50 protein-coding genes and 3 tRNA genes (1 of these 53 cut by a window edge) are annotated in these 47,504 nt (G+C 40.6%); 18 read left to right on the forward strand and 35 right to left on the reverse strand.

Annotated features, from left to right (window positions below):
- The 3 genes in view from glnL to AC27JL_RS12945 are tightly spaced (at most 26 nt apart) and all read left to right on the forward strand, a layout consistent with a single transcriptional unit that may run on beyond the window.
- Nucleotides 1-253, forward strand: partial view of a nitrogen regulation protein NR(II) gene (glnL, locus tag AC27JL_RS12935; protein ID WP_006791337.1) — the 3' end only. 818 nt of this gene lie to the left of the window's left edge; 253 of the gene's 1,071 nt are visible here — the last part of the coding sequence; its start codon lies off the left edge, out of view; it ends in the stop codon at nucleotides 251-253.
- A gap of 14 nt (nucleotides 254-267) precedes the next feature.
- On the forward strand, nucleotides 268-1,653 hold the full coding sequence (gene ntrC / locus AC27JL_RS12940) for a nitrogen regulation protein NR(I) (protein WP_008126997.1): 1,386 nt from the start codon (nucleotides 268-270) through the stop codon (nucleotides 1,651-1,653).
- 26 nt (nucleotides 1,654-1,679) lie between these two features.
- Nucleotides 1,680-2,138 (forward strand): cyclic nucleotide-binding domain-containing protein, encoded by a 459-nt coding sequence (locus AC27JL_RS12945; protein WP_006791339.1) that lies wholly within the window; start codon nucleotides 1,680-1,682, stop codon nucleotides 2,136-2,138.
- A 1-nt stretch (nucleotide 2,139) separates the two neighbouring features.
- Here AC27JL_RS12945 and AC27JL_RS12950 read toward each other — a convergent pair whose 3' ends face one another.
- Together AC27JL_RS12950 and AC27JL_RS12955 are read right to left on the reverse strand one after the other, a co-directional pair.
- On the reverse strand, nucleotides 2,140-2,805 hold the full coding sequence (locus tag AC27JL_RS12950) for a hypothetical protein (RefSeq protein ID WP_487195773.1): 666 nt from the start codon (nucleotides 2,803-2,805) through the stop codon (nucleotides 2,140-2,142).
- A 55-nt stretch (nucleotides 2,806-2,860) separates the two neighbouring features.
- Nucleotides 2,861-3,148 carry a hypothetical protein gene (locus tag AC27JL_RS12955; RefSeq protein WP_138740536.1) on the reverse strand — a complete coding sequence of 96 codons (288 nt, stop codon included), beginning with the start codon at nucleotides 3,146-3,148 and terminating at the stop codon, nucleotides 2,861-2,863.
- Nucleotides 3,149-3,376: 228 nt separating this feature from the next.
- Between AC27JL_RS12955 and AC27JL_RS12960 the strand changes: the two genes are divergently transcribed.
- The 4 genes from AC27JL_RS12960 (at nucleotide 3,377) to AC27JL_RS12975 (ending at nucleotide 7,608) form a co-directional block, all read left to right on the forward strand.
- The gene (locus tag AC27JL_RS12960) at nucleotides 3,377-3,760 is read left to right on the forward strand and encodes an RNA-binding S4 domain-containing protein (RefSeq protein ID WP_039038297.1); all 384 of its coding nucleotides are present in this window, start codon (nucleotides 3,377-3,379) and stop codon (nucleotides 3,758-3,760) included.
- A gap of 94 nt (nucleotides 3,761-3,854) precedes the next feature.
- Entirely contained in the window at nucleotides 3,855-4,283 is a 429-nt protein-coding gene (locus tag AC27JL_RS12965; protein WP_276754200.1) for a hypothetical protein, read from the forward strand.
- Between the two features lie 200 nt (nucleotides 4,284-4,483).
- Nucleotides 4,484-7,228 carry an aconitate hydratase AcnA gene (acnA, locus tag AC27JL_RS12970; RefSeq protein WP_487195774.1) on the forward strand — a complete coding sequence of 915 codons (2,745 nt, stop codon included), beginning with the start codon at nucleotides 4,484-4,486 and terminating at the stop codon, nucleotides 7,226-7,228.
- Between the two features lie 134 nt (nucleotides 7,229-7,362).
- Entirely contained in the window at nucleotides 7,363-7,608 is a 246-nt protein-coding gene (locus AC27JL_RS12975) for a hypothetical protein (RefSeq protein WP_487195775.1), read from the forward strand.
- 3 nt (nucleotides 7,609-7,611) lie between these two features.
- Here the strand turns inward: AC27JL_RS12975 and AC27JL_RS12980 are convergent, their stop codons facing one another.
- The 4 genes from AC27JL_RS12980 to AC27JL_RS12995 all read right to left on the reverse strand — a co-directional run bounded on the left by AC27JL_RS12980 (nucleotide 7,612) and on the right by AC27JL_RS12995 (nucleotide 12,648).
- A complete protein-coding gene (locus AC27JL_RS12980) occupies nucleotides 7,612-8,154 on the reverse strand; it encodes a DUF4124 domain-containing protein (RefSeq protein ID WP_487195776.1) in 543 nt (180 codons plus the stop codon).
- A gap of 138 nt (nucleotides 8,155-8,292) precedes the next feature.
- On the reverse strand, nucleotides 8,293-9,033 hold the full coding sequence (locus AC27JL_RS12985) for a phosphoadenylyl-sulfate reductase (protein WP_487195777.1): 741 nt from the start codon (nucleotides 9,031-9,033) through the stop codon (nucleotides 8,293-8,295).
- Between the two features lie 42 nt (nucleotides 9,034-9,075).
- The gene (cysI, locus tag AC27JL_RS12990) at nucleotides 9,076-10,773 is read right to left on the reverse strand and encodes an assimilatory sulfite reductase (NADPH) hemoprotein subunit (protein ID WP_487195778.1); all 1,698 of its coding nucleotides are present in this window, start codon (nucleotides 10,771-10,773) and stop codon (nucleotides 9,076-9,078) included.
- Nucleotides 10,774-10,833: 60 nt separating this feature from the next.
- A complete protein-coding gene (locus tag AC27JL_RS12995; protein ID WP_008127115.1) occupies nucleotides 10,834-12,648 on the reverse strand; it encodes an assimilatory sulfite reductase (NADPH) flavoprotein subunit in 1,815 nt (604 codons plus the stop codon).
- A 303-nt stretch (nucleotides 12,649-12,951) separates the two neighbouring features.
- On the opposite strand from AC27JL_RS12995, the gene AC27JL_RS13000 reads away from it, so the two are divergent.
- Nucleotides 12,952-14,568 carry an endonuclease gene (locus tag AC27JL_RS13000; protein ID WP_487195779.1) on the forward strand — a complete coding sequence of 539 codons (1,617 nt, stop codon included), beginning with the start codon at nucleotides 12,952-12,954 and terminating at the stop codon, nucleotides 14,566-14,568.
- A 27-nt stretch (nucleotides 14,569-14,595) separates the two neighbouring features.
- On the opposite strand, the gene AC27JL_RS13005 is transcribed toward AC27JL_RS13000, so the two are convergent.
- A complete protein-coding gene (locus tag AC27JL_RS13005) occupies nucleotides 14,596-15,060 on the reverse strand; it encodes a hypothetical protein (protein ID WP_487195780.1) in 465 nt (154 codons plus the stop codon).
- 185 nt (nucleotides 15,061-15,245) lie between these two features.
- On the opposite strand from AC27JL_RS13005, the gene AC27JL_RS13010 reads away from it, so the two are divergent.
- The gene (locus tag AC27JL_RS13010; protein WP_006791353.1) at nucleotides 15,246-15,791 is read left to right on the forward strand and encodes a helix-turn-helix domain-containing protein; all 546 of its coding nucleotides are present in this window, start codon (nucleotides 15,246-15,248) and stop codon (nucleotides 15,789-15,791) included.
- 5 nt (nucleotides 15,792-15,796) lie between these two features.
- Here AC27JL_RS13010 and AC27JL_RS13015 read toward each other — a convergent pair whose 3' ends face one another.
- The 12 genes from AC27JL_RS13015 to rpsJ form a co-directional block, all read right to left on the reverse strand.
- Entirely contained in the window at nucleotides 15,797-16,558 is a 762-nt protein-coding gene (locus AC27JL_RS13015; protein ID WP_487195781.1) for a hypothetical protein, read from the reverse strand.
- Nucleotides 16,559-16,730: 172 nt separating this feature from the next.
- A complete protein-coding gene (rpsQ, locus tag AC27JL_RS13020) occupies nucleotides 16,731-16,988 on the reverse strand; it encodes a 30S ribosomal protein S17 (RefSeq protein WP_006791355.1) in 258 nt (85 codons plus the stop codon).
- Complete coding sequence (rpmC, locus tag AC27JL_RS13025) at nucleotides 16,988-17,179, reverse strand: 50S ribosomal protein L29 (protein ID WP_004588692.1); 192 nt, start codon at nucleotides 17,177-17,179, stop codon at nucleotides 16,988-16,990. Before rpmC ends, rpsQ begins: the two co-directional genes overlap by 1 nt.
- Nucleotides 17,179-17,592 carry a 50S ribosomal protein L16 gene (rplP, locus tag AC27JL_RS13030; protein WP_002957890.1) on the reverse strand — a complete coding sequence of 138 codons (414 nt, stop codon included), beginning with the start codon at nucleotides 17,590-17,592 and terminating at the stop codon, nucleotides 17,179-17,181. The genes rpmC and rplP overlap by 1 nt, the downstream gene beginning before the upstream one ends.
- Nucleotides 17,593-17,604: 12 nt before the next feature.
- Nucleotides 17,605-18,306, reverse strand: a complete 702-nt coding sequence (gene rpsC / locus AC27JL_RS13035; protein WP_006791356.1) for a 30S ribosomal protein S3 — start codon at nucleotides 18,304-18,306, stop codon at nucleotides 17,605-17,607.
- A gap of 11 nt (nucleotides 18,307-18,317) precedes the next feature.
- Nucleotides 18,318-18,650, reverse strand: coding sequence for a 50S ribosomal protein L22 (rplV, locus tag AC27JL_RS13040; protein ID WP_006791357.1), 333 nt, complete (start codon nucleotides 18,648-18,650; stop codon nucleotides 18,318-18,320).
- Nucleotides 18,651-18,663: 13 nt separating this feature from the next.
- Nucleotides 18,664-18,942, reverse strand: coding sequence for a 30S ribosomal protein S19 (gene rpsS, locus AC27JL_RS13045; RefSeq protein WP_004588689.1), 279 nt, complete (start codon nucleotides 18,940-18,942; stop codon nucleotides 18,664-18,666).
- A 15-nt stretch (nucleotides 18,943-18,957) separates the two neighbouring features.
- Nucleotides 18,958-19,782, reverse strand: coding sequence for a 50S ribosomal protein L2 (rplB, locus tag AC27JL_RS13050; protein ID WP_006791358.1), 825 nt, complete (start codon nucleotides 19,780-19,782; stop codon nucleotides 18,958-18,960).
- Nucleotides 19,783-19,797: 15 nt separating this feature from the next.
- Nucleotides 19,798-20,100: a 50S ribosomal protein L23 gene (rplW, locus tag AC27JL_RS13055; protein ID WP_006791359.1), complete on the reverse strand. Its 303-nt coding sequence runs from the start codon at nucleotides 20,098-20,100 to the stop codon at nucleotides 19,798-19,800.
- Entirely contained in the window at nucleotides 20,097-20,702 is a 606-nt protein-coding gene (rplD, locus tag AC27JL_RS13060) for a 50S ribosomal protein L4 (protein ID WP_006791360.1), read from the reverse strand. The genes rplW and rplD overlap by 4 nt, the downstream gene beginning before the upstream one ends.
- Nucleotides 20,703-20,719: 17 nt before the next feature.
- Entirely contained in the window at nucleotides 20,720-21,355 is a 636-nt protein-coding gene (rplC, locus tag AC27JL_RS13065) for a 50S ribosomal protein L3 (RefSeq protein WP_006791361.1), read from the reverse strand.
- A gap of 27 nt (nucleotides 21,356-21,382) precedes the next feature.
- Nucleotides 21,383-21,694: a 30S ribosomal protein S10 gene (rpsJ, locus tag AC27JL_RS13070; protein WP_002957900.1), complete on the reverse strand. Its 312-nt coding sequence runs from the start codon at nucleotides 21,692-21,694 to the stop codon at nucleotides 21,383-21,385.
- Nucleotides 21,695-22,113: 419 nt separating this feature from the next.
- Here rpsJ and plsB point away from each other — a divergent pair, with 419 nt between their 5' ends.
- A complete protein-coding gene (gene plsB / locus AC27JL_RS13075; protein WP_487195782.1) occupies nucleotides 22,114-24,552 on the forward strand; it encodes a glycerol-3-phosphate 1-O-acyltransferase PlsB in 2,439 nt (812 codons plus the stop codon).
- Nucleotides 24,553-24,571: 19 nt separating this feature from the next.
- Here the strand turns inward: plsB and tesB are convergent, their stop codons facing one another.
- Complete coding sequence (gene tesB / locus AC27JL_RS13080; protein ID WP_006791363.1) at nucleotides 24,572-25,429, reverse strand: acyl-CoA thioesterase II; 858 nt, start codon at nucleotides 25,427-25,429, stop codon at nucleotides 24,572-24,574.
- Nucleotides 25,430-25,506: 77 nt separating this feature from the next.
- Between tesB and AC27JL_RS13085 the strand changes: the two genes are divergently transcribed.
- Entirely contained in the window at nucleotides 25,507-25,965 is a 459-nt protein-coding gene (locus AC27JL_RS13085) for an EVE domain-containing protein (RefSeq protein WP_006791364.1), read from the forward strand.
- A gap of 17 nt (nucleotides 25,966-25,982) precedes the next feature.
- Here AC27JL_RS13085 and AC27JL_RS13090 read toward each other — a convergent pair whose 3' ends face one another.
- Both AC27JL_RS13090 and AC27JL_RS13095 read right to left on the reverse strand, forming a co-directional pair.
- Nucleotides 25,983-26,186, reverse strand: coding sequence for a PLDc N-terminal domain-containing protein (locus AC27JL_RS13090; RefSeq protein ID WP_006791365.1), 204 nt, complete (start codon nucleotides 26,184-26,186; stop codon nucleotides 25,983-25,985).
- Complete coding sequence (locus AC27JL_RS13095) at nucleotides 26,186-27,253, reverse strand: potassium channel family protein (RefSeq protein ID WP_010557641.1); 1,068 nt, start codon at nucleotides 27,251-27,253, stop codon at nucleotides 26,186-26,188. Before AC27JL_RS13095 ends, AC27JL_RS13090 begins: the two co-directional genes overlap by 1 nt.
- A gap of 178 nt (nucleotides 27,254-27,431) precedes the next feature.
- On the opposite strand from AC27JL_RS13095, the gene AC27JL_RS13100 reads away from it, so the two are divergent.
- Nucleotides 27,432-28,742: a short-chain fatty acid transporter gene (locus AC27JL_RS13100; protein WP_487195783.1), complete on the forward strand. Its 1,311-nt coding sequence runs from the start codon at nucleotides 27,432-27,434 to the stop codon at nucleotides 28,740-28,742.
- 43 nt (nucleotides 28,743-28,785) lie between these two features.
- Here the strand turns inward: AC27JL_RS13100 and AC27JL_RS13105 are convergent, their stop codons facing one another.
- Both AC27JL_RS13105 and AC27JL_RS13110 read right to left on the reverse strand, forming a co-directional pair.
- Nucleotides 28,786-29,802, reverse strand: a complete 1,017-nt coding sequence (locus AC27JL_RS13105; RefSeq protein ID WP_487195784.1) for a metalloprotease — start codon at nucleotides 29,800-29,802, stop codon at nucleotides 28,786-28,788.
- Nucleotides 29,803-29,918: 116 nt separating this feature from the next.
- A complete protein-coding gene (locus AC27JL_RS13110) occupies nucleotides 29,919-30,995 on the reverse strand; it encodes a hemolysin family protein (protein WP_008129553.1) in 1,077 nt (358 codons plus the stop codon).
- Nucleotides 30,996-31,079: 84 nt separating this feature from the next.
- Here AC27JL_RS13110 and AC27JL_RS13115 point away from each other — a divergent pair, with 84 nt between their 5' ends.
- Nucleotides 31,080-33,575: an alpha/beta hydrolase family protein gene (locus tag AC27JL_RS13115; protein ID WP_487195785.1), complete on the forward strand. Its 2,496-nt coding sequence runs from the start codon at nucleotides 31,080-31,082 to the stop codon at nucleotides 33,573-33,575.
- A gap of 185 nt (nucleotides 33,576-33,760) precedes the next feature.
- A complete protein-coding gene (locus tag AC27JL_RS13120; RefSeq protein WP_006791373.1) occupies nucleotides 33,761-34,465 on the forward strand; it encodes a response regulator transcription factor in 705 nt (234 codons plus the stop codon).
- 33 nt (nucleotides 34,466-34,498) lie between these two features.
- Here the strand turns inward: AC27JL_RS13120 and AC27JL_RS13125 are convergent, their stop codons facing one another.
- From AC27JL_RS13125 to nudE, 7 genes are all read right to left on the reverse strand, one after another.
- Nucleotides 34,499-36,007 (reverse strand): YifB family Mg chelatase-like AAA ATPase, encoded by a 1,509-nt coding sequence (locus AC27JL_RS13125; protein ID WP_006791374.1) that lies wholly within the window; start codon nucleotides 36,005-36,007, stop codon nucleotides 34,499-34,501.
- Between the two features lie 34 nt (nucleotides 36,008-36,041).
- Nucleotides 36,042-36,656, reverse strand: coding sequence for a trimeric intracellular cation channel family protein (locus AC27JL_RS13130; RefSeq protein ID WP_010557634.1), 615 nt, complete (start codon nucleotides 36,654-36,656; stop codon nucleotides 36,042-36,044).
- A 343-nt stretch (nucleotides 36,657-36,999) separates the two neighbouring features.
- Nucleotides 37,000-37,076, reverse strand: a tRNA-Met gene (locus AC27JL_RS13135).
- Nucleotides 37,077-37,139: 63 nt separating this feature from the next.
- Nucleotides 37,140-37,216: transfer RNA gene (locus tag AC27JL_RS13140), tRNA-Met, on the reverse strand.
- An 81-nt stretch (nucleotides 37,217-37,297) separates the two neighbouring features.
- Nucleotides 37,298-37,374: transfer RNA gene (locus AC27JL_RS13145), tRNA-Met, on the reverse strand.
- Between the two features lie 136 nt (nucleotides 37,375-37,510).
- Complete coding sequence (gene cysQ / locus AC27JL_RS13150; protein WP_006791377.1) at nucleotides 37,511-38,314, reverse strand: 3'(2'),5'-bisphosphate nucleotidase CysQ; 804 nt, start codon at nucleotides 38,312-38,314, stop codon at nucleotides 37,511-37,513.
- Nucleotides 38,307-38,879 carry an ADP compounds hydrolase NudE gene (gene nudE / locus AC27JL_RS13155; RefSeq protein WP_033035276.1) on the reverse strand — a complete coding sequence of 191 codons (573 nt, stop codon included), beginning with the start codon at nucleotides 38,877-38,879 and terminating at the stop codon, nucleotides 38,307-38,309. The genes cysQ and nudE overlap by 8 nt, the downstream gene beginning before the upstream one ends.
- Before the next feature lie 62 nt (nucleotides 38,880-38,941).
- On the opposite strand from nudE, the gene yrfG reads away from it, so the two are divergent.
- Nucleotides 38,942-39,589: a GMP/IMP nucleotidase gene (yrfG, locus tag AC27JL_RS13160; RefSeq protein WP_010557632.1), complete on the forward strand. Its 648-nt coding sequence runs from the start codon at nucleotides 38,942-38,944 to the stop codon at nucleotides 39,587-39,589.
- Here the strand turns inward: yrfG and AC27JL_RS13165 are convergent.
- The 3 genes from AC27JL_RS13165 to AC27JL_RS13175 form a co-directional block, all read right to left on the reverse strand.
- Nucleotides 39,586-40,209: a dUTP diphosphatase gene (locus AC27JL_RS13165; RefSeq protein ID WP_006791380.1), complete on the reverse strand. Its 624-nt coding sequence runs from the start codon at nucleotides 40,207-40,209 to the stop codon at nucleotides 39,586-39,588. The genes yrfG and AC27JL_RS13165 overlap by 4 nt on opposite strands.
- 83 nt (nucleotides 40,210-40,292) lie before the next feature.
- Nucleotides 40,293-40,661 (reverse strand): YacL family protein, encoded by a 369-nt coding sequence (locus tag AC27JL_RS13170; protein WP_006791381.1) that lies wholly within the window; start codon nucleotides 40,659-40,661, stop codon nucleotides 40,293-40,295.
- Nucleotides 40,662-40,776: 115 nt separating this feature from the next.
- Entirely contained in the window at nucleotides 40,777-41,001 is a 225-nt protein-coding gene (locus tag AC27JL_RS13175; RefSeq protein WP_006791382.1) for a hypothetical protein, read from the reverse strand.
- A 312-nt stretch (nucleotides 41,002-41,313) separates the two neighbouring features.
- On the opposite strand from AC27JL_RS13175, the gene uvrD reads away from it, so the two are divergent.
- The 3 genes from uvrD (at nucleotide 41,314) to AC27JL_RS13190 (ending at nucleotide 46,475) form a co-directional block, all read left to right on the forward strand.
- The gene (gene uvrD, locus AC27JL_RS13180) at nucleotides 41,314-43,479 is read left to right on the forward strand and encodes a DNA helicase II (protein ID WP_006791383.1); all 2,166 of its coding nucleotides are present in this window, start codon (nucleotides 41,314-41,316) and stop codon (nucleotides 43,477-43,479) included.
- Nucleotides 43,457-45,529 (forward strand): tRNA(Met) cytidine acetyltransferase TmcA domain-containing protein, encoded by a 2,073-nt coding sequence (locus tag AC27JL_RS13185; RefSeq protein ID WP_487195786.1) that lies wholly within the window; start codon nucleotides 43,457-43,459, stop codon nucleotides 45,527-45,529. The genes uvrD and AC27JL_RS13185 overlap by 23 nt, the downstream gene beginning before the upstream one ends.
- 100 nt (nucleotides 45,530-45,629) lie before the next feature.
- On the forward strand, nucleotides 45,630-46,475 hold the full coding sequence (locus tag AC27JL_RS13190) for a chemotaxis protein (protein ID WP_487195787.1): 846 nt from the start codon (nucleotides 45,630-45,632) through the stop codon (nucleotides 46,473-46,475).
- Between the two features lie 48 nt (nucleotides 46,476-46,523).
- Here the strand turns inward: AC27JL_RS13190 and AC27JL_RS13195 are convergent, their stop codons facing one another.
- A complete protein-coding gene (locus AC27JL_RS13195) occupies nucleotides 46,524-47,180 on the reverse strand; it encodes a nitroreductase family protein (RefSeq protein WP_487195788.1) in 657 nt (218 codons plus the stop codon).
- Nucleotides 47,181-47,504 lie beyond the last annotated feature (324 nt).

A 47,504-nucleotide genomic window follows, 5' to 3' on the forward strand; every position in this document is an offset into this window, starting at 1 on the left:
TAATCATCAACACCGTCGTCCAGGTAAGGCACCTAAAAAAGCCTTGTTGATCCAAATATCTGATAACGGACCAGGCATAGATCACAGCATACGTGAAACCTTGTTCTACCCTATGATCACCAACAAAGAAGGTGGCTCAGGGCTTGGACTCTCGATTGCACAGACGCTCATTGATCAGCACGATGGCTATATTGAATGTGATAGCTGGCCTGGACATACTGAATTTAATATCTATCTGCCCTTTGCAGATTAATGTTTGGAGTTGCCATGAAAACAGTTTGGCTTGTAGATGATGATGCATCAATTCGTTTTGTACTTGAAAAAGCACTTGAACGCTCTGGTTTTAATGTAGAAAGCTTTGCCAACGCGCAAGATGTACTTAATGCATTGAAGTTTAGTCAACCTACTGTTTTAGTATCGGATGTGAAAATGCCCGGTATGGATGGCATGGCCCTACTTGAACTCATCGCAGAACAAAACCCTGGCTTGCCAGTAATAATAATGACTGCGCACTCAGACCTAGATTCAGCAGTGAACGCCTTTCAAAAAGGGGCATTTGAGTACTTAGCTAAACCATTCGATTTAAATGAAGCCGTTGCACTTGTTGAAAGCGCATTTAGAGCAAATTCCACAAAAAAAACCAAACGGAAGCAAACACCCCCTAAAAGTGCTCACATCATTGGTGAAGCACCCGCTATGCAAGAGGTCTTTAGAGCAATAGGTAAACTTTCAGCATCTAGCATGAGTGTTTTGATTAATGGTGAGTCGGGCACGGGTAAAGAGCTCGTTGCAAGTGCACTTCACAATCACAGCCCGCGTAAAGAAAACCAATTTATTGCACTTAATATGGCTGCTATACCTAAAGAATTAGTTGAGTCTGAGCTGTTTGGCCATGAAAAAGGCGCGTTCACCGGTGCCGATACCGTGCGAAAAGGTCGATTTGAACAAGCCAATGGCGGCACTTTATTTTTAGATGAAATTGGCGATATGCCTTTAGATGTGCAAACACGCTTACTTCGCGTACTTGCCGACGGAGAATTTTACCGTGTTGGTGGTCATCAAAGTATAAAAGTTGATGTACGCATTATTGCCGCAACACATCAAAACTTAGAAGACTTAGTTAAACAAGGTAAGTTTAGGGACGATTTATTTCACCGCTTAAATGTAGTACGCCTTCGTTTACCTGCTTTACGTGAACGCACCGAAGATATAGAACGCTTAGCGCAACACTTTTTACATAAAAGCGCTAAAGATCTGCAAGTAGAAAGCAAAGTATTGAGCCCTAAAGCCACCGAGCAACTTCGTTTATTTAACTGGCCAGGTAATGTTCGCCAACTTGAAAACACCTGTCGCTGGTTAACGGTTATGGCACCAGGCGAGCTTGTTACAGAGCAAGATTTGCCCCCTGAAATTATTGAAGTAACACCAATACAAGAAGAAGGTGATTGGCTGGATGCTTTTCAGCAATGGCTTAATAATGAACTAAAACAAGGTAAAGAAAATATTTGGCCAGACATTCAGGCACAATTAGAAACACGCTTAATTAAAACAGCACTTGCTAATTGTTCGGGCCACAAACAAGATGCCGCCATAAAAATAGGCTGGGGTCGCAATACATTGACCCGAAAATTAAAAGAGCGCAATATTAGCTAACAATGTGCATTAAATTTTGATATCGAATGAAATTAATCGAACACATTCCATTGTTCAAACAAATGGAAATAATTAACAGGCTACATTTTTTTAAGGAATTTACGCTCAACGAGCGTCAAATTTTATTAGAATCATATGGCCTATTGTATCTAGTTGGCCAGCACCAATTTTTGTTTAAACAGTTCGATAACGATAAACGATTGTATATTGTACTTAGCGGCGCACTTTTAGTATTTAAGCATAATCACTTACTTGAACTGGGCACAATAGAGCCTGGCGAATTTATAGGTGAAGGCGCATTTATAAATAACAGAGAGCGCAGTACAAGTGCTCGCGCTAAAACCGACACCATTGTCCTTGCCATCACTCCCGAAGCACTCACTCAGTTACCCAATGTTATTCGAGAAAAAATTAAAGACCGTATTATTGAAGGTATGAGTGAACGAATAACTAAGCTCAGTGACTATATAGAAAATCACGGTTAGCTCAGTCCATATAAACAACCTGCAATGAGCAATCGAGCCAGCTAGGATTATTAACATGGGCTGTAAACGTGTAAGTATCTGATGGCTTATCGCCAAAGGGAGTATTTATAAGTGGCTGCGAATGACGATAAGTTTGCGAATAATTTTTGTAATAAATGACAACGTAACCATATAAAAACTCCCAACCCAACCTCACAACTGCGCCACTGGGTAAAGTAAAATCAGCGTATTCTTTGGTAAAGGTAACGATTAAATCATTGTACTTATCTTCACTGCATTGAGTTGTTCGTAACTGTTTAGGCATTACAAAAGCAGCATTTGCAGCCGTATTTTTTAAATAAAAACCTATATTGCCATCACCATAAAAATGGTTTGAGCGACTTGTATAATTAACGTGTGGCTCATACCCGAGCGCTTGCATTATGGACGCAAGTTGTTCTGTCTCTTTGGAATAAATTTTATCGCTTGATAAAAGCAACGTTGCTTCACCAAAATCTGATGGGATTTCTAACGTTACATATTCATAGGGAAGAATTTGTGCTTTTAACGCCGCATCGAGCTTGTTACGTTGTTCATCTTGCAAGTTTTCACTAAAAACATAAACGGTGGGTTGCTGGCATGCAACTAACATACATGCCAATACACAAATTAAAAGTCCTTTTTTCATAGTCACCTCAGTTGATTACACTTGTAGTCTATTAGAGGTATTACTTTATCGCAACTTAATTTATTTGGTTATCTAACCAAGCATCTACACTTTTACGCGTATATAACACTTCTTTGAATAAGCGGTGACGTTCAAATTCCAAAACGCTTTTTTTGTTAGTGTTGCCACTGAGTAACTGACTGTGTGTATCGTTAAATTTTGAAATAACCGAAAACCCGCGTTCGGGTTTTTGGTCGTGCTTTTTTATTGATCTACTAAGGTGTTCCCTAACGTCATCGGCAGTTAACATGTCTGAATGATTTAAGCCCATTAGCTCTTTTCTCATTGCTAATCTTACGCCCATTTTTTACTCCATGATTCTATGTATTCTAAATTCGACACAGCTATAGCAATTAGTAAGCCACTTACAAACATGACTCGCCGGAGCTTAACTAATAAATACTTCAGTTTTTTTAAAGTGAGTCATTTTTTAAAAAATAACTAATACGTAAATTTGAATGATTTGGTTTGGTGCATAATTGGCTCTATGCCTTTATACTACAGCCTATGCAAGCCTCCACCGAGAGTAACAATGAACGAAGAATACATAGAAATCGAACTAGAAGAAGAGCCGATAGAGCTCTGTAAATTATTAAAAGTACTTAATTTAGTTGAAGGTGGCGGCCAAGCTAAAAACCTAATCGCCGAAGGCTATGTGGGTGTTAACCATGAAATTTGTACAATAAAGCGGAAAAAATTATACAGTGGTGATGTACTGGAATTTGATGGCGAGCTCTTTCAACTCTCCCTGAGTGAAGATGCAACACCAGCACAAAGGCCAAGTGAACAAACGCCGGTTGAACCCAAACAAAACATTTCACCGCCTGAAAGCCAACCAGCAAAAAGTAAACGTAAACGCACTAAAAAGCCAAAGGTAGATGAAAAAACAGGGCGTCGTCCTATTTCATTTGGGTAATCTTACAAATCGCATTATAAAAAAGCCAACTTGTATAGTTGGCTTTTTTGCTCTTTAATAACCTTGTTAATAATAATAAAAAATAAGGTTACACATGTCATCTCACACACCTAAAAACTGGTTTAAACCTGTCGCTTGGGCTGCTCTTATATGGAATTTATTGGGCGTTATAGCATTCATTATGCACATAATGACAAGCCCAGATATGATCAGTAAACTACCATTAGATCAACAAGCTGCATATTCAAATACCCCACTATGGGCCACCATTGCTTTCGCCGTTGCCGTTTTTGGTGGTGCTTTAGGCTGCATTTTTTTACTTGCTAAAAAATCGCTGGCAACACCTACTTTTGCTTTATCGCTCGGCGCGATAATTATACAGCAATACTACAACTTTTTTATAATTGATAGCATTGCCTTGCTAGGAATAAGCTCGGTTGTAATGCCACTTATGGTAGTTTTTATTGCCTTAGCGCTTATTTATTTAAGTATAAAAGGGAAACAACAAGGCTGGCTAAACTAACTGAATAGGCCAGCTGAACAACGTGCTTTTTCGTTGTCATAGATGGTTTATTGAACTCATAATTTAATACCTTACTTCCTATTACAGCTGCTCATAAGAGCAGCTATTTAATACTCGTTTATCATGGTATGCACTTTGCAGCTGCGTAATTACAGAGGTTACTTTTCAAAAAATTTAATTAGTTAAGAAGGGGCAAAATAATGAAAAATAGTTTCGATACCCAACATGAGCTCACAATTAATGGTGAGCAATATAATATTCATTCTCTGAAAGGGCTTGGCGACAAAGCAAAACGACTCCCCTTCTCCTTAAAAGTCTTGCTAGAAAATTTGCTGCGCAACGAAGACGGCGAAAACATCAAAGAACAAGACATTAATGCACTATTAAATTGGGACCCAAAAGCAAAACCATCATCTGAAGTTGCATTTACCCCTGCACGAGTAGTAATGCAAGACTTTACTGGCGTACCTGCCATTGTCGATTTAGCTGCAATGCGAGATGCAATGGAAAAGCTCGGCGGAGATCCTGCAAAAATAAACCCACTGTCACCGGCCGAACTCGTAATAGACCATTCAGTACAAGTTGACGGCTATGGAAATGATGGTGCCTTTGATTTAAATGCGAAACTTGAATACGACCGCAACAAAGAACGATACGAATTTTTACGCTGGGGCCAAACGGCATTTGATAATTTAAAAGTGGTACCACCCGCAACCGGCATTGTTCACCAAGTTAATTTAGAATACCTGGCTCGCGTTATTTTTAACGAAGATAGCAATGGTAAAAAGTTTGCCTACCCCGATACACTGGTTGGTACTGACTCGCACACAACCATGATTAATGGCTTAGGCGTACTTGGCTGGGGTGTAGGCGGCATTGAGGCTGAAGCTGCAATGCTTGGCCAGCCTATTAGCTTACTTATTCCACAGGTAGTTGGCATGAAGCTTAATGGCCGATTACCAGAAGGCACAACAGCAACTGATTTAGTACTCACGGTAACTGAAATTTTGCGTAACCACGGCGTGGTGGGTAAATTTGTAGAATTTTATGGCGACGGCCTTGCAGATCTCCCCCTTGCCGATAGAGCAACCATTGCTAACATGGCACCTGAATATGGTGCTACATGTGGTATTTTTCCAATTGATGACGAAACGATTAATTATTTACGTCTTACCAACCGTGATGAAGACCAACTAAAGCTTATTGAAGATTATGCAAAACACCAAGGCTTGTGGCGTAACGATGGCGACGAAGCTCGCTATACCGACACACTAGAACTGAAGCTCGATGATGTTGTACCAAGCCTTGCAGGCCCAAAACGCCCACAAGATAGAATAGCGCTTAACAAAGCCGGCGAGGAAATCTCTCAGCACCTAAAAGGTTTTCAAGAAGAGCGTATAGCACATCGAGATAAAAGTGATGACGAGCAATCGCGTATTGAAAGCGAAGGCCCAACAACCAACCCTGATGAACCTGTAAACGAAGCACAATTTATGGGGGCGGCAAAAGTTAACTATAAAGGCCAAGAGTTTGAACTTAACGACGGTGCATGCGTTATTGCAGCTATAACAAGCTGTACCAACACGTCTAATCCAAGTGTTATTTTAGCCGCAGGCCTTGTGGCTAAAAAAGCAAAACAACTAGGTATTAACGTTAAACCTTGGGTTAAAACATCACTGGCACCTGGCTCAAAAGTAGTTACCGACTACTTAGAAAAAGCGGGGTTAATGGACGACTTAGAAAGCCTAGGTTTTAATTTAGTCGGTTACGGTTGTACTACGTGTATAGGCAACTCAGGACCGCTGGCTGATGAAATCTCACAAGCTATTCAAAAACACAAGCTGGTAGTCAGCTCTATCTTATCGGGTAATCGAAATTTTGAAGGGCGTATACACCAAGATGTTAAAATGAACTTTTTAGCCTCTCCTCCTTTGGTTGTTGCCTACGCAATTGCAGGTAGAACAGACATAGATGTTTATAACGAGCCCCTTGCACAAGATGAAAACGGTAACGATATTTACCTTAAAAACATTTGGCCAAGTGTGAAAGAGGTTAGCGACTTAGTAAAAGAAACGGTTACCAAAGAGATGTTTGCAACAAGCTACGCCAATGTTTATGAAGGCGATAGCCGCTGGCAACAAATTCAAATACCTGATGGTAAGTTGTATGATTGGAACGACGCATCTACCTATATTAAAAAAGCACCATTTTTTGATGGCATGACCGTAGAGCCACCGGGTATTCCTACCATTGAAAAGGCTCGCTGTTTAGCCAAGCTAGGAGACTCGGTAACAACCGATCACATCTCTCCTGCTGGCGCGATTAAAGCGGATGCACCTGCTGGTCTTTATCTACAAGAGCACAATGTAGAAAAAGAACAGTTTAATTCTTACGGCTCTCGCCGAGGTAACCATGAAGTAATGATGCGTGGCACCTTTGCTAACGTACGACTTAAAAACTTGTTAGCACCGGGTACCGAAGGGGGTGTAACACGCACGCAACCAGACAATAGCTTAGAAAGTATTTATGATGCGGCTATGGCATATCAAAAAAATGATACACCGCTTATTATTTTAGCCGGAAAAGAATATGGTACTGGCTCGTCACGCGATTGGGCTGCAAAAGGTTCATTGTTGCTAGGTGTGAAAGCTGTTTTTGCACAAAGCTATGAACGTATTCACCGCTCTAACTTAATTGGGATGGGTGTACTGCCATTACAATTTAAAGAGGGTGAAAGCTATGAGTCGCATGGTTTAACTGGCCAAGAAGAGTTTGATATCCAAGGTCTGTACGATAAAACCGACGAGGTTACACTGATAGCAACCAATGCCGAAGGCAAAAAAACAAGCGTAAAAGCCGATGTACGTATTGATACTCCTAAAGAGTGGGATTACTACAAGCATGGCGGTATTTTACAATATGTACTGCGTAACATGCTTAACTAAGCTGCGTAGTGAATGACTCATAGGCCTTATGGTTACAACCATGAGGCCTTTTTTATAACTGCCTTATTATTGCGCTGCATCAATATACAAAACACATAGCCTATTACACTGGCACCATAACCAGTGGAGGCATTATGTCGCATGTAACTATTATTAGAGTACTTAAAACATCTATTGTACTTGGCTTATGCCTTATAGTTACAGGCTATACACTTATCATATCTAATGGGTTTAATGAGCAATTTGGCGTTAACGGCATTATTGCATCCGCAACTTGCATCGCTGTGGGTATACTATTGTCACTACCCACCAAAATATATTTAACCATTTTACTAATGGAAGCTGAAAAACGTTATACCCGCTCTCATACTCGTGAATAGCGCTTAAAGCACACTTAAATTATTAATTTCTTTGTTACGTTTTTCTAATTTTTTTTCGATGTTTTCTGCATCTTCAAACAACTTTTTAATCGATTCAGGATTTAATATTGAAGGGGTTTGCGTATTAGCTGACATCTCATTAGTACTAGACTCTAAGTTTAAGATAGAGGTATCTTCTGCACCAATCACGGTTATATCCTGAGGGTTGAGGGTTAACTCTATGCTTTTACCATGAGGGTTAGGGCTATCGGAATAATGCCATTGGCCTGTTTCATCTTGCCACTTATAAATAGTACTTGAAGACGTAACCGTTGAGCTATCGCTTGAAATACTACTCGTCACTTTATCGCCAGCCTCGTGAATGCCTTTTACAGCTTGATTTAGCGTATTGGTTGATAACGCAACCATTTGCTCTTTAATTTGCTGGGTTTCTTTGCTGATAGTTGAACCTGAAAGCCAAGGTTGGCCGTCTGGCTTTTTTAAATAAAATAATGATATGACAGCAATTACCATCACTGATATTGCTAAATAGGTAAAGTATTTCATAGCGCTCCTGCTTTGTTTGTTCCTTTAATATAATATTAGTGAATAAAGCACTCACTAGCAATTTTATTATCTAAATTTAGATAATAAAAAACGCAGCCTAAGCTGCGTTTAATTGCGGTTAAATAAAGCGTTAAGGTACTAAATACCATCACCATCCATATGAAGACCGCATTCACGGTTTAAACCAAAAAAGCGGGTTTCTTCTTCAGTCATGCCCGGCTCTAGTTTGCGTGTAGTGTGTACATCGCCCATTGACACATACCCTTGCTCCCATAATGGGTGGTAAGGTAAGTCATGCTTAGTTAGGTATTGATATACATCGCGGTTTGACCATTCAATAATCGGGTAAACTTTTACCGTACCACGGCTTATTTCTACAAACTGCTTATCTGCACGGGTAGAAGATTGATCGCGACGTAAACCACTAAACCAGGTACCCGCTTCAATTTCTTTTAAAGCGCGAGTCATTGGCTCAACTTTATTAAGCTGATTATATTGCTTAATACCGTCCTCACCTTGCTCCCATAACTTTCCAAACTTAGCTTCTTGCCATGCTGGGCTCAGCTGCGCCTTGTACACTTTTAAATTAAGTGACAAACGCTCGCTCATTTGCTCAATAAACTGGTACGTCTCAGGGAACAAATAACCAGTGTCTGTTAATACAACAGGAATGTCTGGGCGTTGGGTTGTCATTAAATGCAACATCACCGCAGCTTGAATCCCAAAGCTTGACGATAGAAACGCGGTATCGGGTAAATTTTCAAGCGCCCACACAACACGTTGCTCTGCGCTCATATTTGCTAATACACCATTAGCATCAGCTAACATAGCCGCTTGGCTTTGTTTATCTAGCTGTAATATATTTTTAAATTCACTCATGGAAAATTCCAAGCCTCACCAGCGCCAAGCGCTGGTATCTAATTATGCGTGAAAATCGGTTACTGATACTTTTACTTCAGCAACAATGCCTTTGCGAATTACAAAGTCACCAAAACATTCACCGTCGTTTCGCTCACTTGCCCACTGGCCAATTAGCTTATCAAACGCCTCTAGGTAAACATCTTCACCTACGTTTTCAAGGTACAGTTTAGGAATGCGTGTACCTTCAAGGTTACCGCCTAAGTAAACGTTGTATTTACCAGGCCCTTTACCTACCAGCCCTGCTTCTGCAAGCATTGCGCGGCCACAACCATTAGGACAACCTACAACGCGCATAATAATGCTATCGTCTGGTATGCCGTGTTTAGCGAGTAAAGCTTCAGTTTTTTCAATTAAGCTTGGTAAGTAACGCTCAGCTTCGGCCATTGCAAGCGGGCATGTAGGTAATGCCACACACGCCATTGAGTTTTTACGTTGCTCTGTGTCACCGTCGTCAATCAAACCATGGTTACGGGCAATTTCTTCAATCACTGCTTTTTGATCTGCAGGTACACCGGCAATAATTAAATTTTGGTTTGCCGTCATACGCATATCACCTTGGTGAACTTCTGCAATTTTACGACACCCTGTTTTAAGTGGCTTATCTGGGTAATCTAAAATACGACCGCTTTGAATAAATAGCGTAAGGTGGTGCTTACCATCAATGCCTTCTACCCAACCGATACGATCGCCACGGTGAGTAAATTCATATGGGCGGCTAGGTGCAAAGCTTACACCGGCACGTTTTTCTACTTCTGCTTTAAATACGTCAGACCCAACACGATCTAGTGTGTATTTAGTTTTTGCATTTTTACGGTTAGAGCGGTTACCCCAATCGCGCTGCACTGATACAACGTGCTCAGCAATTTTTAAGGTGTCTTCTAGCGCGATAAAACCAAAGTCGTCAGCTTTACGCGGATACGTAGCCGTATCACCGTGGGTCATAGCAAGGCCACCACCTACAAGTACGTTAAAGCCAACAAGCTTGCCATCTTCAGCAATAGCAACAAAGTTCAAGTCATTCGCATGAACGTCTACTTCATTATTAGGCGGAATAGTGACGGTTGTTTTAAACTTACGTGGTAAATAGTTAGACCCTAAAATAGGTTCTTCTGTCGTTTCTGCTTTTTCGCCGTTTAACCAAATTTCAGCATACGCTTTTGTTTTTGGTAATAAATGTTCTGAAATTTTTGCAGCCCACTCATACGCTTCTTGGTGTAGCTCAGACTCAACAGGGTTAGTAGTACACAGCACATTACGGTTTACATCACCCGCGGTAGCAATAGAGTCAATGCCCACGCTATTTAGCATTTGGTGCATGCCTTTAATATTTGGCTTTAATACACCATGGAACTGAAACGTTTGACGCGTAGTTAAACGAATGCTGCCGTAACTGGTTTTATCATCAGCAAACTTATCGATTGCTAGCCATTGCTCAGGCTTGATAATACCGCCAGGCATACGTGCACGTAGCATTACGTTGTGCAGCGGCTCTAGCTTTTGCTTTGCGCGCTCAGGACGTATATCGCGATCATCTTGCTGGTACATACCGTGAAAACGTATAAGTTGGAAGTTATCGGCTGTAAAACCACCGGTAATTTCATCTTTTAAGTCTTGCTCTATAGTGCCTCGTAAAAAGTTACTTTCTCTTTTCAAACGCTCGTTATCAGAAAGCTTTACGTTTTTATCTTGTTCGCTCATTTTAAATCCTAAATTTGTTACAGTGACGGCTGTTAGCTGTTAATAAAATAAGAAACGTGATTAATACACGTCTTTCTGATAGCGGTTTGCGCTACGCAGGTCTTTTAAATATTGCTCTGCGTCTTCATCATTTTTACCCGTATTTTCTTTAATGATATCAACCAATGCTTGATGTACATCTTTTGCCATGCGGTTTGCGTCTCCACATACATAAAAGTGAGCGCCAGCTTCTAACCACTCAAAAATGTCTTTTGAGTTTTTGCGAAGCTTATCTTGTACATAGATTTTTTCGGCTTGGTCACGGCTAAATGCCACATCGACTTTGCTCAATAAGCCCGATTTTAAATACCCTTGAATTTCAACTTGGTATAAAAAATCTTGTGTAAAATGAGGATTACCAAAAAACAGCCAGTTTTTACCTTGTGCTTCACGCGAATCACGCTCTTGTAAAAATGCACGGAATGGCGCAATACCAGTACCCGGACCCACCATGATAATAGGTGTTTCATCGTTAGCCGGTAAACGGAAGTTGTCATTATGTTCGCTAAATACTTTTACTTTGCAGCCCTCTTCAGCACGACGCGCTAAATAACCAGAACAACCACCTAAATGCTCGCTGTCAAAAGTATCAAACTCAACAAGTCCAACCGTTAAATGCACTTCGTCTTCAACTTCGCTTTGGCTAGACGCTATAGAATATAAACGAGCCTGAAGCTTACGTAAGCAATCAACTAATATTTGTGCATCTAGTTTTGCTGGATTTTGACGAATAACATCAAATATTTGGCGTGGCTCAATGTAAGCACGCATTGCAGCTTTATCTTCTACAAGCTTTAAGAGCTCAGGTGTGCCTGTTGCTGTTGCGTATTTTTCAACAAAACCCGGATATGACTGCGTTAGCTCTAATTTTTCGATAAGCGCATCACGCACGCTCAATTCTTCATTCGCAACTTTAACGCGACTAGAACCATCAATTTGGGTAAGTTCTAGCACTTCATCAACTAACGCCTCATCATTTAAAAAATATACACCCAGTGAGTCACCCGGTGTGTAAGTGATATCAGAGCCTTCGAGCGAAATTTCTACATGGCGTACATCTTTTGTTGAATCACGCCCGGTAATTTTTTGAACTGCTAATAATTCGGCTTCAAATGGATTTTGCTTTGTGTACTGGCTGGCTGCAGGTGTTGGTGCACCAAATGGCATAACCGCGGCTTGTCCACCTGCGTTACCCTGTTGCGCTTTTAAATCTGGTTCAAATGCATCCAGTGCGCCTTGTATCCATGTTGCAGCTTCTTCTTCGTAATCAACATCTAAATCAGCGCGTTGGTAAACTGACTCAGCGCCTAACTTATTTAAACGCTCTTCAAAGTCTTTTGCTGTTTGACAGAAAAACTCATAGCTAGAATCGCCTAGACCAATAACAGCTATTTTAACACCGTCGAGTTTAGGGGCCTTTTTAGTTGCTAAAAATGCGTGCAACGTTTCGCCATCTTCAGGCGGTTCACCTTCACCGTAAGTCGATACAACAACGGTTAAAAACTTTTCTTTTTTCAGGGCCGTTGGTTTGTAATCAGACATACTCACTAATTTGGCTGATAAACCACGCGATTCAGCTTGCTCTTTCATTTGGGTTGCAACACCTTTTGCATTACCCGTTTGTGAGCCATATAAAATAGTTAATACTGCTGCATCGCCCGTTACTGATGTGCCAGCCGTAGGCATACCAAGTGCTGAAGCATTTGCATTAGCTGCTAAGTAACCACTTACCCACGCCTGTTGAATTGGATTAAGTTCAGCCACTAAACCTTGCAGCTTTTGAACTTGCTCTTGCGATAGCGGGCTTGCCGCAGCATTTAGTTGACCTAACAACATGAATCGATTCCCCATAACCCTGAAAATTAAGCACAACACACACCGTGTATTGTTAAAAATGAGTTTTTCCTCAGCCGATATAAGTTTGCTGAGGTTTTCTTACTGTGCAGGATAACGGGCTATCGACTTATCAAAAAAGAATAGAATCTGCTTTGATATTCCATTTAGTTATTAATTTTAAAAAACACCTAAAAAAACAGATTAAAGAGCGATTATTGCTTTTTATTAAATTTTAAATTAACAATTTTGTAACCTAAACAAAGTAATGTATATTATTCACTCATTATAAAAATAGGAACAATCATGTCACACGGGACATATAAAAATAAACTATTCGGAACAGCCTTATTACTTGGCGCACTTCCGGTAATGGCAAATGTAGAAAATGGCAGTTTTGAGCAATGGTCAAGCAATACACCTGACGCGTGGAGCACAATAGATGGCGGTATTAGCCTATCGCGCTCAACAAATATAGTTAAAACAGGTAACAGTGCAGCAGCAGTTAATGTAACCACAGGCTCTCAGGCTAACACCGATTTATTACAACAAATAACGGTAGAAGCAGGAAAAACCTATGCATTTTCAACTGATGTTTACCACACAGAAGGAAAAATTAAAGCCCGTTTATTCGTAGATGGTTACCAAGGCTACTCCAATAATACGCAAACTAATCAATGGCAAACAATTAGCCACAGCTATACAGCAAGTAGCAATAAAACCATTAATGTTGGCCTACGCTTTTATGATGTTAGTGGCTTTGATGGCAATGAACTTGTCTATGTAGATAACTTCCTACCTACAAGTAACGACAGTAGCTCTGGGAGTTGCTCGGGCAATAGTCTCTCTTTTAGTCTGACGACAGATAATTATGGTAGCGAAACAAGCTGGGCTATTAATAATAACCAAGGTAGCACGGTTGCAAGCGGTAGTGGCTATGCGTCCAATACACAATATAACGAAGCACTGTGTTTAGCTGATGGAGCCTATACCTTTACTATTAACGACAGCTACGGTGATGGTATCTGTTGTAGTTTTGGTAGTGGTAATTATGCACTCACTAGTGGTGGTTCAACCCTGGCAAGTGGCGCAAGCTTCAGCAACGCTGAAAGTACTTCATTTTCGCTTGGCGGTGGCTCTGGTGGTACCCCCACAACACCAACAGGTTATTATGTTACAACACAAGGCCTAACCGGTTACGCATTAAAAACTGAGCTTTATAACATCATTAATAATCATAGTTCGCAGGGGTACTCTGCAATATGGAACTTTTATGATTCATCGGCTCGCGATACATACTTTGAAAACGATAATAGTATTTTAGATATGTACAGTGAAAAGCCAAATGGCAACGATAGCTACACATACACAGCCGTTAGCGATCAATGTGGCAATTACAGTGGCGAAGGTGGTTGTTACAACCGCGAGCATTCGTTCCCTAAAAGTTGGTTTGGCGGTACTAATGAGCCTATGAACTCAGATGTTCATCATATTTATGCAACCGATGGCTATGTAAACTCTAAACGCAGCAACTTTCCGTTTGGTGAAGTGGCAAGCGCCACGTTTACATCAACCAATGGCAGTAAGTTAGGTTCTGCAAGTAGTGCCATTAATTACACGGGCACAGTGTTTGAACCCATTGATGAGTTTAAAGGTGACTTTGCCCGTGCCTATTTTTACATGGCTACACGCTATGAAAATGTGATTGGGACGTGGCAAAATAATACCACTGCAAGTAATGCGGTTCTTAACGGCACCAGTTCGCAGGTATTTGAAAGCTGGGTTGTTGCTATGTTAATCAACTGGCATAACGCAGACCCTGTTAGCCAAATGGAAATAGATCGAAACCAAGCAGCATTTGAATTTCAAGGTAACCGTAATCCGTTTATCGACTACCCTGAATTTGTAGAAATGATTTGGTAGAAAATATAGCCTCAGCCAAGGCTGAGGCTATTTAAAACTCGCCTGACCAAGTGCAATAGACTCATAGCGCTTTCCCGTTAATTTAATCACCCATACGCTGTCTGTAAATGTGCGGCTAAAATATACAGTTTGCCCATTGGGAATATTAGGCATGAAAGACGTAATAGACTGCCAATCGCTATCTACTTTTTCTTTGAGCTTCATGCTCGCATTATAAAAACTTCCTTGTTCATTTGTTTTTACCTCAAGTGCTGTTAGTTGTTCACCGTCGCCTATTTCTATTAATGCGCTTTTATTTAAGTTAGCTAATAACTGAGGTTGGTGAATCGGTTGTAAATTTTTTAATGTTTCATCTATTTTGCTATCTATTGTTATTTTACTCTTTAGCTTGTAAATAGTGGCTTTAATCGCAAATACTGGCTCTGCAATACACGCTGAGGATAAAAACCCAAAAGTAATCCCCATTAACGCTTTATAAAAGTACATTTTCATTCGTTATACTCCTTTATTATTTAGTCTGCCTAGCATAACCAATTTATCACCTATTAAAACTTAACTTATTAATATTCATAATATTCTTTTAATTCATAGTAATGAATATTGCTTATTGGGCTATTTAAACACACCTTTTTTAGCGATAATAAATAGATGAGCATTAAACAAGGTAAGGAAGCAACTTGTCGCTAGGAATTGAACTAAAGCAATTAAGAGCAAATAAAAAATGGACGCAAGCATTTGCTGCACGCGAGATTGGTATTCAACAATCTTACTTATCTAAGCTTGAAAATGGACAATTTATTCCGTCCGCTGAGGTAATTGAAAAGCTCGAACTTTGCTATGGCAAAACGTGTTTAGATAAGTATTTACCATCAAAAACATTACAAAGCACACAGATTAAAAAAAGGCTGTTTGTAAGTTTAATTATGCTTATTACTGGTCTCGTAATGTGGTTATGCGCAACCTATGAAATTTTCTACCCAGAGACTTACTTTACTTATCAGGCCAAATTAGGCGACTTTGTAGCGTTCAACGTCAGTCAGCACTACCAAGGCGAGCGATATATTGAAGGTGATGTTATTTACCAAATTTTAGGTGAGAGACAAGTTAGCCGGATTGAAAACCGCTTTTTAATTGTAGGCTCCACGCTTTGTATTTTGCTATCCGTTGTCGTTGCCGCTTTTTCTAAAAAGCATTTATTAATTAAGCCTCTTAATAAAGTTTAAACACACTACTTAATGGGCTTTTTAATGTTCCACTTATCCATTATTTTATTATATAGAATACGATCGTTATCTTTGCATGGCCTTGGCGATCCTGTTGGCAAGCCTGCTTTACCCATAACACCATTAAAATAAATCTTGTAGCACATACCTTTGTACATTTCCACCCGCTGACTACCATCTGCGCTTTGCCACAATACCGCTGATTTTAAATCACTAGAATGCTCAATTGGAACCGTTATGTGTTGATGATTTTTGCTCTTTGGCGAAGTTGCTATCTGCGGGAAATCAAAGGATACAATAGCATTACTGGAAATTGAAAACGGAGTTATTGATGCGTATGGATCAATTTTTTTAAATGGCTGCTGCTGAGCTTTTGAATTAACCTTATTTTTTTTAGGCTCAATCGCGGCTTTATTTACATTATGCTTTTTTCTATCAGTGCTTATGGCAATGCTATTACTTGTCTCAGTAGCATTCTCTGGTAAGTTTAATTTTAATTGCTGAGCGCTCTTAAAGTCATGCCCTTTAAGCGGCTTAGGTGTTAACTCACTTGCATCAAGCTCGGTATCATTTTCAGGGAGTGAAGCATTCGGCTGTTTACTTTTTGTATTACTGGGTAATGTTGTAAGGTCCACCATTACATACGCTTTTATAACTTTGCCTGCGTATGGTTGTGCTATCTCAATCGTTTGCCTCGAAACCAAATAAATAACAACAATATGTAAACCAATTGATATACCCCACGCTTTATAGTTACCTTTCAACACATCAACTCCCTGTGAACAGCTTACTTTATGAGTATAACTGGGCAGGTTTAGTTCATTTAAAAAGGTGTATTGTCGGTCTAAAAATTATCAATAAGTTACTTTACTGCGGTACTAAATACAAAAAGCCCCAGCTAATGCCGGGGCTTTTTTACAAAACTAACTTAATTAAAAATTAAGCTTGTTTTGGACTAGAAACAACGTCTACTAAAGTCCAAGATTTATTCTTAGAAATTGGTGCACATTCACGGATAGTAACTACGTCACCCGCTTTTGCTGTGTTGTTTTCGTCATGTACGTGTAGCTTAGTTGTACGTTTAATGAATTTCCCATAGATTGGGTGCTTCACGTAACGTGCGATTGCGATAGTGAAAGATTTTTCCATCTTGTCGCTAACTACACGGCCTTGAAGAGTACGAATTTTATCGCTCATTATTGACCTGCCTTCTGGTTAATAATTGTTTTTACACGCGCGATATCGCGACGTACTGTTCTTAGCGTGTGTGTCTGAGCTAACTGACCAGTGCTTGCTTGCATGCGCAGGTTAAACTGCTCACGAAGAAGTCCTAGAAGTTCAGCATTAAGCTCTTCTACGCTTTTGTCTTTTAGTTCGCTTGCTTTCATCACATTACCGTCCGAGTTACGAAAGTTGTTTTGAATGGCAGTTTACGAGCTGCAAGGTCGAATGCTTCACGAGCAAGCTCTTCAGAAACACCTTCCATTTCGTAAAGTACTTTACCAGGCTGAATTTCAGCAACCCAATATTCAACAGAACCTTTACCTTTACCCATACGAACTTCAAGAGGTTTTTCTGTAATCGGTTTGTCAGGGAAGACACGGATCCAGATTTTACCTTGACGTTTCACGTGACGCGTCATAGCACGACGAGCTGCTTCGATTTGACGAGCAGTCATGCGGCCACGGCCAGTAGCTTTCAATCCGAAAGTACCGAAGCTTACTTTGTTACCGTTTTGCGCTAAACCGCGGTTGCGGCCTTTGTGCATTTTACGGAATTTTGTACGTTTTGGCTGTAACATTACTCGCTACCTCTACTTAGCACTTTTCTTGGCTTTCTTTGGTGCGCGTTTAGCTGGCTTCTCTTGCTCTTGTACTAGTGGTAAACCACCAATAACTTCGCCTTTGAAGATCCAAACTTTAACACCAATGATACCATAAGTGGTTAAGGCTTCAGAAGTTGCGTAGTCGATATCAGCACGAAGAGTATGTAGAGGTACACGACCTTCACGATACCATTCTGAACGTGCGATTTCTGCGCCGCCAAGACGACCGCTAACTTCAACTTTAATCCCTTTTGAACCGATGCGCATTGCATTTTGTACCGAACGCTTCATAGCGCGACGGAACATAACACGACGCTCTAGTTGAGAGGCAATGCCGTCTGCTACTAGTTGTGCATCAAGTTCTGGCTTACGTACTTCAGAGATATTAATCTGAGCAGGTACACCAGCGATTTTAGTTACTGCTTGACGTAATTTTTCTACGTCTTCGCCTTTTTTACCGATAACAACACCCGGACGAGCCGTGTGGATTGTTACGCGGATTGATTTTGCTGGACGCTCAATAACGATTTTAGACACAGAAGCTGTTTTTAATTCCTTTGTAAGGAATGCACGAACTTTGTGATCGCCAAAAAGCTGATCAGAGAAATCTTTAGAACTCGCGTACCAGGTAGAAACCCAAGGTTTAGATATACCTAGGCGAATACCAGTAGGATGAACTTTTTGTCCCATTACTTATACTCCTAGCTATCTGAAACCATAACAGTGATATGGCTTGTACGCTTAAGGATGCGGTCTGCGCGTCCTTTAGCACGAGGCATAATACGTTTCATTGTAGGACCATCGTCCACAAAGATCGTAGTTACACGAAGCTCATCAATGTCAGCACCTTCGTTATGCTCTGCGTTAGCAATAGCAGACTCAAGTACTTTCTTAACTAATACAGCCGCTTTTTTCGGGCTGTACGCCAGGATTTCTAGTGCGCGATCGACAGGTAACCCGCGGATCTGATCTGCAACTAGACGTGCTTTTTGCGCCGAACCAGAGGCGAATTTATGTTTAGCTAATGCTTGCATTTATCTTCCCCTCTTAACGTTTCTTCGCTTTCTTATCCGCAGCATGGCCACGGTAAGTGCGAGTTGGTGCAAATTCACCTAGTTTGTGACCGATCATTTCGTCAGAAACGAAAACTGGTACGTGCTGGCGACCATTATGGACAGCAATGGTCAATCCGATCATGTTAGGTATGATCATTGAACGACGGCTCCAAGTTTTAATTGGCTTTTTCTCACCGCTTTCCAAAGCTTTCTCTACCTTCTTCAGCAAGTGTAGGTCTATAAAAGGACCCTTCTTGAGAGAGCGTGGCATGGCTATTCCTCAATATTACTTAGTACGACGACGTACTATAAATTTATCCGTACGCTTGTTCTTACGCGTCTTCGCACCCTTAGTCGGCTTACCCCATGGAGACACAGGATGACGACCACCAGAAGTACGACCTTCACCACCACCGTGTGGGTGATCAACCGGGTTCATGGCAACACCACGAACTGTCGGACGAATACCACGCCAGCGGTTTGCACCTGCTTTACCAAGTGAACGAAGCATATGCTCAGCATTGCCAACTTCACCAAGTGTAGCACGACAATCAGCTTCAACTTTACGTACTTCGCCTGAACGAAGACGTAATGTTACATACTGACCATCACGTGCAAGAATTTGAACGTAAGCACCAGCAGAACGTGCGATTTGTGCACCTTTACCTGGTTTTAATTCTACGTTGTGAACAGTCGAACCTACAGGCATATTACGCATTGGTAGTGCATTACCAGCTTTGATTGGTGCATCAACACCAGACTGGATTGCATCACCAGCTTTTAAGCCTTTAGGTGCGATAATGTAACGACGCTCACCGTCTGCATATAATACAAGAGCGATGTTTGCGCTACGATTTGGATCGTATTCTAAACGTTCAACAGTAGCTGGAATGCCATCTTTAGTACGTTTAAAATCGATTAAACGGTAATGATGTTTATGACCACCACCGATATGACGAACCGTAATACGACCATTGTTATTACGACCACCTGATTTAGAGTTTTTCTCTAAAAGTGGTGCGTATGGCTTACCCTTATGTAAATCAGAGTTAACCACTTTAACTAGGTGACGACGACCCGCAGAAGTAGGCTTACACTTTTGAAGTGCCATAATTCTATCCCCTTATTACTCGGCGCCGCCGACAAAGTCTAGCTCGCTGCCTTCTTTAAGAGTAACGTAAGCTTTCTTCCAGTCGCTACGACGACCGAAACGCATGCCAGTACGTTTTGTTTTACCCTTAACGTTAAGTGTGCGAACACCCGTTACTTCTACTTCAAAAAGCTTCTCAACTGCTGCTTTAATTTCAGCTTTAGTTGCGTCATTTACTACTTTGAAAACAATCGTGTTGTTTTCTTCAGCAGCAATTGTGCTTTTTTCAGAGATGTGTGGAGCAAGGATCACTTTTAAAAGACGTTCTTCACGGATCATGCTAGCGCCTCCTCAAGTTGCTTAACAGCAGCGGCTGTAATAAGTACCTTGTCGAAAGCAATTAAGCTTACAGGATCGATACCAGCTACATCACGCGTGTCAACCTTATAAAGGTTACGTGCTGATAAGAAAAGATTTTCATCTACTTCTTCAGTCACGATAAGTACATCTTTAAGCTCAAGCTCTTTTAGCTTAGCTACTAGATCTTTAGTTTTTGGTGCTTCAAGACCAAAACTTTCAACAACGATTAAACGCTCTTGACGAACTAGTTCAGATAGGATGCTTTTGATCGCACCACGGTACATTTTACGGTTTACTTTTTGGCTGTGGTCTTGTGGTTTAGCTGCGAAGCTAACGCCACCTGAACGCCAAATTGGACTACGGATTGTACCAGCACGTGCACGGCCAGTACCTTTTTGAGCCCATGGTTTTTTACCACCACCGCTTACTTCAGAACGTGTCTTCTGAGCACGAGTACCTTGACGAGCACCTGCTGCGTAAGCAACAACTACTTGGTGTACTAATGCTTCGTTAAACTCACGTCCAAAAGTAGCTTCAGAAACTTCAAGAGCGCCAGAAGCGTCTTTGATTGCTAATTCCATCACTAAATCTCCAGGACTTATGCTTTAACAGCTGGTTTAACGATAACGTCACCGCCGATAGATCCAGGTACTGCACCTTTCACTAAAAGCAAGTTACGCTCAGCGTCAACGCGAACTAGTTCTAAGTTTTGAGTCGTTACACGCTCAGCACCCATATGACCGGCCATTTTCTTACCTTTAAACACCTTACCAGGTGATTGGTTTTGACCGATTGAACCAGGAGCACGGTGAGATAGAGAGTTACCATGTGTAGCGTCTTGCATGCTGAAATTCCAGCGCTTAACACCACCTTGGAAACCTTTACCTTTAGAAGTACCGGTTACGTCAACCTTGTTGATTTCGTTGAATAACTCAACAGTAAGCTCTGCGCCTACTTCAAAATCGCCTTCACCACCGTTAAGGCGGAATTCCCACAGACCGCGACCCGCTTCAACGCCAGCTTTAGCGAAGTGACCCGCTGAAGCTTTGTTTACACGACTTGCTTTTTTAGTGCCTGCGGTTACTTGAAGCGCGTTATAACCGTCTGTTGCGTCAGATTTGATCTGAGCAATGCGGTTAGGTGTCGCTTCAATAACTGTCACAGGGATAGATACACCATCTTCAGTGAAGATTCGTGTCATACCCACTTTACGACCGACTAGACCTAATGCCATTTTCCTAAAACCTCTCTAATCTTCCGATTAACCCAGGCTGATTTGAACATCAACACCAGCAGCAAGATCTAAACGCATAAGCGCGTCAACAGTCTTGTCAGTTGGTTCTACGATGTCTATCAGACGTTTATGGGTGCGGATTTCGTACTGATCACGCGCATCTTTGTTTACGTGCGGTGAAGTAAGTACAGTAAAACGTTCAAAGCGTGTAGGTAGTGGGATTGGACCACGTACTTGTGCGCCAGTGCGTTTCGCAGTTTCCACGATTTCTGCCGTTGATTGGTCAATCAAACGGTGGTCAAAAGCTTTTAGGCGAATACGAATGCGTTGATTTGACATTCTTAACCTCAATATAAAGAGCATTTAAAAGAGCATAAAAAAACGACCGAAACAATCTTAATTATTAAGATGTCGGCTGTTTGATTATATCTACGTTGAGTTCCAAATCGGAACTCCTGTTTATTAGCTTGAAATCCAAGCTTAATTTATCCTTTCAAGTTCCCGGGGGAATTTTGAAAGCCTGCGTATTATAGAGGTATTGGTGATAAATGCAACAACTAATTCAAAACAAAGTATCAATGATTAATTCGTCTAAATAAGTGCCAGCTTATATTATGTGACTATACTGGAACTAAATTTTTCAATGCGGGTCAATAGCTGCATTAACTAATCTCATTTCGTAAAGAAGCGATTTTTTAGATAATATGGTATCCTATCACGCTAATTTTGCTTTTTAACACCCTCAATATGGTGAGTCGATGCGTATTTTTAATTATTGTTTAAACGTTTTATCTGCTGGATTTAGTCGCTTATTTGTTAAAAGCAAAGTCCTTCCAGAAAACCCTATTAAACAGTACGATTTAAATCCTGATTACCCTACATTTTATATAGTGCGTTTAAATTCTCGTTTTGATCTTGCGGCGCTGGCTCATGCTTGTAAAAAACACGGCTTACCTAGTCCTACTGAAGAGCAAATATTAGGTGATGAACATTTAGAGCGATTGATTGGTATTAAAAATCCACCACCTTTATTTGGCGATACAGCAAAACCAACCAATGCACTGGCACAAGGCAAACAAATAATTGATCACCTTATAAATAGTGGCCAAAAAAATGTACAAGTGATACCTGCAACTATTTTATGGGGACGCGATCCAGGTAAAGAAAAACCAGGATTACGTACTTTAATAACGCATTCGGTTACACCAAGCTGGTTTAGAAAGTTTTTTGTTGTGTTGTTTTCTGGTCGCGACAACTTTATTCGCTTTAGCCAACCACTCGACTTATCACTTATTGTAAATGAAAAAGCTGATGTAAATGAGCTACCACAGAAGTTACTACGTGTTGCCCGGGTTCACTTTAAGCGTCAAAAACTTGCGGCAACAGGTCCTAAAATGCCATCGCGCGAGCAGCTCTTTAATTCGCTATTGGCCTCTCCTACCATTAAAAAAGCCATTCAAGATGAAGCAAAAGCTAAAAATATTAGCCAAACCGAGGCACGTCAAAATGCGCTTAAGCTACTTGATGAAATAGCCGCAAACTATTCTGAAGCAATGATACGCGTTGCTGATCGCTTTTTAACATGGCTTTGGAATAAGCTATACAACGGCATACACATAAAACACACAGAGCAATTGCATGAACTAACTAATAAAGGCCATGAAATTATTTACATGCCTTGTCATCGTAGCCATATGGACTACTTGCTTCTTACTTACTCTATTTACCATTTAGGTTTGGTGCCACCGCATATAGCCGCAGGTGTTAACCTTAACTTTTTTCCTGCCGGTGGCATATTTCGCCGCTCGGGTGCGTTTTTTATTCGCCGCTCGTTTGCAGGCAATAAACTGTACTCAGCTATTTTTAAAGAATATTTGAGTCAGTTGTTTATTAAAGGTTACTCAGTTAAGTTTTACACAGAAGGCGGGCGTAGCCGTACGGGCCGTTTGTTACCGCCCAAAACAGGTATGCTTGCAATGACCTTTCAAGCCATGCTACGCGGTATCGACCGACCAGTATCAATAGTCCCTGTGTATATTGGCTACGAACATGTCATGGAAATAAATACGTACCTTAAAGAGCTTGCTGGAAAAGATAAGAAAGGCGAATCGGTATTTGGTATTTTTAAAGCAATAAAAAACCTTAAAAACTACGGACGTGGTTACCTAAATTTTGGCGATCCTATTTCGGTTAACCAATATTTGAATGATAACCAACCCGACTGGCGCGACGCGGTTCACCCAACTGACGTACAAAAACCTCAGTGGTTAGGCCCACAAGTTGCAGCCTTAGCAGACCAAGTTATGGTTAAAATTAATAATGCAGCTGCATTAAATGCTGTTAACTTATTAGCAATGGTATTGCTAGTAAACGACAAGCATGCTTTAAGTAAACCAAAACTATTAGCTCAGCTCGATTTTTACTTACGCTTGCAGCGTGATGCAAGTTATAGCGATAAAGTAACTGCGCCTGACGAAACACCGGAGCAACTTCTTACACATGCCTTAAAACTTAACAAATTTGATGTGATAAGTGATGAGTTTGGCGAAATTATTGCCATTAGCGATAAAGAAAAAACACTCTTTAATTATTACCGTAACAATATTTTGCATCTATTTGCGGTACCTAGCTTGTTGGCATTGCACTTATTTAAGCAGCACACAACAACAATTAAGCAGTGTGAACAATTAGTACATTCGTTTTATCCGCTATTTGCCAAAGAGTGGTATTTACAACCCCTTGATGAAAACTACATTACGCGTATCTTGGCCAATTTTGCTGATCAAAACTTAATTGAATTTGATGGCGACAATATACACATTACTAATACCAACGACTGCTTAGCAAAATTAGAAATGCTAGGGCGAGCATTGAGCTTCACCCTGCAACGCTACGCCATTGTGATTGGTTTTATACAAACGAGTAATGGCATTGAAAAGGCTGAGCTTGAGCGAGAAAGCCAAGTATTAGCAGATCGCTTAGGCACATTACACGGCATTAAAACACCAGAGTTTTTTGATAAAAAAGTACTGGTTGGTTTTATCGATAACTTACGTGGTGAAGGGCTTGTGACAGAAGGCGATAATGGCTTGGTGGGCAGTACGCAATTGTGCGAAACCTATTCACAACTTAAAACATTGCTACCTGCCCGTATATGGCAATCGATTAGCGACATTGTTCAAGACCAGTGTAACTAGCCGCTATACATAGATAGGGTTAGCGCTGACGCATAACCCCTTCTTGAATTGTTGAGGCAACCAAGTTGCCTTGGCGATCAAAAAATTGCCCTCTTACCAGCCCTCTGCCTGAGCTCGCACTCGGGCTGTCTATGGTGTATAAAATCCAGTCGTCTAATCTAAACGAGCGATGAAACCACATTGCATGGTCAATTGTTGCGACCTGCATATTTGGCTGCATAAACGACACGCCATGCGGCTGTAATGCAGTTGGTAAAAACTCAAAGTCAGACGCATAAGCCAATAGGTAATTATGAATACGCTGATCATCGGGCATATCACCATTTGCTCTAAACCAAATATGTTTAACTGGCTCAATCGCTTCTGGTTTAAAGGGGTTATGAAATGTCACAGGGCGCATTTCAATAGGCATTTCGCGAATAAATTTATTACGAATCACCTCGGGTATATGCTCAGCATTTTCTTGATAAAACTCAAGCGACGAACGTAGCTCTTCCGGTTGCGGTACATCTGGCATCGTTGCCTGATGCGAAAGTCCGTCTTCAACCGCCTGAAAAGATGCAGTCATATAAAAAATAGGCTTGCCGTATTGAATTGCACTTACACGACGGGTACTAAAGCTTTTGCCATCGCGAATAGTTTCAACATCGTAAACGATAGGTTTAGCAGCATCCCCTGGGCGTAAAAAGTAAGAATGTAAAGAGTGAACAATACGTCCAGCCGGTAGGGTTTCCTTTGCTGCTGATAGCGCTTGCCCCATAACCTGACCACCAAAAACAGCTCTAAAACCCAAATCTTGGCTTTGCCCTCGGTATAACCCTTGCTCTATTTCTTCAAGTGTTAATAACGATAATAAATCATCTAAAACTTGGCTCATTATATGTTCCTCAATTCCCTAATAACTTAATGATACTATAGACTACAACTATGTAAATCTTTGTTAGGAATACAACTATGGCTTACTGGCTGTTTAAAACCGAACCCGATGCTTTTTCAATTGACGACCTAAAACACGCACCTAATCAAACAACATTATGGGAAGGTGTACGAAATTACCAAGCCCGAAACTTTTTGCGTGATGATGTTAAAGAAGGCGATTTAGTGATGATTTATCACTCAAGCTGCAAAAACGTAGGTGTAGCGGGTATAGCAAAGATAACAAGCGCAGCCTATCCAGACCCTACTCAATTTGACCTAAATAGCGATTATTATGACCCTAAAGCCACCAGCGATTCACCGCGTTGGGTAGTCGTTGACGTAACCTACCACCAACATTTGAATAAACTGGTTAGCTTAAAATCTATAAAAGCAAACGACAGTATTACAGAGTTGGCACTAAAAAAAGCAGGAAGATTATCGGTTATGCCCGTAACAGAGCACGATTGGAATGAAATTATAAAAATGGCCAAATAGTAAAGGTCGAGTTGCGCTTATTTTTTTACTGCTTTTTTCTTTTTGTGCCCGTGTTTGGGCACAATGGCAAAATACATAATAAGCCCTAACCACGAAAAAAAGATGATACCGATGAGCCAACCGTTTTTTTCGTGGCCTTGCGTACGTTTACTGTTTAGTACAATGACTACAGGTAAAATGTACGCACTTAAAATAACAATTAAAAATATAACTTCATTCATTATTTTTCCAAGCTTGACCAATCAACTTCGCCGCTCAATACACGCTCAACAGAAATATAGTGGAGAATATCACCTTCACTCACTTTATAATCCAAAGGTGGATTTAAGTCCATATTTTGAGCACTCAAGTTATGTGCAACACCCAACAAAATAGCGTCGTGCTGCCTTTTAAAATGATGAAACAAGGTGCCAAATTCCATTTCCTTACAGCCACTGGGTACTTTTAAGCTAAATTGTGTATCACCATGTAATGTAGAAAGCAGTTCTTCTTGTACTCGACTAGAGCCGGGGTCTTGCATTGAACGAACTAATATTTCAGCCGACTTAGCACTGCTACATTCTATATTTTGACAGTGCTCCAGTAGCATATCGACCTTGGTTTCATCTAAAAAGTGAGCACTAATATGACACTCATCTTTTACTAAGCGGCTAATACGCAGCGCAGTAGTAAATGTTTGGTCATCGTCTTGCCCATCAATAATTACTTTATCGGCGTGACTGATTGCTACACGCTCTAACTCTGCTAAATCAGTAAAGCTAGAAAGACGCGCAAAATCAACCTGCTCATTAGCTAAAAAAGGATGATCCATCTGCTCTGTTACCGCGAGTAAAATACGACGTTCAGTGCGCTTTGTATCCGCCAAAATGTAATCAATCATTTTTTTAGTTCTGGTATCGTGCCAACCAAAAATAATGATGTGGTTATTACTGTGAGCAAAATCTTTATCACCAGTCATAGCGTGCCTAATTAAGTAAGTAACAGTTTGCCCTGCTTTTCCAAGCAAAACACCAAATAAAGCTAAACCAAACGGAATTTGTATTAAAGCAACCACCCATCGACCAAGCTCTGTTGTCGGGCTAAAATCACCATATCCTACTGTTGACGTTGTCACTGTGTAATAGTAAAAAAAAGTGGTTATAGAGGTTAACGCCTGTTCGTTGGCAGCATACAGTAGCAACCAGGTTACGAGCATATGAGTTAAAATTGCAAAGGTCACTGCTTGCCAGCTCAATTGATCAATATGAGCGCGCACAAGTAACGCTAACCTTTTAAATATCACTGGCATAATACAAAATCTTTGTTATTAAATTATCTATAAACAGTACGTTACTGTATGCCTTAGTTTTAATCAACGTTTAAGGTATAGACAGTGTAAAACTCCTCCGTGTAATACTAATTGTGATTTGCACATAACCACATTTCGTGATTAATTAATCTACAAACAAACACTAAACTGTATTTTTATGCTTAATAGAATAGCCACCCCATTTACAAGACTGGTTGAGCGTTACCTACCCGACCCATTTATATTTGTAATTTTGCTTACACTTATTACATTTGCCGCTGCCAGTATATTTACCCCTTCCAGCAGTATTAATGTACTGCACGCGTGGGGCAATGGGTTTTGGAACCTATTGAGCTTTGCTATGCAAATGCTGCTTGTACTTATTACAGGCTACATGCTGGCAAGTACACCTCTCATTAGCAAAGTATTAGAAAAACTAGCAACCTTAGCCAACACCGCGCCTAAAGCAATTATATTAGTTACTTTTATCTCACTTTTAGCGAGCTGGCTAAACTGGGGATTTGGCCTTGTTATTGGTGCATTGTTTGCCAAAGCTATTGCAAAACATACCCGTGTAGATTATCGATTATTAGTAGCTAGTGCCTATACTGGCTTTGTTGTATGGCATGGCGGCCTTGCAGGTTCAATTCCGCTAACTATTGCAACACCAGGACACTTTTCACAGGCAAGTATGGGTATTGTGAGTACAGATCAAACCTTATTTGCAGGTTTTAATATTGCCATTTTGATTGGTTTATTTATTATCGTCCCATTAGTAAATCGCTACATGTTACCCAATGACAACGACAGCGTTTATATCGATCCAACCCTATTAAACACCCGCACACCTGCAGCAAGTAAAATAACGCGTCCTTCGCAACATTTAGAACAAAGCAAACTGCTAGGTATGGGCATTGGCTTAATGGGGCTTGCCTACTTAAGCTATTACTTTTTTATCTTTGGTGGTGGCTTAAACCTCAATAGTGTAATTGCCCTGTTTTTATTTTTAGCTATTACGCTACATCAAACTCCTCACAATGTGCTTAATAGCTTACAACAAGCAATTCCGAGTGGTGCGGGAATTGTAATTCAGTTCCCTTTTTATGCCGGTATTATGGCGGTCATGGTCGATACAGGGTTAGCACAGCAGATATCACAAGGCTTTATTGCCATTGCGGATGCCGATAGCTTGCCATTTTATAGTTTTATTAGTGCAGGACTCGTTAATATGTTTGTGCCCTCCGGTGGCGGACAATGGGCTGTACAGGCACCTATTGTAATACCTGCAGCGCAAGAGCTGGGCGCCGATATATCCCGTGTTGCTATGGCTGTGGCATGGGGAGATGCTTGGACGAATCTAATTCAACCTTTTTGGGCACTGCCCGTATTAGCTATAGCGGGCCTAAAGGCAAGAGATATTATGGGCTTTTGCGTGGTACAACTAATTATTACTGGGGTATTTATATCGCTGGTATTGAGCTTTTATTAATAAAGCTTTGCGCGTAGTTAAAAATTAACTACGCGCACAATTATCAGCTCGATAAAATTGTCATCGGCAAACTGAGTATTGGATTGTCAGAATCAGCAAAGTGCATCATCACTGCTACATGCCCTGCAACTACCAGTGCGTACATAGCGGCTGAAAAACCTTGTCCGTATTTATCTAGTGGTATTAAATGAGAATAATGTCGACCGCGCCATTCAAACACAATTTCTAGCGCCCCAACAAATAAAAAGAACACCAGTAACATTAAGCCAAATGTATAACTAAGCCATAAGCCAAAAAACACACCCAGCAAGCATACACTTAGTCCAATCCATGAGCGCATAGAAAAGCTGATACTCTTTAATACATGCCCACCATCTAGCGGTAAAATTGGCAGTAAGTTAAATAAATTAAGCAATGCACTGAGTACCGCAACACCAGCAAATATTTCCATCTCCGTGGCGTAATATAAAACAACACCCAACACAGAGGTTATTAAGCCAAAAGCAGGCCCCATGAGCGATATGACCACATCTTGCCAGCGGGTTGTTATTTTATCGTCACTGACAGCTAAGCCACCCACAAATGGGATTAAGTAAATACCTTTGGTTTTTATGCCAAAGTACTTCATAGCTCTTACATGCCCATACTCATGCACCACTAAACACGCAATAAGCATAAGCGCAAATTCAATGCTAAATAACCAGGCATACCCAGCAACAGATGCACCTGCCAACGCAGCCTTTACTACTTTTGCGCTTTTAAATAGTTTAAAACCTAACGCAGCAAAACCTAAAAAACCCCTTTTAGGTTCACCATTAACTGGGGCTGGTAAAGCGAGCTGGGTAGCAAATTGCTCATCTACAAATAACGAAATACTTTGCTCGGCAGTTGTGCTGGTATCTATGCCTATTAATTTATCTTGAAAGTTAAATTGATAGTAATGTTCTCGAGGAGTATCAAACGCAATAGCTTGCTGGTTATGAAATACTTGTACTATTTGCTGCCCAGAAACCATTAATGAAAATGGCTGATCAGCCAAGGTTAGGTCTATTCTTATCATAATTAAAGCCATTTAAAATAATCGCGCTAGTATACCGTTTGGCTAAAAAAACACGAGAGCAGACGTTAACTATTGTATTTAAGTAACTAGCAATAGCTAACGTTGCGAGTGAAAGGTTACTTTTCTTCTTCAGGATGTTCGTCTTCTTCACTTACAATATGCGCACTGCTGGCCAAACGCTTACGCCAGCGTTGCTTTGCCACTGCACGCATATTGGTTGACTGATCGCGTTCGTCGACTATTTCTAAGCCCATTAGTGATTCAATCATATCCTCAAGCGTTACTATGCCGCGCACTTCTCCGTATTCATCCACGACTAAACATATGTGCGTACGCTGAGTTAGTAGCGTTTGCAATAATGACGATACATTTTGAGATGTGGGTACTGTATAAATTGGTTTGATCAGCTTACTGATTTTATAATCGGTGCCTAAGCGATGATACGCCAACATAATATCGTTTTTATGCACGAAACCGACAATGTCGTCGGCATCTTTATCAAATATTAATACGCGGGAAAACGATGACGAACCGTGCTCATTTAAATATTGGTTTACTGTTAAGTCTTTATGTACTTTAAAAATAACTGTGCGTGGCGTCATTAAATCAGACAATTTTGCATGCCTAAAATGCAAAAGATTACGAATAATTTCAGACTCATCTTCGTGCAAAGCGCCAGATTCAGTGCCAATATCGGCCATGGCTTCTATTTCTTGGCGAATATAGTAAGCCTCGTCGTGCTTTGGCCCCATTAGGTTTGTTAACTTTTGCGCACACCATACAAAGGGCTTTAGCGAAATCACCAAAAACCGTAAAGAGTAGGTAACACTTGGCGTTAAGGCACGCCAGTAATTAGCACCCAGAGTTTTTGGAATAATTTCAGAAAGAACCAATACCAATAAGGTCATAATTGCTGAGGCAATCCCCACTGCAGCATCAGAAAAAACCACGGCCGCTTGCGCTCCTACACCCGCTGCACCCGCTGTATGCGCGATGGTGTTTAAAGTCAAAATGGCTGCCAGTGGCTGATCTATATTATTTTTTAGTTTTTCAAGCTGCTTAGCAAGCACAGGCTGCTCCTTTCTGAGTGATGCAACATAGCTTGGCGAAATGCTTAGCAGCACCGCTTCCATCACAGAGCACAAAAACGAAATAACAATGGCCACAACCATATAAACAATCAGTAAAGTCACTTTTTCTCCTTTATATTGGATATGTGAGCATGGTAACAATACATGCTATATTTGACCAAATACCCAATAATAACAGGCACAATAATGAAATTTAATGCACCTTGGTTTTACCGCAACAAGCAATTTAAACGAGCCTTAGGTTTATTAGCCTTTAGCAGTTTAAGCTTTGCAGCAATTGCTGAACCATTGGACAAATCAAAAATTCAGTTTATCGGCCCCTTGGCCGAAGATATGCAATTAAAACCTTTTCAAACGCCGCATGGCTCAGCCATTATCAACAACCTTTTGCCACAATTACAAGCAAACTCAGACAGTTTTTCTATTTTCGGTAAAAAACAAAGCTGGCAGCCATTCAATAAAGTAAGCGCACTCACCCTTGGCGGACTGCAAGCACTAAAATTTAATATTGAAACAGAGCGTTTTACACAAGGCACCTTAACATTAAAAGGGATTGAAAAGGGGCAATTATTTATTAATGGCGAACCCCAAAAAGGGGATAAAAATAGTTATAAGCTTGCATTAACTAACTCTACCCACAGCGTTATTATTTTGGCGCAACAAGTCGCAAACTGGAGTGATGTGGTTATTGATTTCACCCCTAAGAGTGACACTGATAAAATTACGCTAAATACATCATACACAAAGCGCTTATCAGCAAAGCAACTGTTTGATGCGCCGACCATGAGTAATATATCTTTAGCGCCTAACGCCGAGCAATACATAACCACCAAGCGCACTTACGACGATAAAACTCAAAATAAAGCCAACTTAGTTACCGAGTTAAAAAATACAGACAACTCAACTGACTATCGATTTGAAGATGGACAACCAAGTAACATTATTTGGAGCCCAGATAATCAGTACTTAGTGTATTTATTAAAGGGTGAGCTTAAACAGCTTAATCGTAAAAGCTTAGCCATTAAAACACTGGCAAGCGACTTAGCCGGCGCCAGTGGTTTCACCTTTTTTAACGACACGAGCCTAGTATTTAGCTGGTCTAAATCACCAGAAAGCAGCAACAACTTAACCAAGCATTACAAAGGCCTTCAAGATCGTTGGTCGTATGCGCGCACTACCAGCCAACTTTATATGCTTGATACTAAAAGTGGCTTAACAAAAGCGCTTAGCCAAGGCCCGCTTTCTCATAGCTTTGAAGATTTAAATAGTACGCGTGGAAAAATATTAATGAGCCGTTCGGTTATGGCTATGCAAGCGTCTACTCACCCTGAGACAGAGCTCGTTGAGCTGGATATAAAATCAAACAAGCTTTTGTCACTTGGTAAATTTAAAACATTTAACCAAGCAAAATACGCAAACAAAGACGTGTATGTTGTTGCAGGCCCCGACTTTAAAAATGGTGCTGGCAGAGCGTTGCCAAAGTCAATGCTTGCTAATAACTACGACGGACAGCTTTACCTGTTAACTAACAACGGTAAAAATGTTACTGCGCTCAGTAAACAATTTGACCCATCGATTGGTCAGCTAAGCGTGTTAGAAAACGGCGATGCGGTACTTAAAGTGACCGAAAAAGACACTCAGCCATTGTATCTATTCGACCTCAGTAAGCAGCGCTTTAAAAAGTTAAATACCAATGTGGATATTGTAGAAAAATTTAGCGTTTCACATGGGCGCAATTCACAAGTGTTAATCACCGGCACAAGTGCTTTAGCACCGCAACAACTAAAACGCCTTAATATCAGTAAAAACAAAACCGATCTTATTTGGGATTCAAAACCAATTGCTTATGCCAATACAACAATACCCACCCTTGAAGAGTTTAACTTTACTAATAAAAGTGGCGTTGAAATAACCGGGCGTGTTTATGTGCCAAGTAACCTAGATAAAACTAAAAAGTACCCTGCACTTGTTTATTATTACGGTGGTACATCACCTGTTACCCGTGGTTTTACTGGCCGTTACCCATTTAACTTATGGGCCGAAAACGGTTATGTGGTTTATGTAGTACAACCTACCGGCGCAACAGGTTTTGGACAAAAGTTCTCAGCACAACACGTCAATGCGTGGGGTGATTACACCGCCGACGATATTATCGAAGGAACACAGGCTTTTTTAAAACAATACGACTACGTAGATAACACTAAGGTCGGTAATTTAGGTGCCTCTTATGGTGGCTTTATGACCATGCTATTGGCAACAAAAACCGATTTATTTAGCGCTTCTATTTCCCACGCGGGTATTTCAAACTTAACCTCTTATTGGGGCGAAGGGTGGTGGGGCTACTTGTACTCTGGTGAGGCATCTAAAAACAGCTTCCCATGGAATAACGCCAATCTGTATAGCCAACATAGTCCGGTATTTCATGCAGACAAAGTAACCACACCATTACTGCTTATTCATGGTGACAGTGATACTAACGTACCCGTAGGCGAGAGCTTAACAATGTACACCGCACTTAAACTACTAAATAAAGACGTGGAGCTTATTGAGTACAAAGGCGCCGATCATCAAATTTTTGCGCGCGATAAACGCTTTAACTGGTGGAATACTATGTTGGCATATTTTGATAAAAAACTAAAAGACGAACCACAATGGTGGGATTCAATGTACGAAAATAAGTAATTTAAACCGAAATTTTATATCTTTATGAAAAGCGCCCTTGAATATGGGGCGCTTTTTTTGATTTTTTTATAATTATTTTAATATTTTTGAAATATTAAGTTACTTAAAACTAGCATGTAACCCCTTCTCAGTATTTACCTAATGGTGCTACCATACAAAGCTACAAGCATTTAAAATAAAGTACTATGGCTATTAATGTTTTATTGGTTGAAGACGATGAAATACTCGTTAAACGCATTCAAAATCACTTTGCAGAGACCGAATTTACAATAGAAGTAGACTCAACTGGCGCTGATGCATTGAGCATCGTTAGGCAGCGAGTAAACCTGCGTGATGCATTTACCCTCGCTATTATTGATATTGTACTGCCTAAAATAGACGGCCTTCAGCTCGCCAAAGAACTTAACACACTAACAGATATTGGTGTTATTGTGCTTTCTAGTCGTGATTCACAAGCAGATCGAATAGCAGGCCTTGCCCAAGGTGCTGACGACTATATTTGTAAGCCTGTTGATTTACTTGAGCTTGAACTGCGTATGCGCGCTTTGTATAAACGCGTTGCCGTTAATATGGATAGCGACGAAAGTGAAGAGTTTATTGAATACGCCGACTTTAAATTACACCCCGATAATCGCACCCTTATTACCTCCTCGGGTGTTGAATCACGTTTAACTGAAGCAGAGCACAAAGTACTTATTTGCTTAATAAGTAATGCAGGTAAAGCCACTTCACGTGAAAAAATATCTGAAGAAATAGGCCAACCAGATTGGAGCCCTAACGATCGTACAGTCGATGTTCTTATTGGTCGATTACGTAAAAAACTAAACGATGAAAAAGATCAAAAGCGTATTGTCACAGTCCGTGGCAAAGGCTACATGCTCTCTTTATAGCCGCTAGTAAAAACAGTTTAGCCTCAATTTTAGCTACTTAGTAAGTTGAGCAATTAAGCGTTCAAAGGCTCTGTAATTTAATGCCTCTTTTAAATCGTCTAAACTAATTTTTTCATTCCCTTTTAAATCACTAATCGTACGCGCTACTTTAATAACTCTATGGTAAGAGCGCGGCGATAAAGACAGCTTTTCACTGGCCTTAGCTAAAAACTGCAGCTCTGCTGGGGCAAGCTCACAGTGAATACTCATTTCTTTATTATTTAGCCGCGCATTCACTTTGCCTTGGCGTTTTAACTGTATGTAATAAGCTGCTTCTACCCGTGCACGCACTTGTGCGCTGGTTTCTTCTTGTTTAGTGCTTTGCAGTTCAACGCTAGTTAACCGTGGTAGCTCTATTTGCAAATCAATACGGTCAACAAATGGGCCTGATACACGAGATAAATAACGTATAACTTGATCGGGTGTTGCTCGTTTATCGGTATGGCTTCCCGTAGGACTTGGGTTTAACGCTGTAATGAGCTGAAACTGCGCAGGAAACTCCATTTGCCGCGCCGCACGCGAAATAGTTACCGTACCGGTTTCCATTGGCTCACGAAGGGAGTCGAGCACTTTACGCTCAAACTCTGGTAGCTCATCTAAAAATAATACCCCATTGTGTGCCAGCGAAATTTCACCCGGCTTAGGGTTTGATGATCCCCCTACTAATGCAACCGCCGAACAGGTATGATGAGGATTACGAAAAGGGCGTTGCCGCCAGTTTGTTAAATCGATTGAATGACCAATAATTGAATAAAGTGCGGCAGTGGAAAGTGCCTCATCGTCAGACATAGCCGGCATTATTGTGGCCATTCGCTGAGCAAGCATTGATTTACCGGTTCCCGGTGGACCTAAAAATAGCAGGTTGTGACCGCCTGCAGCGGCTATTTCTAATACACGTTTAGCCCCGGGTTGACCTTTTACATCGCTCAAATCGAGTAAAAAGTCAGGTGCCTGCGTACAGTCTGGATACTCTATATTTAACGGCAACGGCTGCTGGTTTAGTAAATCACCCCATACTTCTTGAATAGAGCTTACCGCTTTACGCTTTACGCCATTTACAAGGCTTGCCAGGCTATCATTAGCTATGGGTAAAAAACAGCAGCGGTTTTGTTCCTTAGCTGCAAGCACAGAGGGCAAAATAGCATTTACTCCACGTACCTCACCGTTGAGTGCAAGCTCACCGTAAAACTCATATTTATGAATATCAGGGCACACTATTTGCCCTGATGCTACCAAAATGCCTACGGCAATGGCCAAATCAAACCGGCCACCGTCTTTGGGTAAATCAGCTGGGGCTAAATTAACAGTAATGCGTTGATCAGGGAAACCAAATTGAGAGTTTTCAAGCGCGCTGCGCACTCTGTCTTTTGACTCTTTAACAGAGGCTTCGGGAAGGCCTACAATGTGGAATGCGGGTAAACCAGTTCCTAAGTGAACCTCTACAATAACTTCAGGGGCATTAATACCTACCTGAGCACGAGAATATATACGAGCTAATGACATTCCTTATCCTAATCAATCCTATGATTAAGTAAGTTTAGTCAGGATATTTAAAAACGTGTAATGTGATTTTCCATTTTATTGCTGAAAAACGTAAGAATAATGTCATCAACATTGCCAATACCATCGCCAGCTCAGTCACAAATGAAAAATACATACTAAGTGTATAAACAATACCACCCGCAATACAGGTAATGGCATAGAGCTCTCCTTTTAACAGCATAGGGATTTCGCGGGCGAGCACATCACGTATTAAGCCTCCAAAACAAGCCGTTATGACTCCCATTATGATTGCTGTCATTTCTGGCATGCCTGCAAGTAGTGCTTTTTGAGTACCCATTACAGCAAAAAAAGCCAAGCCGAATGCGTCTGCTATTTGAAGTGTGTAATACGGAATAGACTTTTGCTTATTAATAAGCCGAGATGTAATAAGTACAGCAGCTAAAATAGCAAAAAAATAGCTTTGATCATGTAGCCAAAATACAGGAACGTCTAGAATCACATCGCGAACAGTTCCCCCACCAATAGCGGTCACTGTTGCTAATACTACCACCCCGAAACCATCCATTTTTTTCTCGTAGGCCACTAATGTGCCTGAAATAGCAAACACAGCAATGCCGATTAAATCAAACCAGTGATACAGTTCTGTCATGTAAAAGTACACTTAAAAATATTTCAGCCGTTTTAACATACCCAGCACGAGGTGTTAAGTAATAACGAATTTAAAATGATTGGTATAGTATATGTGGTAAATGTAATAACAGCTTTGCTATTAAGAATTACTGAATTTTAGACATAAAAAACATGCTTTTAGCATATCACTTTAATAGTGCTTTTATTTCAGTGGTTGCGGGAGCCTGAGCTTATATAAAGTGAACCGACGACCTTTGCTGGCTAATGGAGAGCTGAGACCGACGAGCTACCCATTTCACTGAATTTCAGGCATAAAAAAACACGCTTTTAGCGTGTTACTTTAATAGTGCTTTTTATTTCAGTGGTTGCGGGAGCCGGATTTGAACCGACGACCTTCGGGTTATGAGCCCGACGAGCTACCAGGCTGCTCCATCCCGCGCCTGAAATATGCATACTTATTTAACGTTGCTTACATTACAACGTGGCGTCCAATTTAAGAAATTGGTTGCGGGAGCCGGATTTGAACCGACGACCTTCGGGTTATGAGCCCGACGAGCTACCAGGCTGCTCCATCCCGCGCCTGTATATTTAAAGTCTATCGACTACTTGATTTAATCTCTTAAGTTAGAGTTTACAGTAACCTCACCCCATAAAGGAAATTGGTTGCGGGAGCCGGATTTGAACCGACGACCTTCGGGTTATGAGCCCGACGAGCTACCAGGCTGCTCCATCCCGCGCCTGTAATTTCTTTAAAACATTTTCGTAATATTTACGAGCCTGCCTTGAAGAGAGCGCTACTATATAGGAATAAACTTATAATGCAAGGCTTTAACTACCTAAAACTGTTCAAGTGAACAAAAAGCAATCAAAACTCTATTCTATACTCGCTCTTTGGTGAGGAGTAATCATTTTTTGAAACTCCCAATCAGGGTGGCCCATTACAATAAAGTCTGGGTTTTCAGTGCTCTCACGTTGGTTATAGGTTAAAGGGTTAAACTCTGCATCAGTAATGCAGCCGCCCGCTTCTTCTACAATAACTTGTGAAGCCCCTGTATCCCACTCACCCGTTGGGCCTATTCTTAAAAAGCAGTCCGCTTTACCCTCAGCAACAATACATGCTTTTAACGAGCACGAACCAACTGCAATAGTTGTAAATTGGCTATTTAAGTATTGACTCACCGACTCAATTTTCTGACGGCGACTTACCGCTAGTGTTAAACTTTCAGGCGGAGCTACGTATATTCGTGTGTCGCTCTTTTCTTCACGCTTAAAAGCACCATTTTTAGCACTCGCAAAATACGTAATACCTTTTGACGGCCAATGAATTACACCCAACACAGGGTGGTTATTTTCAATAAGCGCAATGTTTACCGCAAAATCACCACTTTCTAAAATAAATTCACCTGTGCCATCCATGGGATCAAGTAACCAATAACGCTGCCAATCTTGCCTATCGGCTAATGCAGGAATAGGTGTTTCTTCCGACATAATAGGAATATCGGGCGCAAGTGCCTTTAAGCCTGCAACAAGCACATCATTTGCAGCTAAATCGGCTTTAGTTACTGGTGTGTGGTCTGACTTTTCTTGTTGGCCAATATCATCTTTTTTGTATATAGCCATAATGGCATCGCCTGCACGTTCGGCTAATTCAATACAAGGTTCTAATAATTTATTCATCGGCAGCTCCAGATGCTAAGTACTTATCTAATAATAGCAAAGCGGCAACACTTCGTGCTTCGGTAAAATCATCTTGCTCTAATAATGACTGCCATTGCGTTAATGGCCACTTAACAACAACTAAAGGCTCAGGCTCGTCGCCTGGAAGTGTTTGCGGATATAATTGCTTAGCAAATAAAATATGCATGGTGGCATTAAAATAACTAGGTGCCATGGTCACTGTTTTTAATGGTTTAAAAAAGTCTGCGCCAAAACCTACTTCTTCTTTAAGTTCTCTATTAGCAGCTTGCTCTGGTGTTTCGCCTGGGTCGATCAGTCCTTTAGGAAAGCCTAGCTGGTAGTCATTGGTGCCCGCGCAATACTCACGCACTAGCAGCATTTCGTTATCAGCCGTTATAGGCACAATCATTACAGCGCCTCTGCCACCACCTCGAATACGTTCATACTGACGCTCTTCGTCATTCGAAAATTTTAGCTCTAAAGATTCCACAGTAAATAGGCGACTTTTAGCGACAACATTATTACTTAGGATTTGAGGAGGTGTTGGATGCTTTTTCTGTGTCATTGGCGTTAATTTGCTATCATGGCAGTTGTGCTTAATCATAAACTTTTCACAGGGAAAAGCCCATGCTAAATTGGTCAAAAATCGATACCGTTTTACTTGATATGGACGGAACACTCCTCGATTTACATTATGACAGCCATTTTTGGTTAACTGTTCTTCCACAGCAACACGCCTTAGCGAAAAATATAAGCCTGAGCGAAGCAAAAGAAGATATTTTTAAACGCTACCAAGCTGTAAGCGGCCAAATTGAGTGGTATTGCTTAGATTATTGGGAAGATCAGCTTAAATTACCAATTATGGATTTAAAGCGAGAAACACAGCACCTTATAAAAGTTCGTGACGACGTGCCCTATTTTTTAACGGAGCTAAAAAAAGCAGGAAAAGAGCTTATATTGCTTACCAACGCACATCCAGAAAACGTCATGATGAAATTTGAACACACCGCAATCGATAATTATTTAGATGGTGTAGTGTCGACTCATGAATATGGCGTAAGTAAAGAGCAGCAAAGTTTATGGCACCAAGTACAAAATGATTTAGGATTTAACAAAACACGTACTTTATTTGTTGATGACAGCGTAGCTGTATTAAATGCCGCAAAAGAATACGGCATTGGGCACTTACTTGCGGTTGCTAACCCCGACAGCCAGCAACCACACAACGAAATAGCCGATTACTTAAATGTAACCGACTACCGTACTATTATTTAGCTTTTTGGGTAACGTGCCTCAAGGCCTTGATAGACTAATTTTGCGAAGTCTGCATGTTCGGTATCAAGGCTTTTAACTACTTCCACTAAGTGCTCGTTATCTTCTTGCCCGTTCCACACTTTAATGTAGCTACCGTCTTTATAACCATGGTCTTGGCGAAAAAAGTTTAAGGTATTTTTACCAACATAACCACGGTATAAATCGTCAATATCCATGCCCATTTGTGCCATACAACCGGCAAATGCTGATGCATTAAACGCTTTATCTGCAACAGCAGATGCCGCAAGTATTTCTAACGTTTGCTTAAAGTCATCAGCTTGCTGTACTTGGCTCAACTCACTTTCTAATTGCTTTGCTAAGTCTTGATAGCTTGTTTTTCCGTCAATACGTAGCGACAAACCAAAGTGAAAAATATCAACCAATTCTAAAATAACTTGCTCGGTATCGGGTGTTTGTTTTTTCCACCACTTCCAGCCATGATGATCGAGCATTTCGGCACACTCAACCCAAATAGCGCGATACCATTCAAACCCTTGTGTAAACCATTGTTCATGCACTTTTGTATTCATGGCGTTTTGCATTTCTAGCATGACTACTAGCTTATTTAAATTGGCAGACATATCAATTCCTGTCGTTTTTTAGTTGTTTTAATAATACAGAGAAAGCGCTGTTTTTGCATTTGCTATGTCTGTTTTAATTATTTTTATCGATTACTGGTAAACTCAGCCCACGACTCGATTAAATCAATAAAGTCTTCAAAACCACAACCACTGCTTAAGTCGTTCTCTTCAAGCATTAAATCATCATCTTGATAGGCAATTAAGTCTTCGCTGTCTTGGTGCAGAGCATGAGCCTCAAATAAGGCCTCATCTTTAGATAAAATTAAATCTATTTCTTGGCCTTTTAGAGTGACTGGCTCAAAACTCGTTTTGACAGACACAATAAGTGCTTGCACCATAGCGACTTTGTCTTTGCCAATTTCTTCGTTTAACCAACGACCTATTATTGCGTGTTCGCTGCTTATTTTAATTCGTAAACCACTAATAGGGTCACGTATAAATTGATATTCCATAGCTATTACTTATTAAACGTTAATAACGCGATTATACCCGTAAATTAGCTGTAACGCCGACCCTAAAAAACAAAATAGCGCCATTGGGCGCTATTTTTGTAAAACGTTTAAATACCTAACTTCGCGAGCGGTATCGTGCCGCATCTATTATCGACCATAAATAAATAATAGGGACTAATACAAAACCAACGAGTACGTAAATAAGTGCGTAACTTATAACAATAGCTAGCGCAAAAAATATAGCCGCTAAAATACGCCCTTGTACTAGTTGTCCTAAACCAGGAAAAAATATATTACACAATGCAGCAATCACATTACCGCCAGACCCTTGATCAGCCATACTCACCTCTGTAGTTAATTAATTTTAAATTTTAGTTATCTACTTACTATCACACTTTATGCCAATTTATTAAAGCTTAAAAATCAGTTAGTTAAATTACGACTCACTAATTACTTTGGTATTTTTTACTAAATATAGGTCAATTTGATTATTTTTATTATTAATTTTAGTCACTTATCCACGCCAAAAACTATCCAGCTGATTGGTTTTAGAGGCTATTTTTATAATAGCTGTTCATAAAAACAGTATTTTATTTAGCCTAACAAAAACACCTGTTATACTGCCCTCAATATTGATTAAAAAGGCGTAACGATGGACGTTTCAGAATTACTCGACGGCTTAAATGACAAACAACGCGATGCCGTTGCAGCCCCATTACAAAACATGCTGGTGTTGGCCGGTGCTGGGTCTGGTAAAACACGAGTGTTAGTTCATCGTATCGCGTGGCTTATGCAAGTTGAACAAGCATCAGCTTATAGTATTTTTGCGGTAACTTTTACCAATAAAGCAGCTAAAGAAATGCGTACCCGCGTTGAAGAAACCTTAAAAGCACCGGTTGGCGGGATGTGGATTGGTACTTTCCATGGCTTATCACACCGTATTTTGCGCGCTCACCATCGAGAAGCTAACTTACCAGAAGCCTTTCAAATTTTAGATTCTGATGACCAACTTCGTATGATCAAGCGCTTATTAAAATCAATGAATATTGATGATAAAAAGTGGCCTGCAAAACAGTTTGGTTGGTACATAAGCGCTAAAAAAGACGAAGCACTTCGCCCTAAAGATATTCAAGCTTATGATATAAACGAGCAAATGATGCTGCGTGTATATGCCGCCTACCAGGAAGCTTGTGACAGGGCTGGTTTGGTCGATTTTGCTGAAATACTGCTACGCAGCTATGAAGTATTAAAAAATAACCCGACGTTACTTCGCCACTACCAACAGCGCTTTGCCCACATGCTAGTAGACGAGTTTCAAGATACTAATACCATTCAGTACGCATGGTTAAAGTTACTTGCAGGCGACACAAGCAGCATAATGATTGTTGGCGACGACGACCAAAGTATTTACGGCTGGCGCGGCGCTAAAATAGAAAACATAAAACGTTTTTTAACTGACTTTGATGCCGAAACTATTCGCCTTGAACAAAACTACCGTTCAACCGCAACTATTCTTAAAGCATCTAATGCGCTTATAAAAAATAACTCCGAGCGTATGGGTAAAAGCTTATGGACCGATGGTAACGAAGGCGAGCCTATATCAATTTATGCCGCCTTTAACGAGCTAGACGAAGCCCGCTTTGTGAGTAGCAAATTACGTAGCTGGCTTAATGCCGGTAACGCGTTGCAAGACGCCGCTATTTTATACCGTAGCAACGCGCAATCTCGTGTACTCGAGGAAGCCATGCTACAAGAAGGCTTAAAATACCGTATTTACGGTGGCATGCGATTCTTTGAGCGTCAAGAAATTAAAGATGCGCTATCGTACTTACGCTTAGTAGGTAATCGCCAAGACGATGCCGCATTTGAGCGTGTAATTAATACTCCTGCTCGCGGTATTGGCGATAAAACATTAAGTCATATACGTGATTGTGCACGTGCTGAGTCACTTCCGCTTTGGTACGCAGCTAAAGCTATTGTTGAACAACAGCACTTATCAGGCCGAGCAGCTGGCGCTGTAACAAAGTTTGTAGAGCTTGTTGAGCACATCGAAGACAAAATTAGCGATCTCACCCTACAAGAACAAGCTAAATACACAATTCAAACCTCTGGCCTTATGGCTATGTATCAAGCTGAAAAAGGCGAAAAAGGCCGCGCTCGTGTAGAAAACTTAGAAGAACTTATAAGCGCGTGTGATCAATACGAACTCCCTGAAGAAGAAGAGTTTAGCTCACCACTGCAAGGCTTTTTAGCCTATACCTCGCTTGAATCTGGCGAAGGACAAGCCGACGAGCACGAAGATGCCGTGCAGATGATGACTCTGCATTCAGCTAAAGGCTTAGAATTCCCGCTTGTATTTATGGTGGGCGTAGAAGAAGGCATGTTCCCATCGCAGCAAAGTAATGAAGAGTCTGGCCGCTTAGAAGAAGAACGCCGCCTTTGTTATGTAGGCATGACCCGTGCAATGGATAAACTATACATTAGCCATGCCGAAAGCCGCCGCCTTTATGGACAAGAGAAATACCATAGTCCTTCACGTTTCTTACGCGAAATCCCTGAAGACTGCGTAGAAGAAATTCGTATTAAAACGCAAGTTTCGCGACCACCGGCAGCAGGTCGCTTTAGTGCATCAGTAAGCCATGCCGCCTTTGAAGACAGCGGCTTTAACTTAGGTCAACGTGTACTGCATGCTAAGTTTGGTATTGGTACGGTACTTAACTATGAAGGTAGCGGTGCACAGTCGCGTGTACAGGTAAACTTTGACGACCTTGGCAGTAAATGGCTAGTAACGGCTTATGCACGATTACAAGCTGTATAAAGCTCACATAAACACGTTAGAAAAAACACTAGTTGGCGCTCATCATCGCCAACTGGTGCTTATTACTGGCAGTACTGTTTGGTGCTACGAGCTGTTAGGTGAATTACTTCAAAATAAAAATACATTCGTCGTTTCTAAAAATACCAGACTAAATAACGCGCAGTGGCCTAATCGTACTCATCAAATTTTAGGGCAAGAATATTCACACGCCGTATACGATGGCTTTAGTGGCTTGCACCCTGATAAATTAGCAGCTATTGCAGGTACGGTAAAAGCAGGCGGTATTTTATATTTACTGCTACCAGAGCTAAGCGCGCTCTCAACTTGGCCAGATCCTGCGCTAAGCACAGTGCAGTCTCACGGGCATAAAGTAAGCTATAGCTTTTTTAATGAACGCATTGCCCGCGTTGTGCAATCGTTACCCGCTTATCACTTTAGTGAATTACATGGCTGTAAAGGTAATATCAGCAGAGAAAGCTCTACCAATAAAATAGATTTTGAACCGCAACAGCATTGTGTAGAAAATATAATTAAAGTGGCTCATGGTCGCGCTAATCGCCCTTTACTCATTAATGCCGACAGAGGTCGTGGTAAATCAGCAGCGCTTGGACTTGCTGCCGCCAAGCTTATCGATAAAAAAATACTACTTTGCAGTACACAATTTAAAGCCACTCATAGCAGCTTTAAACATTTAAGTAATGAGTTAAACATACCCTTTGATGGTAAAAGTAAGCAACTTGCTAATTTGCAGTATATTGCTCCAGATTCATTATTAGACTCGTTGCCAGAGTGTGACTTATTACTTGTTGACGAGGCGGCAGCTATTCCAGTTCCTCTGTTATTAAAAATGCTAAAACAGTATCCGCGCATTGTATTTGCAAGTACTTTAGTAGGTTATGAGGGTAATGGTAGAGGCTATACAATTAGGTTTAGTCAGTACATTAAAGCAAAGTATAAAGCCGCTAATATTATCACACTTGATGAACCGTTAAGGTTTGCAAAAGCCGACCCGCTAGAGCGCAATATACGCACTTTGCTCGCACTCGAAGCACAGTACGAAGAGATACAAAGCAATAGCTTAAATAAGCTAGTCCACAGTGAAATTACTCAGCAACAACTCACAAATGACGAGCTGTTACTTGAGCAGATTATTGCATTACTTGCCTTAGCACATTACCAAAGTAGCGTTAACGATTTACGCCAACTACTTGATGCACCCTCACAACGATTTTTCATAACCCAAACACATAATCACCTAGTGGGGGTGTGTTTAGTTACAATAGAAGGCGGGTTACCCCTCAAGCTAACTGAGCAGGTGCTTAAAGGTGAACGCCGCCCACAAGGGCACCTAATGGCACAAACTCTCTCGCAGCTAAGCAGTGATCCCCAGTGCCTTACCCAACTCTCTGCTCGAGTAGTAAGAATTGCTGTTGCCCCTAATCTTCACAGTCAAGGAGTAGGTAAAGCCCTACTGAGTTTTTGCGAATCAAGAGTAAGTAATGAGTGCCATTGGTTTGGTGCTAGTTTTGGCGCTACGGCTGAGCTATTAAAATTTTGGCAAAGCCAAGGGTTTAGCACTATAAAGCTGGGTTATCAAAAAGATAAAAGCACTGGCGAGCATTCAGCACTCGTTGTGAAATGTTTAAACAACAATACGGGTACACTGAAACGATTAAAAGCTGAATTTCAAACCGATATATTTTATGCTTTACTCACACACTTTAAACACCTTGATTGGCAGCTTGTAAATGTACTTATTTCCTCGTTTACAGATAGACCTATCAGTTCAGACATCAAAAAACGTTTAATACGACAACTTAATAATCACTTTTCTCGATTTAGTATTACAGCTACTATTTGGCAAGTTGTAACTCTGGCACCCTCTGTTGTTAATTGTTTAACGCAAAGTGATAAGCAACTATTAATTAGCTTAATTTTGCAAAATGAAAGCGATACAAACGTCATTGAGCAATTAAATATACAAGGCAAAAAAGAGCTTGAAACATGCTTTAAACAAGCAGTGTTAAAACTAGCTAAAGCCATTAAATAACTCACCCCCTTAATACAATGATTAATTACCACAGTTACTTAAGCTATTTGGTAGATTTGTTCTATTCTTAATACATTAATGGGTAAATTAAGATAAAGGCATGGAATTAATAAACTTTAAAGTGGGCTGCAAAACCATTTCACTGAAAATACTTGATATCTTATTAACCGAGCGCTTTGATAATAATCTCACAACACTACCAAACAACAACAAAAGCTTTATTGGTGTTAAAGATTATATGGATATCCCTACGCCAGTTTTCGATTTAGGAATTATCTTAAATAATATATCAACAGAGCAAAGCAACAAACATATTTTAAAACAGCTAAGATCCTGGCAAGACAAACAAACCAAATGGTTTAATACACTCGAAACAAACCTCTTAAATCAATCAGAAAAATTAGTTATTAATGAAACTGAGCTTCAAAACTTTATTGTTTTTTTCCAAGAGTTCAATACAGACAACCCTGATTTAAAACTTACTATGTCACGCTTTAATGAGCATTTTGAATTATTACTAGAACAAGCTAGACAAGCCGTAACTGCTCACAGGCAAGGTGAACATAAACAGGTAAGCTATTTACTTAGTAAGATAAAACGTAGCAGTCTTGCTCAGTTAGAGAGACTGTTTGAATCAGCACAAGAGCAAATAACTTTGGATTACAAACCAATTATTGTATTCACAACGAAAGACGGTATAAACCCTCATGTGGGGTTGCTGGTCGATAAAGTTGAAGACAGCCTAGATTATAAAAAAGAAGATATAAAACCATTAGATAAGCTAACTGATATAGGCTTTGATATAGACCCACAAACTAAAGGTATGATGCGAGGCTTAATAAAAATGGCCGAAAATCATAGTGTGCTTATCGATCCAAGTTCCATATTTAAGCCGGCTGCACTACAAGAAAAAACTGAAAGCACGGAAGCGTATGGCTTATTTTAGACGCAAAAAAGCCGAGATAGCCTCGGCTTTATAATAAAGCTTTTTATGCTATACGGTTGTTATTATGTCTTCTACTGCTAAACGTGCCTTTGGCAAACCATGGTTCCAGTCTTCATCGGTATTAGGGTAACCCATTGCTAGTGCAACTTCACAAATATGGCCGTCAAGTTCAGCATTAAACTTCTCACTAATTAGCTCTGGGTCAACGCCTTCCATTGGAGTCGACGCTATGTTCAATCGCGCTAATGTATGCAGCACATTACCAAGTGCTAAGTAAACCTGCGCTTTAGTCCAACTACCGTTGTAACCTTTCTCATCTGTGTTCATTTCAGCAAATGCATATGCACCCATAAAGTTATCGCGCATATCTGCTGGTAAATGGCCAGAGCTGACTTCTGCATCGACACGCTTAGAGAATTTCTCTTTCGTAAACTTAGGATCATAAGCAAGTAATAATGTATGCGATGCTTCTTTAGCATGATGCTGATTAAACTGATGGTTGTTAGCAAATGTATCGTGTAAGCGTTGTTTACCTTCTTCACTTTCAACCAAAATAAACTTCCAAGGTTGAGAGTTAATTGAAGAAGCTGACAAGCGAATAGCCTCTTTAATTACTTCAATATCTTCATCAGAAATACGTTTTGATGAATCATATTGCTTAGCAGTATAACGATTGTGTAAATCTTTGATAATTTGATGAGCCATGTTTTTCTCCAAAACTTATACTAAGTAAATATTTTATGAAGTTAGTTTAATTGGAAAGGATCATTTTGATAATAGTGAATACAGTTAAAAGACTATATAGAAAATATTGATAATTAAAATAGCCTAGGCGACCATTCAATTATTATGTAAGCATGTACTAAAAGTTCGGTATAGTTTGGCCATTTACTAAATCCCAGACAGAAAGAAACCCGTCACATTGCTGCAACGGATTTCTCTTATTTGAGGCTTGGTAATGTCATGGTGCCCACAGCGGTGAAGAGTCACAGTGAAATGTTAACTAACATAGGCCAGTGTATTGAATAA

It is taken from the genome of Pseudoalteromonas sp. 4NS20-0020 (assembly GCF_057554385.1).

Excerpts from the sequence above, each read along its gene's own strand:
- ntrC (WP_008126997.1), top strand. The coding sequence starts at position 268 with ATGAAAACAGTTTGGCTTGTAGATGATGATGCATCAATTCGTTTTGTA.
- AC27JL_RS12945 (WP_006791339.1), top strand. The coding sequence starts at position 1,680 with ATGAAATTAATCGAACACATTCCATTGTTCAAACAAATGGAAATAATT.
- AC27JL_RS12950 (WP_487195773.1), bottom strand. The coding sequence starts at position 2,805 with ATGAAAAAAGGACTTTTAATTTGTGTATTGGCATGTATGTTAGTTGCA.
- AC27JL_RS12955 (WP_138740536.1), bottom strand. The coding sequence starts at position 3,148 with ATGGGCGTAAGATTAGCAATGAGAAAAGAGCTAATGGGCTTAAATCAT.
- AC27JL_RS12960 (WP_039038297.1), top strand. The coding sequence starts at position 3,377 with ATGAACGAAGAATACATAGAAATCGAACTAGAAGAAGAGCCGATAGAG.
- AC27JL_RS12965 (WP_276754200.1), top strand. The coding sequence starts at position 3,855 with ATGTCATCTCACACACCTAAAAACTGGTTTAAACCTGTCGCTTGGGCT.
- acnA (WP_487195774.1), top strand. The coding sequence starts at position 4,484 with ATGAAAAATAGTTTCGATACCCAACATGAGCTCACAATTAATGGTGAG.
- AC27JL_RS12975 (WP_487195775.1), top strand. The coding sequence starts at position 7,363 with ATGTCGCATGTAACTATTATTAGAGTACTTAAAACATCTATTGTACTT.
- AC27JL_RS12980 (WP_487195776.1), bottom strand. The coding sequence starts at position 8,154 with ATGAAATACTTTACCTATTTAGCAATATCAGTGATGGTAATTGCTGTC.
- AC27JL_RS12985 (WP_487195777.1), bottom strand. The coding sequence starts at position 9,033 with ATGAGTGAATTTAAAAATATATTACAGCTAGATAAACAAAGCCAAGCG.
- cysI (WP_487195778.1), bottom strand. The coding sequence starts at position 10,773 with ATGAGCGAACAAGATAAAAACGTAAAGCTTTCTGATAACGAGCGTTTG.
- AC27JL_RS12995 (WP_008127115.1), bottom strand. The coding sequence starts at position 12,648 with ATGTTGTTAGGTCAACTAAATGCTGCGGCAAGCCCGCTATCGCAAGAG.
- AC27JL_RS13000 (WP_487195779.1), top strand. The coding sequence starts at position 12,952 with ATGTCACACGGGACATATAAAAATAAACTATTCGGAACAGCCTTATTA.
- AC27JL_RS13005 (WP_487195780.1), bottom strand. The coding sequence starts at position 15,060 with ATGAAAATGTACTTTTATAAAGCGTTAATGGGGATTACTTTTGGGTTT.
- rpsQ (WP_006791355.1), bottom strand. The coding sequence starts at position 16,988 with ATGAGCGATAAAATTCGTACTCTTCAAGGCCGTGTAGTTAGCGACAAG.
- rpmC (WP_004588692.1), bottom strand. The coding sequence starts at position 17,179 with ATGAAAGCAAGCGAACTAAAAGACAAAAGCGTAGAAGAGCTTAATGCT.
- rplP (WP_002957890.1), bottom strand. The coding sequence starts at position 17,592 with ATGTTACAGCCAAAACGTACAAAATTCCGTAAAATGCACAAAGGCCGC.
- rpsC (WP_006791356.1), bottom strand. The coding sequence starts at position 18,306 with ATGGGACAAAAAGTTCATCCTACTGGTATTCGCCTAGGTATATCTAAA.
- rplV (WP_006791357.1), bottom strand. The coding sequence starts at position 18,650 with ATGCAAGCATTAGCTAAACATAAATTCGCCTCTGGTTCGGCGCAAAAA.
- rpsS (WP_004588689.1), bottom strand. The coding sequence starts at position 18,942 with ATGCCACGCTCTCTCAAGAAGGGTCCTTTTATAGACCTACACTTGCTG.
- rplB (WP_006791358.1), bottom strand. The coding sequence starts at position 19,782 with ATGGCACTTCAAAAGTGTAAGCCTACTTCTGCGGGTCGTCGTCACCTA.
- rplW (WP_006791359.1), bottom strand. The coding sequence starts at position 20,100 with ATGATCCGTGAAGAACGTCTTTTAAAAGTGATCCTTGCTCCACACATC.
- rplD (WP_006791360.1), bottom strand. The coding sequence starts at position 20,702 with ATGGAATTAGCAATCAAAGACGCTTCTGGCGCTCTTGAAGTTTCTGAA.
- rplC (WP_006791361.1), bottom strand. The coding sequence starts at position 21,355 with ATGGCATTAGGTCTAGTCGGTCGTAAAGTGGGTATGACACGAATCTTC.
- rpsJ (WP_002957900.1), bottom strand. The coding sequence starts at position 21,694 with ATGTCAAATCAACGCATTCGTATTCGCCTAAAAGCTTTTGACCACCGT.
- plsB (WP_487195782.1), top strand. The coding sequence starts at position 22,114 with ATGCGTATTTTTAATTATTGTTTAAACGTTTTATCTGCTGGATTTAGT.
- tesB (WP_006791363.1), bottom strand. The coding sequence starts at position 25,429 with ATGAGCCAAGTTTTAGATGATTTATTATCGTTATTAACACTTGAAGAA.
- AC27JL_RS13085 (WP_006791364.1), top strand. The coding sequence starts at position 25,507 with ATGGCTTACTGGCTGTTTAAAACCGAACCCGATGCTTTTTCAATTGAC.
- AC27JL_RS13090 (WP_006791365.1), bottom strand. The coding sequence starts at position 26,186 with ATGAATGAAGTTATATTTTTAATTGTTATTTTAAGTGCGTACATTTTA.
- AC27JL_RS13095 (WP_010557641.1), bottom strand. The coding sequence starts at position 27,253 with ATGCCAGTGATATTTAAAAGGTTAGCGTTACTTGTGCGCGCTCATATT.
- AC27JL_RS13100 (WP_487195783.1), top strand. The coding sequence starts at position 27,432 with ATGCTTAATAGAATAGCCACCCCATTTACAAGACTGGTTGAGCGTTAC.
- AC27JL_RS13105 (WP_487195784.1), bottom strand. The coding sequence starts at position 29,802 with ATGATAAGAATAGACCTAACCTTGGCTGATCAGCCATTTTCATTAATG.
- AC27JL_RS13115 (WP_487195785.1), top strand. The coding sequence starts at position 31,080 with ATGAAATTTAATGCACCTTGGTTTTACCGCAACAAGCAATTTAAACGA.
- AC27JL_RS13120 (WP_006791373.1), top strand. The coding sequence starts at position 33,761 with ATGGCTATTAATGTTTTATTGGTTGAAGACGATGAAATACTCGTTAAA.
- AC27JL_RS13125 (WP_006791374.1), bottom strand. The coding sequence starts at position 36,007 with ATGTCATTAGCTCGTATATATTCTCGTGCTCAGGTAGGTATTAATGCC.
- AC27JL_RS13130 (WP_010557634.1), bottom strand. The coding sequence starts at position 36,656 with ATGACAGAACTGTATCACTGGTTTGATTTAATCGGCATTGCTGTGTTT.
- cysQ (WP_006791377.1), bottom strand. The coding sequence starts at position 38,314 with ATGAATAAATTATTAGAACCTTGTATTGAATTAGCCGAACGTGCAGGC.
- nudE (WP_033035276.1), bottom strand. The coding sequence starts at position 38,879 with ATGACACAGAAAAAGCATCCAACACCTCCTCAAATCCTAAGTAATAAT.
- yrfG (WP_010557632.1), top strand. The coding sequence starts at position 38,942 with ATGCTAAATTGGTCAAAAATCGATACCGTTTTACTTGATATGGACGGA.
- AC27JL_RS13165 (WP_006791380.1), bottom strand. The coding sequence starts at position 40,209 with ATGTCTGCCAATTTAAATAAGCTAGTAGTCATGCTAGAAATGCAAAAC.
- AC27JL_RS13170 (WP_006791381.1), bottom strand. The coding sequence starts at position 40,661 with ATGGAATATCAATTTATACGTGACCCTATTAGTGGTTTACGAATTAAA.
- AC27JL_RS13175 (WP_006791382.1), bottom strand. The coding sequence starts at position 41,001 with ATGGCTGATCAAGGGTCTGGCGGTAATGTGATTGCTGCATTGTGTAAT.
- uvrD (WP_006791383.1), top strand. The coding sequence starts at position 41,314 with ATGGACGTTTCAGAATTACTCGACGGCTTAAATGACAAACAACGCGAT.
- AC27JL_RS13185 (WP_487195786.1), top strand. The coding sequence starts at position 43,457 with ATGCACGATTACAAGCTGTATAAAGCTCACATAAACACGTTAGAAAAA.
- AC27JL_RS13190 (WP_487195787.1), top strand. The coding sequence starts at position 45,630 with ATGGAATTAATAAACTTTAAAGTGGGCTGCAAAACCATTTCACTGAAA.
- AC27JL_RS13195 (WP_487195788.1), bottom strand. The coding sequence starts at position 47,180 with ATGGCTCATCAAATTATCAAAGATTTACACAATCGTTATACTGCTAAG.